We start from the raw sequence: 57,155 nt of genomic DNA, 5'->3' as shown, positions 1-57,155 counted from the left end.
GAGCTCACGGGCGATCTCGGCCCGGCGGGGGCGGTCGCGAGGGTCGCGGACGTCCACCCCCAGGTCGAGGGAGAAGTACCTGCCGAAAAGACGGGCAGAGGATCGGACGGTGTCCAGATCGCGGAAAACGATGGTGCGGAGCACCTTGGCGAAGTCGCGGGCGTAGACCCAGGCGCGGGCGCGGTCGACGTCGCCGATGTCGCCGGCTCGGAGGATCTCGGCGAGCTCCCGCAGGTAGCTCGGATCGAGATGGGGTACGAGGGCCAGATCATCGACCACGCCCAGGACGACCTCACGCGCGGCAGGACGATCGCCACGGATCATCTCGATCAGGTCCTGGGCATTCCGCAGGGCGTCGAGCGATGAGCGGGCCTGGTCCACCGCGCGTATGTGAGAGAGACACCGGGCGCGCCGAGTGATGAGTGTCACCGGATCGGGGTCGCCGGGGGCGGCCGGTCGGGCCGGCGGACGCTCGCGCCGGTTCCGGGCGGGCTCATCATCGTCCGTGGCGCCCATCAACGCCGTCAGGGCGGAGATCGGGATGTCGCCCATCCGTACCTGCTCCAGCAGATCGGCGTGGCCGGCGGCAAGGGCTTCGTCGAGTTCCTCGTCGGTGAGTTCGTCCTGCGGCTCTCGCGGGTCGTCGGTCATCGCCCGTCCCTCCCCTCGACGCCGCCCGGCCGGGCCGTCTCCGCCGAGGGCCGGCCCGGCGGAGACAGGTGCCGCTTGAGCGTACGGCGGGCCTTCTTCCGCAGGTCGCGTACCTTCTGCTCGGTGACTCCCAGCATGGCCGCGATCTCCGGCCCGGGGATGTCGTCCAGGTCGAGGGCCACCACCGCACGGGCGTTCTCGTCCTCCACTCGGTTGAGCGCGGACACCACGTCCAGGGCCTGACCGGTCAGCTCGGCGTGCCCCGGACCGGACCCGGCCTTCTCGGGCCGCCGGTCGGTGGGTGCGGGGTTCCTCCGCTGGGTCCGGAACTCGTTGAGCGCGACCGCGCGGATCCAGGCGCGTGGACTGTCGATCAGCGGCCACTGCGCGCGCCTCACCTTGATCCAACCGCGGGTGAACGCCTGCTGCGCCGCGTCCTCGGCCTCCCACCGGCCGGCGCCGTTCAGCATCAGGAACCGCACCACCTGGTGGTACTCGGCGTCGAAGAAGTCCATGAAGCCCTGCCGCATCGGGTCCATGCTGACGGCAGGCGCGGCGCGGGCGTCACCGGTGGCCGGATCCGGCCCGTCGTGGACACCGGCAGCCCCGCCTTCGCCATCACTCATCGCCCGCGGGGGACGAGGGGCGCGCCGGGTCGCCGATCTCGACCACCAGGCCGCGACCGCCGAGGTCGATCACGCGGCTGCCCGGCGGAAGCGCTCCCAGGTCCCGCCGCGACAGCCGCCGGGATCGTCCGCGCAGACAGGCGCCTGCCGCGGAGAGCAGGCCGCCGAGCAACGGCGCCGTCGCCGTCACCACCGCCACCGGTTCCATTCGGGTCCTCTTCTCCTCTGGCCCGGCCCGGTGGCCGTGGCTCACATGGGTAAGAGGGTGGAAAGCGTGGCTCGCGGGAAGGGTGAGACGGAGATCTTTCCGGGCCGCCCGCTCAGGAGGCGGCGAGGGGGCTGTGGTCGAGGTTGCGCAGGAGGTCGGCGGTGCTCTCGTAGACCTCCACCGCGCCCGCCTCGCGGAGGTCCTCGGTGCAGATGCCGCCGGTGCGGACGGCGACGCAGACGACACCGGCCTTGCGGCAGGCGTGCACGTCCCAGATCGTGTCGCCGACGAACACCGCGCGCGTGGGCTCCACGCCGGCGCGTTCGAGGGCGATGGACACGATGTCGGGCGCGGGCTTGCTCTCGTCCGCCTCGCTGGACGACGTGGCGGCGCTGATCGCGTCGTCGGCGTCGAGCGCGGCACGCAGCGCCGCGAGTTCGCTCGCGGCGGCGGAGCTGGCCAGGACCACCTTCATGCCGCGCCCGGCGCAGGCGCGCAGGAGGTCGGCCGCGCCGTCGAAGGCGCGCAGGCGGGGCCAGAACGTGGCGTACAGCGACCGGTGGGCGGCTCTCATGTCGTCGTCGGCGTCACGGTCGCGATCGTCCGGCAGCAGGTGGTCGAGGAGCTTGTCCGACCCCATGCCGATCGCGCCGTGGACGTCGGCCATGTCCACGCCGTGCCCGTGCTGCCGGAACGCCTCCCACCAGCACACCGCGTGCAGGTAGTTGGTGTCGACCAGCGTGCCGTCCACATCGAAGATCACCGCGTCTGCCATGTCGGTCGCCTACCCGGGCGCGGACCCGGTAACCCCCCGGCCGATGTCGCGCGGGCGCCCATGTTTGGCCCGGCAGGAGCGGGTAACGGCGAGCCCCATGGACCTTTCCTTTCTCCGACCGCTGTACGAACGGCCTGGCCCCTACGTGTCGATCTACCTGGACATGACGCGGACGGCCGAGGACTCGTCCAAGCTCATCGAGCTGCGCTGGCGCGCGCTGCGGGAGAAGGCGGCCGCCGACGGCGCTCCACGGGAGGCCCTGGCCGCCCTCGACGACCTGGTGCGTGAGCACGACGAGCGCCGGACCTCCGGCGGGCTCGCGGCGTTCGCCACGGACGCGGGCGTGGTCCTGTCCGACGTACGGGACGCGCCGCCCGTCGCCGAGCAGGTGCACTACGGGCCGCTCCCCCACGTCATGCCGCTGCTCGCCGGTGGGCCCGAGCCGCTTCCGTACCTGGTCGTCGTGGCCGACCGGCAGGGCGCCGAGATCACCCGGGTGGGCCGCGACCGGACGCGCCGGACCACCGAGGTCCGGCCCGAGAACGAGTTCCCGATCCGCAAGCCCCACGGCGGCGACCTCAACCAGTCACGGATGCAGCGCGCGGCCGAGGACACCTGGCGCGCCAACGCCAAGGCCGTCGCCCGTACGGTCGATGAGCAGGCCACCCGCGAGAAGGCGGCGGTGATCGTCCTGGCCGGCGACCCGCAGGCGCGCAGCGCGGTGCTGGACGAGCTGTCCAAACCCGTGCTCGCCCGCACGGTGGAGTCCCGCCACGCGGAGGGCGCGCCGCTGGCCGAAGAGGTGGAGCGCGCCGTCGAGCTGGCCGAGACGGAGAACCTGACCGGCCGGGTCGAACGCTTCGAGCGGGAGCGCGGCGAGGGCGGCCGCGCGGTCACCGGCCTGACCGCCGTGACCGAGGCGCTGCGCCGCGCCCAGGTCGACACGCTCGTCATCGAAGATCATCCAGAGTCCACCGACCGCCTGTGGTTCGGCCCGGCGCCGACCGACGTGGCCGCCTCCGCCGCGGACCTGCGTGCGGTGAACATCGCCGAGCCGGAGCAGGACCGGGCCGACGCCGTCCTGGCCCGCGCGCTGGCGCAGACCGGCGCGGAGATCGTCGTCCTGTCCGAGGAGGGGCCGCCGCTGGAACACGGCATCGGCGCCGTCCTGCGCTTCGCCGCCTGAGCCGCCGCCGGCCGGCGCCCGCAGGTGCTCGCGGGCGCCGGCCGGCGGTCAGGTCGTCCCGTCGCGGTTGGCGATGATCACCGCGACGAGAGGGAGGATCGACGCCACCGCCGACAGCGCCACCGCCCACACCCGCGAGAACGGCGCGACGACCGTCCAGGAGATCAGGTAGAGCAGGCCGCAGATCCCCATCAGCGTCAGGTAGATCCGCCTGCGGCGTCTCACGGGACGGCGGCGCGGTCCCCGTACCGCAGCAGGGCGCCCAGCCCCTGGTAGGCGCGCCAGTCGTCCAGCGTGATCAGCAGGAGTTCGCCGTCCGTGCCGGCGAGCGCCCGCACCAGGGCGGCGTCCGCGCGGTCCGGCACCGGGTCGGCCACGCCGCGGTCGCGCAGTTCGTCTGGTGAGGTCGCCAGGTCGGTGCAACGCGGCCCCGTCCACACCGGCGTACCGGCGTCCGCGCGGCCGTCGATCAGCAGGCTCGCGACCTGGGCGTTGCGGAGCGCGCCGACGACGGGCCGCAGGCCGTCCACGGCACGGCGGCCCTTCCTCAGTTGCTCGTTGAAGCGCTCCACGGCGGAGGTCATCCGCGCGGCCCGGGTCCGCCGTACCGTCTCGGCGACGTCGGCGTCCAGGCCCGGTCCGCCGGCGCGCGACTCGACGGTGCGGGCGAGCACGGGTTCGGACAGCTGTTCCAGTACGGCGGCGCGCTCCCGTACGTCGCCCGCGATCACCACGAGCTCGAACCCGCAGGAGCCGACGGTCTGGTCGATCACGCGCGCGGTCTTCTTCGCGTTGGCGCGCCAGGCCTCTTCCGCGGCCTGCTGCACGTGCGGCTGGCGGAACATGTCTCCGCCCTTCGGCTTGTGCACCGGGGCCTCCACCGACGGCGGCACCACGGCGCCCCACCGGGTGCCGTCCGCCGCGACGCAGGTGAGGTTCGCGCCCAGCCGGTTGACCACGGCGACGAGCCGGGAGACCGGCTCCCCCCGCTGTTCGAGCAGCGGTACGACGTGCGGCAGCGGCGCGTACCGGGCCACTTCCTCACGCGGCGGGCCGTCCAGCAGCACCGCGTACGCGACCTCACCGCCGCACGCGAACACCGCCAGGCAACCGGATTCCCGCCGCTCCTTCTCATCGCGAACGACGCGTTCGACCGCCGCGATCGTCTCCGGTGGGGCCCCCTGATCGGCCAGTTCCTTGCACTGGACGTGCCGGCGCACCTCCACGGCCCGCGGATCCTCCGTACGCCGCATGTCGAGATAGACCGACGCGAACGGCCCCGGGCGGTCATACAGCGCCCTGAGGAACGAAAGGTCCATATCGCATGCCATACCCCGTCCTCGGCGGCGGGATCAGGCCAGCGTCTCGACGAACTCCGCGAGCTGCGTCAGGTTCCGGCACTCGTGCATCGGCAACACCTCGGCGTACACCGAGGCAGCGGAGTCACCGGAGTCCCAGTCCCTGGCCGGCTCGGGGTTGAGCCAGTACGCGTGCCGGGCCCGCCCGATGAGCCGGCGGACCGTGTCCAGGCCCGGATCCTGGTAGTTCGTCCGGGCATCGCCGAGGATCAGCAACGACGTCTTGGGCGTGACCGCGTCGCCGTACCGCTCCTCGAAGACCGCGAACGCGCGCCCGTAGTCGCTGTGCCCGCTCACCCAGACGATGTCGGCCTCGTTCGTCATCCGGGTGATCGCCTCGACCACGTCGGCGCCGGGGGCGAAGAACCGGGTGACCTCGTCCAGCCCGTCGATGAACGCGAACGCGCGCACCTTGGCGAACTGCTCGCGCAGCGCGTACGTCAGCAACAGCGTGAAGTGGGCGAAGGAGGAGACGGAGTCGCTCGCGTCGCAGAGCACGACCAGCTCCGGCTTGTGCGGACGGCGCGGGCGGTGGTGCGTGGTCAGCGGCACGCCGCCGGTGGACAGCGAGGTCCGCACCGTACGGCGGAAGTCGAGGCGCCCGCGCCGCCCGTGACGGTTGCGCACGGTGAGGCGCGTGGCGAGACGGCGCGCGAGCGGGTGGATCTCCCGGCGCAGGGCGGCCAGGTCGGCACGGGTGGCGCGCAGGAAGTCGACCTGTTCGAGCGGCGGCCGCACGTTGGCTCGCGCGACGCGCTCCAGGCCGCCCTCCTCGGCGATCCGGCGGCGTACGTCCTGCCCGACGAGCTCCTCGAACCGGGCGATCCGCCGGGCGAAGGTCCGCCGCGCGACCTTCTCGTCCAGGCCGCCGCGCTCGGCGAGCACGGCGTTCAGCAGCCCGGCCATGAGCGTGTCCGCCGACAGGATCCGCAGCACCTGGTAGGAGAACCATGTCCCCGACCCGCCGTTGCCGCGCCCGTACGCGCCCACGGCCCCGCGGGCGAAGGCGCGCAGGGCCTCATCGTCGCCGCTCAGCAGGATGCCGCTGAGCTCGTCGCGGAGCCGCGCCAGCTCCGGGTCGCCGTACGCGGGCCGGTCGCGCGCCTCCTCGGTGCTGCCCATGACCGCCGGGAACCACAGGTCGAAGAGCAGGTCGAACGCCTCACGGTGCGCGGGACGCTTGACGAGCGTGGCCGCGTACGCCGCACGCAGCGACGCCCGGTCGCCCAGGTCGACCGCCTCCAGCGCGTGGACGGCGTCGAGCCCCTCGGCGAGCGAGACCGGCAGCCCCGCCTCGCGCAGCGCCGCGACGAAACCGATGTGCCTATCGAGAAGAGCCATCGAGTTCCTTGCGGGCGCGCTCCTGGTCGGAGTGGTGCTTGAGGACGACTCCCAGGGTGGCGTTGATCGCGTCCGCGTCGAGGTGGTCCAGGCCGAGCGCGAGGAGCGTACGGGCCCAGTCGATGGTCTCGGCGATCGAGGGCGCCTTCTTCAGCTCCAGCGCGCGCAGCGTGGCGACGACCTGCGCGAGGCGTTCGGCGAGGGCGTCCTCGATGCCGGGCACGCGGACCCTGACGATGTCGCGCTCGCGTTCGGGGCTCGGATAGTCGAGGTGGAGGTACAGGCAGCGCCGCTTGAGCGCCTCGGACAGCTCACGGGTGGCGTTGGAGGTCAACACGACGAACGGCCGGCGCACGGCGGTGATCGTGCCCAGCTCGGGGATGGTCACCTGGAAGTCCGACAGCACCTCCAGGAGCAGGCCCTCGACCTCGACGTCGGCCTTGTCGGTCTCGTCGATCAGCAGCACGGTCGGGTCGGCGCGCCGGATCGCGGTCAGCAGCGGCCGTTCGAGCAGGAACTCCTCGGTGAAGATGTCGTCGTGAGTGGCGTTCCAGTCCTGGTCACCGGCGGCCTGGATGCGCAGGAGCTGCTTCTTGTAGTTCCACTCGTACAGGGCGCGCGGCTCGTCCAGGCCCTCGTAGCACTGGAGCCGTACGAGCCCGGCCCGCGTGATCTCGGCGACGGCCTTGGCCAGCTCCGTCTTGCCCACCCCGGCCGGCCCCTCGACCAGCAGCGGCTTGCCCAACGCCGCGGCCAGGTAGACCGTCGTCGCGATGGCGTCGTCGGGCAGATAGCCCACGGACGAGAGCCGCTCACGTACGTCACCGGGGGATGTGAAGGTCATCGGCCCTCCCGTGGCACTGTTCCGAACCGCGTTCGAAACTACCCCACGGCGCGCCCGGCCACGGCGAGCCGCCTCTTCCGCCTCACCGCACGGTCGTCAATGGCACTGGTTGTCATCCTGCGCCTTCTTACCGGGCGGGCAGGTGTACGGGCGAATGGTGCCGATGACCTTCTTGATCTCCTCGCTGGAGACCTCCCCGGAGACGTTCCGGTCCGCGAAGACGGTGAAGAAGGTCGGTCCGGTCGACGATCCCGGCACCGACGCCATGGCGATCGTCTCCACCATCGCGTGCGGTGGGGTGCAGGCGTCGCCGCCGGGGGCGGTCGTCACCGAAACGATGGTGTACGCGGCGTCGATGCCGTTGAGCGTGATGCTTCCGCCCTGGCCGGTGCTGACCGTCGGCGGCCGGGGGTGCGCGCCGGCTCCCCCGTAGGCGGCGCTCGCCCACTTGCGGGCCTCATCGGCGGCCGCGTACTGCAGAGTGCCCAGCTGGTCCTTTGACGGCGTCTGGGCGGACAGCACGCCACCCCGGATACCGGCATCGGCCCGTGTGCACTTGCCCTGGTCGACCTCGGCGACGGCCTTCTCCGCGGCGAGGATGTTCTTCTTCGCGTCCGGAAACCAGGTCACCCAGTCGGGACTCTGCACCTTCCAGGTCGGTGGCACGTCGTAGGCGATCCCGTACTGCGGGGCGAGCGTCGTCTTCCAGCCGGCGATCAACGGTCCCGTCTTCTCCGCGCGCGGCGTCTGAACAGCGGCGCTCTTCGTCGGGGTGGGGCCGGGCCTGGGCGGCGGCTTGCCGTCCCACGTCAGCGCGACGGCCGTGCCCGCGGCGAGCGCCACGACCGCGGCGCCGAGACCGGCGATGACGCCCGCGCGGCGCCCCCGCTTCGGCCGGGAGTGTCCGATGGTCTCCGGCGGCTCGTCCTGGCGGGTCGCCGCGTTACTCGGGAAACGATGATTCGGAGCCCAGTCGGGGGTCGTCGGCGCGGCCGGGGGCCGCCGGTCGGCCTGGCCGCGCAGGGCGGCGACGACCGCCGGGGCGCTCTGCGGCCGCGCGGCGGGGTCCTTGGCGAGCAGGTCGAGAGTCAGCCGGTCGAGATGGTCCGGCACGTCGGGCCGACGCGACCGGGGAGGGGCCGGCGTCTCGTTGAGATGCCGGTACATGATCGCGGCGGGATTGTCCGCCACGTCGAACGGCGGCGCGCCGACGAGCAGCTCGTACAACACACAGCCGAGCGAGTAAAGGTCGGAGCGCGCGTCGAGCCGCTCGCCGCGGAACTGCTCGGGGGCCATGTACAGGGGCGTGCCGATGAAACTGCCGGCCGCGGTGAGCTGTGTCGCGTCGCTGAGCCGGGCGATGCCGAAGTCGCAGAGCTTCACCCGCCCGTCGTCGAGCAGGAAGAGGTTCGCGGGTTTGATGTCGCGGTGGACGATCCCGCGCGAGTGCGCCGCCGCCAACGCGTCCGCCGCCTGCGCCGTCACCGAGACCGCCATCTCGATCGGCACTCCGCCGGGTTCTCGCGCGAGGAAGCTGCCGAGGTCACGGCCGGTGAGGAGCTCCATCACCAGGAAGATCAGCCGCTCCTGGCCGTCCCGGTGCTCGTCGATGTCGAACGTCACCGTGATGCCCGGATGCTGGAGCGCCGCCGTGGTCTCCGCCTCCCGGCTGAACCGTTCGACCGCCGACTCCTCCGCCGCCAGGTCGGCGGGCAGGATCTTGATCGCCACCGGTCGCCGCAGCCGCAGGTCGACGCCGCGCCAGACGTCCCCCATGCCGCCCGCCCCGATCGGTTCCTCCACGCGGTAGCGTCCGCCGAGTTCCATTCCGGGTTCGATATTCGACCTTTTGCGCACGATCCAACATTCCACCAGAACATCGGTGCCGCCGTCGTTCATGTCGCCGAAAGTCATTGATGGGGTTATATGAAAGTACCCCCATAGGGGTTATGGTAACCGCACCTACAGATCCGGAGGGATGTCGAGATGCCGAAGATCAACGTCTACCTGCCCGACGACCTGGCCGAGGCCGTCAAGGACTCGGGGGTGCCCGTGTCCGCGATCTGCCAGCGCGCGCTGGACCAGGCGGTCCGCCGGGTCAACTCCATCCGCGCGGCGGTCCTCAGCGACACGGGCCCGGAGGACCTGGCCTCGCGCCTGCCGAACTTCACCGAACGGGCGCGCACCACGCTCCGGCTCGCGGTGCGGCGGGCCCGCGAGCAGGGCGTGCCCGAGGTGGGCACCGAGCACCTTCTCGGCGGGCTGCTGGACGAGGGCGGCAACCTGGGCCTGCAGGTCCTGCAGGTGCTGGAGATCCAGCCGGACCAGCTGACCCGCGAGCTGGCGCGCGCGACCCCGGCCGCCGCCGAGGAGGAGGCGGGACGGCGATTCAGCGGTCCGGCCGCGAACGCGCTGGAGCTCACCGCCACCGAGGCGATCGGGATGCAGCACAACTACATCGGCTGCGAGCACCTGCTGGTGGCTCTGGCGCTGGAGCCCGACGGCACGGCCGGCAAGGTCCTGCGCTCGCTGGGCGCCGACGCGCGTGCGGTGCGCCGTACGGTCAGCGCGGCGGTCGCCGGCTACGCCCACCTGCGCGCGCAGAAATCGGCCGTCGATCCGCAGGCGGCGCTGGCCGCGGCCGTGCGCAGGGAGATCGAGCCGCTGATCCGCCGCATCGAACGCCTGGAGAGCGCGGCGCAGTGACTCGACGGTTCGGCGCGGGCGGAGCAGACTGATCAAACCGTCAACCAGTTGGAGGCGACGATGCCGGCACACGCGAAGCCCCCGTTCCGCGCCGACCATGTCGGAAGCCTGCTACGGCCACCGGAGCTCCTGCGCGCCCGCGAGGATGCCGCCGCCGGGCGGATCACCGCCGAGGAGCTCCGGGCCGCAGAGGACGAGGCCATCCGCGCCGTCGTGGCGATGCAGGAGGAGGTCGGGCTACGGACGGCCACCGACGGCGAGTTCCGCCGTACGACGTGGCACATGGACTTCATCTACCAGCTCGGCGGGATCGACCCCGCCGCCGGCGGGCAGATGGAGATCCACTTCCGCAACGAGGCCGGCGACCTGAACTTCACCTCGGCCGCGCTCAGCGTGCACGACCGGGTGCGGCTCGACCACACGATCTTCGCCGACGACTTCCGCGCGCTCCAGGGCTACGTCACGAAGAACACGCCGAAGCTGACCATCCCCTCCCCCAGCATGGTCCACTACCGCGGCGGCCCCGCGTCGATCGACCCGGCCGTGTACCCGGACGTGGAGGAGTTCTGGTCCGACCTGAGCGCGGCGTACGCCGACCAGGTCCGCCGCATCGGCGAGCTCGGCTGCACGTACCTGCAGTTCGACGACACCAGCCTCGCGTACCTGAACGACCCGTCCCAGCGCGCCGAGCTCGCGGCGCGGGGCGACGACGCCGAGCACATGCACCTGCGGTACATCAAGCAGATCAACGCGGCGCTGGCCGATCGCCCCGACGGCATGACGATCACCACGCACATGTGCCGGGGCAACTTCCGCTCCTCGTGGGTGGCCTCGGGCGGCTACGACTTCGTCGCCGAGGCACTGTTCGGGGAGCTGAACGTGGACGGCTTCTTCCTGGAGTACGACGACGCGCGGTCGGGCGGCTTCGAGCCGCTGCGGTACGTGCCGCGGGGCAAGAGGGTCGTGCTGGGCCTGGTGACGACGAAGCGCGGGGACCTGGAGTCCAAGGACACGCTGAAGCGGCGCATCGAGGAGGCGTCGAAGTACATCGACGTGGACCAGCTGTGCCTGTCCCCGCAGTGCGGCTTCTCCTCGACGGTGGAGGGCAACGTGCTGACGTACGACCAGGAGGTCGCCAAGCTCCGCCTCATCGTGGAGACGGCCGCCGAGGTCTGGGGCTGAGGCCCCGGGCCGGCGCCTTTACACAGTAAGGTTCAGGCAGGGTCCGCCTTGACTGATTGTTGAACTACTTCTTACAGTCGCTGTCAACGGTGACGATCGTCGAAGAGGAACAGGATGAAACTCCCCGGCATCCGGTACGGAGCCGCCGTCGGCGTTCTCGCCGTTCTCTCGGCGACGGGCGTCTCTCTCGGCACGACCCCGGCTTCGGCGCGGACCGGCGCCGGAGGATGCGTCGGCTCCACCGCGCCGCTGTCGGTCGAGGAGAGCCGGCTGTCCTGGGTCCTGCCCGACAACGACGACCCGTCGACTCCCCAGTCCGCCTCGTTCGCCGACCAGATGATCGAGGGCGGCGGCTTCCAGGGCTACGGGCCGGAGTTCACGCGGCGGCTGTGCCGTACCCGCGGTCTGGAGGCCGCGACGGCGCTGGTGCGGAGCGAGGGCGAGGCGCTCTGGCGGGCGGCCGTGGCCCGCGCCCAGCGGAAGGGCCGCGTCACGGGCGCCCTTCCGTACAGCGACGACCGCCCGCTCTACTGGACGCGTCTCCAGTCGACCGCCACCCTGCGCCGCTGGACCCCCGGCTTCGCGCTGTCCGGCACGCAGCGGTCCGCGCTGATCACGGCGTACGACCGGGCGTCCCGCGGCATGTTCGACATCCGGTTCCCCGCCGGCAGGGGCGTCCGGCGGGTCATCGTGAGCGGCTTCGACCCGTACACGCTGGACGGCGGCACCACCGGCAGCGCTCCGGGAACGGTGGGCGACAACATCCGGCACGGCAACCCGTCCGGAGCCACCGCCCTCGCCCTCGACGGCACCACGTACAGGACGAAGGACGGCCGGACCGCCGAGATCCAGGCGTACACGCTTCCGGTCAACTACACCGAGTTCCAGCAGGGCTATCTGGAGGACACCGTCGGGCCGTACATGCGCCCCGGCCCCCGGCGGGTCGACGCATCGATCACGGTGAGCCAGGCCGGCGACTCGGTGTTCGACCTCGAACAGTGGAACGGCCGCTACCACGGCGTCTCACCGGGCAACGACCACAGCCGGCCGTGCCCGACGGTGGGCGGCGTGCCGCAGCTCGCCGTCAACGAGCATGGTTGCGACTCGGCGGTCGTGGACCGCTGGGGCGGCCCGAAGACCTTCAGCCTGACCGACCCGCCGCAGTGGACCACCACCACGCTGCCGATCGCCCAGCTGATCCGCGCGAACACCGGCGCCCCGATCCCCCGGCCGCCCGGCGACGAGTGGCCGGACCCGTCCGTGGCCTTCGGCGTCGTCTGGCACACGAACTACACCGAGTTCCCGGACTGCGCCTCCACCCGGCAGGTGACCCGAAACAATCCGCCGCCGACGGACTACCCGCCGCCGACCGCGCCGACGCCGCCGGACCCGGGTTCCTGCTCGTACAGCGGCGGAGGCGGCAACTACCTGTCCAACGAGAGCGCCTACCGCAACACGCTGCTGCGCGACCGGATGGGCCTGCACATCCCGGCCGGCCACATCCACACGCCGGACATGCAGCACTTCGAGAGTTCGTTCAACGTGAGCGACCCGACCTTCGACGCCTGGCGCCGGGCCATCGTCGCCCAGGCGGGCAACCTCATCCACGTCGTCGCGGACAATGCGGGCTAATCCCCGGCCCGCGCCGTTATCGTTCGGGCATGAGTGATCGGAGGCGCCTTGCGGACCGGTACGTGCTACACGAACCCCCGATCGGCGCCGGCGGGATGGGGACGGTCTGGCGGGCGTACGACGAGTTGCTCCACCGCGAGGTCGCGATCAAGGAGCTGCGGCTGCCCGAGAGCCTGAGCGCGGCGGAGCGCGAGGCGCTACGGGAGCGGGCGATGACGGAGGCGCGCGCCGCCGCCGGTCTGCACCACCCGGCGATCGTGCCGGTCCATGACGTGCTCGACGAGGACGACCGGCCGTGGATCGTGATGCACCTGGTGGAGGGGCGGGCGCTGGACGAGGAGGTGACGGCCTCCGGGCCGTTGGACCCGCGCCGTACGGCCGAGATCGGCCTCCGGCTCCTGGACGCGCTGACCGCCGCGCACGCGAAGGGCGTCCTGCACCGCGACGTCAAGCCGCAGAACGTCCTGCTCGACGCCGATGGGAACGCCGTGCTCACCGACTTCGGCATCGCCGCGGTCACCGGCGCCACCCGGGGCCTGACCCAGGACGGCTCGCTGGTCGGCACCCTCGGGTACGTCGCGCCGGAGCGGTTGAGCGGCGGGAAGGCCGTACCCGCCTCCGACCTGTGGTCGCTCGGAGCGACGCTCTACTACGCGGTCGAGGGGCGGCCCGCCTATGGGGCGGACGATCCCGCCGCGGTCGTCGCCGCGGTCCTGACTAGCGAGCCCGACGCGCCACGGCGGGCCGGAGCATTGTGGCCCGTCATCCAGGGCCTCCTCGATCGCGACCCCGGCCGGCGCCTCGACCCCGAGGAGTCCCGGAGGCGGCTGCGAGCCGTGACCTCCGGGCGCTCGGACACTCCAACCGTTCGGCTTCCCGGGTCGGCCTCGAACCCGCCGACCAAGGTGGAGACCGCGCTCCTGCCGCCGCCGAGCCTGCGGGCACGGCTCCGCGACCGGATGGCGCTGGTGACGACCGGAGTGGTCGTCCTGGTCGTCGTCGCCGTGGCCTTGGCGAACTGGCTCGCGACGTCGAACGGCGGCTCCGCGACCGCGCAGGGCGGTGGCTCCACTCCCACGCCGGCGACACAGCCCTCGGCGTCCCAGGCCAGCCCCTCGCCCACTCCCCCGGCCGCCCGCTTCAGACTGGCGCCGAACGTGTGCAAGGGCCGGTCCAAGAAGTCGACGCCGATCAAGCAGTTGGTCCCGCAGGCCGCCCCGAATTATGAGAAGTGGACCGAGCTGTCGGACAATATCACCTGCAAATGGGAAAACCTGAAGAAGGGAGATGATAACTTCTCCTGGCCGGAATTGCAGATCTCCGCGAAGCGGTACGCCGATGTCGACAAAGCGATATGGGATTACTCGACGGACCACTCTCTCCATGCCGACGATGACGTCATCAGATCATTGACCGACATCGGCGATGAAGCGTTCTTCGCGCACAAGGAACGCGGATTTCCCGGGGTGGAGGTGGGCGTCCGGATCTCCAACGTGTTCATCGCCGTATCCTACGAATACGACTCGGACAAAACCATCAAGAAATCCGACGAGGAGAGGCTCCTCACCCTGGCTCGGCAACTGGTTCAGCAGACAGAGGCCACCGCCGAGTGAGCTCAAGGTTCTGCCGGTGAACGTACGCGCTCAGCGGCCCCTTAATGAGGTGCGCACCAGGAGAGCCCGGCTCATCTTCCCGTAGCCGACCCCGAGTTCTTCCGCTACGGACTCTATTGAAACAAGACCGCAACCCGGCACCACTCCCCCGGCATCGAAAGGGCTCCGCCCCTAGGGCGTGTTTTAGAAGTTGATCTCATGTGACTTGAGCTGGTGATCATCTTGGTGTGGGTCGTGGAGATTTGACCGATGAGCAGTGGGCTGTGCTGGAGCCGTTGTTGCCGGAGGTGTCGGGGCGTGGTCGTCCTGTGGTGTGGCCGCGGCGGCAGTTGATCGATGGGATCCGCTGGCGGGTCCGCACGGGTGCGCCGTGGCGGGATCTGCCGTCTCGGTACGGGCCATGGCAAACGGTTTATGGATTGTTTCGCCGTTGGCAGCGGGCCGGGGTGTGGGCCATGCTCATCACGGCGTTGCAGACCAGAGCGGATGCGGCCGGGCTGATCGACTGGCAGGTGAACGTCGATTCCACCATCTGCCGGGCGCATCAGCACGCGGCCGGAGCACGCCGTGATGGCGCAGGACAGAAAGAACCACCGGGTGGTGATGCCCACGGCGGGTCGGCCGAGCCTGCCGATCATGGACTCGGCCGGTCGCGCGGCGGATGGACGACCAAAGTCCATCTGGTGTGTGAGCAGCGGCAACGGCCACTGGCGGTCGTCATCACCGCCGGTCAGCGGGGTGACAGCCCACAATTCATCGGGCTGCTGGAGGCGATCAGGGTGCCGCGAAGCGGTCCAGGCCGTCCACGCCGAAGCCCGGACCGGGTCCGCGGCGACAAGGCGTACTCCTCCCGGGCCAACCGTGCGTACCTGCGGCGGCGCGGCATCAAATGCACCATCGCCGAACCGGCCGATCAGGCCCGCCACCGCGCCGACCGCGGCAGCGCCGGTGGCCGGCCACCGGCCTTTGACCGTCAGGACTACAAAGCCCGGCACGCCGTCGAGTGCGGCATCAACCGGCTCAAACGGCATCGGGCGGTGGCCACGCGCTTCGACAAGCTCGCCCTCCGCTACGAGGCCACCGTGCACATCGCCGTGATCGGTGAGTGGCTGTGATCTGGCCTGGCTCCCCATGGGATCCTCAGCCTGCAACCGGCCGAGCGTGACGGAGAAATCGATGGGCGCCGACTACTACATCGCCGACACCGAGAACGGCGACCACATCGACGACCCATCCGAAGACTCCTTGTTCATGCTGCTCACCGACCTGAACATCGCCGACAACACGTTCGTGACCATCAACCCCGCCGACGAGGAAGCCACCTGGTACGCCTCGGTGTCCCTCCTCGACGAGGGGACCTATGAGGTCGAAAACCGCGACGCCCGGCGACGCGAACACGAACTCAGCGTTCAGACCGACCGCAATCAGATCGCCCGTGACCTCACCATCTGGCTGGCCCGCCGCCACTACCCCGGCAGACCAGCGACACGCTCAACCCGGGACTTCTGAAACAGGCTCTAATGCTTTCGGTTGCCGTAACCGTCAAGAAGGCTTCGGCTTGACCGTCTGCCGCGATACGCGACGTACCGCGGCAGACGGTCGGTGGCGTGCTTACACGCAGCTGCCGTTGCAGGGGTGCGTCCAGAAGACGCCGCAGCCGGTCGGCTGGTACACGCAGGCGCCGATGACGGTGCAGTTTCCGCTGTTGCAGAAGTCCTGGCTGCCGTCCTCGGAGTCGAAGCACGGGCAGTCAGGGGCCGCCGCCGCCTCGGTCCGGGCGGCGGGCTTCGCCGACGGTGCGGCCGCGGTGCCGAGCGCGCCCAGCAGCGTGTGCACCTCGTTGTTGTTCCCGAACGCGGCGACGGCGTCCTTGTGCAGCGCGGCCAGCTTCTGCTCCGTGCTCCGCGAGGGTTTCGCCGCGAACGTCGACGCCGAGTCCTCCAGCATGAACCAGGCGCGGTCGATGACGGCGCTCTGCTGCTTGGTCAGGTTCGGATGCGCCTTGCGGTAGGCGACGAGGTGTTCCATCCACAGGTCGCGGCGGACGTTCACCGTGGAGGCGTTGAAGATCGCCCGGCGGTACCGCAGCGGGTACTTGATCACGTTCTCGTACGCGTGCGGCAGGTTCTTGCTGTGCTTCCGCACCCAGGCGAGGGCGGCCTGGTTCTCATCGTCGGCGAAGGCGGGGACCTTGCCGGCCAGCACCAGGCCGGCGGCCACGCCGGCGCCCGCGCCGAACCTCAGGAACTGGGCCCGGCCGATGGCGGCGCGGCCGGTGGGCGCGCCCGGCAGTTCGCTGGCGTGTCCCCGCGAGCGGCGCCGCAACGTGCCGAGGGCGTGGATGACGCGCACGCTGTCCGCGGGTCCCAGCCGGCGGGCGAGGGTCATGCTCATGGCGGCGCCGGTCCACGCGCGCACCCGGTCGCCGTCGACGCGCAGCAGGGTGGGCGCCCATACCGGGTCCGCACCCATCGCGCGTTCGCGCAGGCGCCGGACCTCGTCGTCGGCCAGCGGCCGCACCTCGAGTTTCCCCCGGCACGCGTGCTCCACGGCGTGGGCGATGTCCTTGCAGGTACCACATGTCGCGTCGAAGGCCAGAACCCAACGGTGCGGTGTACGGATCACGGGTCTCCTCAGTGCTCCGGTGTTTGAAGCGGTATGTCCGGATAATGGGTGTACGGGATGCTACTAGAGACACGTGACCGACGAAAGAATTTTCACCAATTTAGAAATGTCGTCGTAAGCCCGAAGTCACCACCCTCCATGCCTGGTCACGAGGGGCCACGCCATCTCGGCAACTGCAGCGAGCATATTTCGGAAAGGTTTTCATATTGGTTTGCCCGATTCGCGGGGCTTTGGCGGCCAAGCCAGATCACGAAACGGAAGCTTTCCAGTGGAATAAAGCGCGCGAATCGGACAACGGCTGCCGGACCGCCGGCGGTCCTCGTACGAGGCCGGTTCCAGGGCGAGTGTCAGTCCGGCAGGTCCGGGACCAGCGTCAGGCGAGGGCGGTCGTCGGTGACATGGCTCAGCAGCTCCCGCACCTCGGCGTACGGGAGGCTCAGGCGGGCGGCGAGGGAGTGTTCGGTCAGGCCGCGTTCGGCGCCCAGCGCGACCGCCTCGACGAGGACCGCCGGCCATTCCGTCGGGTAGTCGCCCCTCGGCTCGTCGCGGCGCCAGCCCAGCCGGGTCAGCGTCACCTGGGCCCGGCGGTACAGGTCATCGCCGATGCGGTCCAGCTCCCGGCTGCGGCGCAGCAACGCCTGCACCGACACTCCCCATGCCCGCTGGATCTCCAGCAGGCGCGCGAAGTCCAGGCGCGTCGGCAGCAGGTCGGCGATCTGCGGGGCCGGGGTGAGGAACTCGGCCGCGAAGCGGTTCGCCTCATGCTCATGCTGCCGGTCGCCCGGCTGGGCCTCGTCGTGGAGCAGCAGGTGGCCCAGTTCGTGGGCGGCGCTGAACCGGCGGCGCAGCGGGTTGCCCCGGTCGCGGGACAGGCAGATCAACGGCCGGTCCAGGCCCGACGGGCGGCAGGAGAACGCGTCGATGCGGTCGCCCGCCCCGAACCTCGCCATGCTCACCACCGCTCCGTTGGCCTCCAGCAGGCGTACGAGGTGGTGGACCGGGCCGGCGGGCAGTCGCCAGGCGGCGCGCAGCTCGCGGGCGGCGCTCTCCGGGTCGCGGGACAGGCGCGGGAGCCGCGGTTCCGGGAGGCGTACGACCGTCTGGATCTCGCGCACCGCCTCGGCCAGGTGGCTCATGGTCGCCCGCGCCTGGCGGCGTTCGTACACCCGGGTCGTGCGGAGACTGCGGAAGTGGGCGGCGTCCTCGGCGACCGGGAGCACGGGGCGGCCCGCCGCGAAGTATCCCACCGGAAGACCGAGCTCGGTGGCCAGCCGCGTCAGCGTCCCGTCGGCGAGCCGTGCCTGCCCGCGCTCGAACCGGGTGATCGCGGCGGCCGTCACTCCCACTCTGGCCGCCAGGTCGCGCTTGGTCAGGCCGCTCCGCTCGCGCGCCAGGGTGAGCCGGGCCGGGTCGAACGAGGCGGTGACGCCGGGGGCCGGGACCGCGGACAGGTGCGGCACGCCACCACCGCGTCGGGTGTCCACGTGCGGCCTCCTCCGTCCCCTTTCTTCACCAGCGGTCCCTCACCCTAGCCATCCGTGCCGGTCGACTCGGGGAAATCCACGCCTCCGTCGATGAGGCTGATGTCGAACTCCGGCGGCGGCGGAACGTCCGGCTCCACCGGGGACGGGCCGGACGGCAGTCCGTACGGGTGGCGGCCCGCCTCCACGTCGAGTTCGACGAAGCGGTCCTCGTGCCAGTAGACCAGGTCGCCGTGCAGGTGCGGCGTGGCGAGGAAGGCCCGGACCAGGCCCTCGTGCCGATTGCCGGCCCAGCCCAGCACTACGACGTTCGACAGGGGCACGGGCGGCAGGCCCTCGTAGTCGAGCATCTGCTGGCCGGGCGGCCCGCCGCCGACGATCCGCGAGCGGATGCCGGTCTCGTCGGTGACCGCGAGCCCCTGGTGCCGGTCGTCGCGCGTCCGGCCGTACCGCCACGGATAGATCAGCCAGTTGCCGCTCACGACGGTGAACGGCGTGCCGAGCCGGTCGGTGGGCAGGTGGACCTTGGCGCGCGGCAGCCGGTCCTTGACGATCCGGCCGAAGGTCTCGCAGAGGCAGTGGTAGCGGTCGGTGCCGTACGTGGTGTCGTTGGTCCAGTCGGCCAGGCGGAACCGCCACAGCGCCTGCCAGTGCGCGTAGTGCAGGCACGGCACGGCGTACGTCGTGAGCACCCGCGCCGTACGCGGGCCGAGGAGGGTGCCGAGCCAGTCGCCCGGAGCGGCCTCGGAGGTCGCAGGGATGGTCACGCGCCGGCCTCCTTCTCTTGATCTTCTCTTGGCGGATCCCAGACTCCCACTTGATCACCGACTGGGCCACCAGCGCCCCCGGCGTTTCGCCACAACACGTGCGCGGCCGCTCCGGCGATAGCGTGGGCGGATGACCCACGACGCGTTGAACGCGGAGGCGACGGAGTTCCTGCGCGAGCGTCACCTCGCGACGCTCAGCTCCCTGCGTCCGGACGGGTCGCCGCACGTGGTGCCGGTCGGGTTCACGTGGGACGCCGAGCGGCGGCTGGCCCGCGTGATCACCGACGGCGGCAGCGTGAAGGCGCGGCTCGCCGCGGGCGGCGGGCGGGTGGCCCTGTGCCAGGTCGAGGGACGGCGCTGGCTCACGCTGGAGGGCACGAGCACGGTCAGCGCCGACCCGGCGCGCGTGGCCGAGGCGGTGGCCCGGTACGCCGAGCGTTACCGCACGCCGCGGGAGAACCCGACACGCGTCGTCATCGAGATCTCCGTGGACCGCGTGCTCGGCTCATCCGGGCTGTTCTCCGCCTGACCGCTGCCCGAAGATACTGGCCGGATGCGGCGATCAAGGACGGGCCATCCACCGCGGATCGCTGAATAAGCTCTGCGGGCATGAGCGATCAACTGCGGCTGCGGCCGGTGGCCGAGGAGGATCTCGCGGTGATCGAGCGGCTCACCGGTGATCCGGAGGCCGTGGGGGAACAGAGCTGGCACGGATGGTTCGACCCGCGGACGTACCGGCGGCGCTGGGAGGAGACGGGGCTGCTCACCGACGACGGGGGCACGCTGATGGTCGCCGGGCCGGCCGAGCCGCTCGGCTTCGTGCAGTGGCGCCGGCAGCCGACGAACCGCGTCTCGTACTGCTGGAACATCGGCATCGGGATGCTGCCCAAGGTGCGCGGCCTGGGGTACGGCACGGAGGCGCAGCGGCTGCTCGTCGACTACCTGTTCGCGCACACGCAGGTCAACCGGATCCAGGCGGTGACCGAGATCACCAACACCGCCGAGCAGTGGGCGCTCAGCAAGGCGGGCTTCACCCGTGAGGGCGTGCTGCGCGGCTACGGGTTCCGCGACGGCGGGTGGCGTGACGCGGTGATGTACAGCGTCGTGCGCGAGGACCTCGGCAAGGAACGCGGCGACATGACGGTCCTGCGCCCGTCGCGCCGCGACCAGAACGGTCCGCGGCGCGACGGGTAGTCGCGGGACTCAGCCCTCGATGTTGGACATCACGTGCTTGATGCGCGTGTAGTCCTCGAACCCGTACATCGACAGGTCCTTGCCCTGGCCGGAGTGCTTGAAGCCGCCGTGCGGCATCTCGGCGACCAGCGGGATGTGCGTGTTGATCCAGACGCAGCCGAAGTCGAGCCGCTTGGCCATGCGCATCGCGCGGCCGTGGTCGCGGGTCCACACCGAGGAGGCGAGGCCGTAGCGCACGCCGTTGGCCCAGCGGACCGCCTCGTCCTCGTCGGAGAACCGCTGCACGGTGATGACCGGGCCGAAGATCTCGTCCTGGATCGCCTCGTCGTCCTGGCGCAGCCCGGAGACGACCGTGGGCTCGTAGAAGAAGCCCTGCTCGCGGGTGCGCGAACCGCCGGCGCGGACGGTCGCGTGCGACGGCAGCCGGTCGACGATGCCCGTGACGCGGTCGAGCTGGTTCGCGTTGTTCAGCGGGCCGTACAGCACGTCCTCGTCGTCCGGCAGGCCGGTCCTGGTCTCGGCGGCGACCGCGGCGAGCGCGTCGGCGAAGTCGTCGTGCACGCCGGGGCCGGCGAGCACGCGCGTCGCGGCGGTGCAGTCCTGGCCGGCGTTGAAGTATCCCGCCTCGGCGATGGCCGCGGCGGCGGCCTCGACGTCGGCGTCGTCGAACACGACGACCGGCGCCTTGCCGCCGAGTTCGAGGTGGACGTTCTTCAGGTCGTTCGCGGCCGAGCGTGCCACCTCCATGCCGGCGCGGACCGACCCGGTGATCGAGACCATCTGCGGCGTCGGGTGGTCCACCAGGAGACGCCCGGTGTCACGGTCGCCGCAGACGACGTTGAACACGCCCGGCGGCAGGAACTCCGCCGCGATCTCCGCCATGAGCGCGGTCGTGGCCGGTGTCGTATCGGAGGGCTTGAGCACGACCGTGTTGCCCGCCGCGATGGCCGGCGCGAACTTCCACACCGCCATCATCATCGGGTAGTTCCACGGCGTCACCTGGGCGCACACTCCGATCGGCTCACGCCGGACGAACGACGTGTGGCCGGCCATGTACTCCCCCGCCGACCGGCCTTCCAGGACGCGCGCCGCGCCGGCGAAGAACCGGATCTGGTCGACCATCGGGGGGATCTCCTCCGAGGCCGTCAGGCCGAGCGGCTTTCCGGTGTTCTCCGACTCCAGCGCCACGAGCTCGTCGGCGCGGGACTCGATGGCGTCGGCGATGCGCAGCAGCGCGAGCTGCCGTTCGGCGGGCGTCGTGTCGCGCCAGCCCTCGAAGGCGTTCGCCGCGGCCGTGAAGGCGGCGTCGACGTCGGCCTGGCCGGAGACCGGAGCCGTGCCGAACGCCTCACCCGTGACCGGGCTGATCAGGTCGGCGGTACGTCCGTCGGCGGCGTCGGAGTACGAGCCGTTGACGAAGTTGCGGACGGTGCGCTTCATTGCGTCCTCCCATGTGAACGTGGACGGCGCCGATAGGACTAGCCGGCGTGACTAGATGGCGCGGGTGTCCCCGGAGATGCGCTGGGCGATGTAGACCGGCACGACCGACAGCACGATGAGCGCGGCGGCCACCACGTTGACGATCGGTGCCTGGTTGGGCCGGAAGAGGTTGTCGAAGATCCAGATGGGCAGCGTCTGCACGCCGGCGCCCGCCGTGAACGTGGTCACGATGATCTCGTCGAACGACAGCGCGAACGACAACAGGCCACCGGCCAGCAGCGCGGACCGCAGCAGAGGGAACGTAACGTACCGGAACGTCTGGAAGGTGTCCGCGCCAAGGTCGGCCGAGGCCTCCTCGACGTTCGTCCCCAGCCGCCGCAGCCGCGCCAGGACGTTGTTGTAGATGGTCACGATGCAGAACGTCGCGTGCCCGACGATCACCGTGAACAGTCCCAGCTGGATCCCGAGCGGTGACAGCACCGTGCGGAACGCGTTGTTGAGCGCGATGCCGGTGACGATGCCGGGCAGCGCGATCGGCAGGATGACCAGCAGCGACACGGTCTCCCGGCCGAAGAACCGGTAGCGCTGCACGGCGAACGCCGCCATCGTGCCGAGCACGCAGGCGATCGCGGTGGCGCCGAGCCCGGCCTTGACCGAGGTCCACAGCGCCGACCGGACACCGCCGTTCTGCCAGGCGCGCGACCACCACTCGCCGGTGAAACCGGCCGGTGGCCAGCCGAACGTCCGGTCGGCGTTGAAGGAGTTGATCAGCACCACGAACAGCGGCACGTAGATGATCGCGAGCCCCACGATCATCGCCACGCGCAGCGCGATCCGCGTGCCCCGAGACAAATTCACAGATTCTCCAGGGCTCCGGTGCGGCGGACGGCGAGGAGGTAGATGACCATGATGGCCACCGGGATGGTCGCGACCGCGGCGGCGAACGGCAGGTTGTTCGCCGTGCCGACGTTGTCGTAGACCACGTTGCCGATCAGCTGGCTGCGCCCGCCGACGATGCGGACCGCGATGTAGTCCCCGAGCGACAGCGAGAACGTGAAGATGGAGCCCGCCACGGCGGCGGGGAAGACCGTCGGCCACACGACCGTACGGAACGTACGGAAGGAGCGCGCGCCCAGGTCTCCGGCCGCGTCGATCAGGGAGTTCGGCAGCCGCTCCAGCCCCGCGTAGATGGGCAGGATCATGTACGGCAGCCACAGGTAGGCCAGCGTGATGGTGGTGGCCAGCAGCCCGTACCCCGGGGCGTGGCCGCCGACCGGACGAAGGAACCAGTCGAGCACGCCAGAGCCGGAGAACATGACCCGCCAGGCGTACGCCTTGACCAGGTAACCCGCCCAGAGCGGCGTCAGCACGGCGATGACCAGCCAGCGCTGCGCGCGCGGCGAGGCGATCTTGGCCATGTAGAACGCCATCGGGAAGGCCACCAGGCTGTCGATGACGGTGACCGCGATCGCCACGCCGACGCTGCGCAGCGTGATGGTCCGGTAGACGCTCTCGTTCACCAGGTCCTGGAAGTTGCCCAGGTCGAAGACCTTGACCACGTCGCCGGTGAACTCGTTCGTGGTCCAGAACGCCGTGACGAACAGCGCCGCGAGCGAGCCGAGGTAGGCGACCACGAGCCACAGCAGCGGTATGGACAGCAGCCCGGCGAGCCGGATCGAGGGCCGCCGGTGGAGCAGCCCGGCGAACCGGCGAACCGGCCCGCCGGGCGAGGTGACACTCGTCATGGGGAGACGTCAGCCCTTGATCTGGGTCCAGGCCTGCGTCCACTTGGCGTAGTCGACGCACTTGACGTTCTTGCGTCCGTCAAGGCACTGGGAGATCGGGGTGTTCCAGTAGTGCACGTTCTTCCAGTACGGCTCGTCGGCCGCGTGGAAGGTGTCGCAGAACTTCTTGTCGCTGGTCTCGGCGCACGCCTTGCTGTTGGACGGCGCCTCGCCGAACCACTCGGCGACCTGGGCGTTCGGCTTCGGGGAGACGATCCAGTCCATCCACTTGTAGGCGCAGTTCGGGTGCTGGGCCTTGGCGGCGACCATCCAGGTGTCCGACCAGCCGGTCGAGCCCTCCTTCGGCAGGACCGTCTCGACCGGGACCTTGTCGGCGGACAGACCGTTGGCGATGACCTGCCACGTGGTGCCGAGGACCGTGTCACCGCTCTTGAAGGACTGCTGGGACTTCAGGTAGTCCGACCAGTACTCGCCGACGTTGTTCTTCTGCTGCTTGAGCAGGTTGACCGAGGCGTCGAACTGCTTCTGGTCCAGCGCGTACGGGTCCTTGATGCCCAGGCTCGGCTGGGTGGCGGACAGGTACAGCGCGGCGTCGGCGATGTAGATCGGCGAGTCGTAGGCGGTGATGTGGCCCTTGTACGGGGAGTTCGCGTCGAAGACCACGCTCCACGAGTCCGGGGCGGGCTTGACCTTGTCCGTGCGCCACATGAGGAGGTTCGCGCCCCGGCCGTGCGGGATGCCGTACGCGACGCCGTTGACGGAGTTCCACGGCTTCATCTTCAGACCCGCGAAGATGTCCTTGTAGTTCGGCACCAGGTTCGTGTTGACGGGCGCGACCGAACCGGCGGCGATGAGGCGCAGCGACGCGTCACCCGAGGCCGACACGGCGTCGTACTGGCCGGTCTTCATCAGGTTGACCATCTCGTCGGACGTACCGGCGATCTTGGTGTTGACCTTGCAGCCGGTGGCCTTCTCGAACGGGTGGACCCAGTCGACCGACTTGTCGTTCGAGCCGTCCTCGGCGTAGCCCGCCCAGGCCACGAGGTTGACTTGCCCCTCGCCCTGGCCGAGGGACTGCAGGGCGGGAATCTTCGGAGGCGTGAAACCGGCGACGCTGTCGCCACCGCCCTTGGAGCTATCGCTGTTGCCGCAACCGGCCGCCAGCAGCGAAACGGCAGCCATCGCGACGACCGCGAGGCGCGTGAACCGCATGGGAACTCCGATCAGAATGGGGGGTTTCGGGGAGGGAATTCCGGTAGACGCCGCGATGAGGGGACCGCGGCGCAACGGTCGGCCGGACCCGCCGACCGGGTGTCACATCGGACCGGTGATGGAGAACTCGTGCTCCCGTCGCCATGCGAGCCTGACCCGGGCATCGCGCAGCTTGAGCACATCCATCGATGAGGCCTGCAGATTCTGCTGCACGGCCACCAGCCGGCCACCCGCGTCGAGGTCCACGACGAACCGGGTGGCCGCCCCCGCGTAGACGACCTCCGCGACCGTGCCGGTCGCGGAGTTCTCGTCTCGGGGCAGTTCCGCGTCGAGCCGTGTGTCGACGCGAAGCTTCTCCGGGCGGACGCTGTACACGCCCTCCCGGCCGAGGATGTCCAGGGCCGCCTGGCCCTCGATGAGGTTGGAGGTGCCGACGAAGCCCGCGACGAACGGCGACGCCGGCCGTTCGTACACCTCCGCGGGCGTGCCGACCTGCTCGATCCGGCCCGCGTTGAACACCGCGATGCGGTCGCTCATCGTCAGGGCCTCCTCCTGGTCATGCGTGACGAACAGGAAGGTGATGCCGATCTGCCGCTGGATGGCCTTCAGCTCGACCTGCATCTCCTCGCGGAGCTTGAGGTCGAGCGCGCCGAGCGGCTCGTCGAGCAGGAGGACCTTGGGCCGGTTGACGAGCGCGCGGGCGAGGGCGACGCGCTGGCGCTGGCCGCCGGACAGCTGGCCGGGCTTGCGCTTGTCGTAGCCCTCGAGGCGTACGGTCCGCAGGGCCTGCAGCGCGCGCTCGCGGCGCTCCTTGGCGGGCACCTTCTTGACCTTGAGGCCGTACTCCACGTTGGCCAGGACGTTCATGTGCGGGAAGAGGGCGTAGTCCTGGAAGACCGTGTTGACGTCGCGGTCGAAGGGCGCCAGCCCGGTGACGTCACGCCCGCCGAGCCTCACGCTGCCCTCGGTCGGCGTCTCGAAGCCGGCGATCATCCGCAGCACGGTCGTCTTGCCGGAGCCGGACGGGCCGAGCATCGCGAAGAACTCGCCGTCGCGCACGTCCAGGTCGACGCCGTCGACCGCGGCCACCTCGCCGAAGACCTTCCGGACTCCGCGCAGGCTCACCGCGGCCGACACGTCACCGCTCACGTCTGTCGTCATGTCACTCGTCAACCCTTGATCTGCGACCAGATGTCGGTCCATTTGGAGTAGTCGACACAGACCGCGCCGCGCGAGTCGCCACAGTCCGCGACCGGAGTCTTCCAGAAAGCCAAGCGACGGTAAAAATCGACGTCGTTGGCGTGGAATTCGGCGCAGAAACCTTTCGCGGCGAACTGACATGCCTTAGGATTCGCCGGCGCCTCACCGAACCACTGGGCGACGGCGGCCTGGATCTTGGGCGCGCTGATCCAGTTCATCCACTTGTACATGCAGTTCGGGTGCTCCGCCCGGGAGGCGATCATCCAGGTGTCCGACCACCCGGTGGCGCCCTCCTGGGGGATCGTCGTCCCGATCGGCGCGCCCTCGGACTTGGCGAGCTGCGCGGTCACCTGCCAGGCGGTCCCCGCCCAGTTGTCGCCCGCCTTGAACGACTGGATCTCGTCCAGGTAGTTCGACCAGTACTGGTTCACGTTGGGGCGCTGCTGCTTCAGGAGGGCGACCGCGGCGTCGAACTGCTCCTGCGTCAGCTCGTACACGTCGGTGATCTTCAGGTCCGGCCGGTGCGCCTTGAGGTAGAGCGCGGCGTCCGCGATGTAGGTCGGCGAGTCGTAGTCGACGACGTGGTCGGCGGCCGGCGACTTCGGATCCCAGACGATGCTCCACGAGGTGGGCTTCTGGCTGATCTTGTCGGTCCGGTACGTGAGGTAGTTCGCGCCGTAGCCGTGCGGGACGCCGTACATCTGGCCCTTGACCGAGTTGTACGGCTGGTTGCGCAGGTACGAGGCGATCTCGCCGTAGTTGCGCAGCAGGTTGGTGTTCACCGGGGCGACGGTGCCGCCGTAGATGAGCCGCAGCGAGGCGTCACCGGAGGCCGAGACGCCGTCGTACTGCCCGGTGTTCATCAGCGCGACCATCGAGTCGGAGGTGTCGGCCACCTTGGCGTTGACCTTGCAACCGGTCTTGCGCTCGAAGGGGGTGACCCAGTCGACCTTCTTGTCCGTCGAGCCGTTCTCGGCGTAACCGGCCCAGATGACCAGGTTCAGAGCGCCCTCGGACGCGCCGATCTCCTGTTGCATGGCGACCTTCGGCACCGCCGCCTGCTGCCCGGAGCCGGAGTCGGACCCGCAGGCCCCGACCGCCAGAACGAGCGCCACCGCGCAGGCGAGCCTGATGAGCTTCATTCCTGCACCTCACCAATGAACGGTTCCATGGCCACTTCGTAACGGAGGTTCACGAGCCGGACCACCGACCCGTGCGCGCCGAGGGGCGCGCCGCAGCCCAGGCCGGCCTCGGCGGCGAGTTTGGCGAGCTGCTCGTGGTCGAGCTCGGGGCCGATGACGTACGGCGCCACGGCGATCCGCTGGGCGCCCGCCTCGCGGAAGCGGGTCACCGCGTCCGCGACCGTCGGCGGGCCGTCGACCGCGGCGGCGACCACCGGAACGGCGAGCCGGGCGGCGAGAAGGACGGCCGTCATGTCGGCCTCACGCGCGGCCTCGGCGCCGCCGACCGCGGCCACGATCACGCCGTCGGTCGCCGCGCCGATGCTGAACTGCCGGATGCGGTCCGCCCGGGCCAGCCCGGCGTCCGCGAGCCGTACGTGCAGCGCCTCGGCGAGAAGGGGGTGCGGGCCGAGCGGGTCGGTGACGACCACACTGTCCGGCTTCACCCCCGCCTCGTCGATGCCGGCCTGAATCCGGGCGTACGTGCGGGCGTGCGGGCCGGTGATCAGGGGCACCACCACGGCGGCGCGGTCCTCGGGCAGTCCGCGCATCACGTCGGTGAACGTGGAGCCGAGGAGTCCGACCCGGACGTCCAGTTCGGACCGCGCGGTACGAGTGAGCGAGGCGATCTCCTCGGCGGTGTCCGGGTCCTCGCCGGGAACCGCCAGCACGAGGACGGGGGCGTCCGGCGGAAGGTCTGCGGACGCCGGCCGGCGGTGTCGCCCGCTGGGCAACGTTGAGCGCCCGCGTACAGGGAGCGTCTCCGGGGGCTGGTCGTCATAGATCACGATGGCGGAGTCTAGAGGTTGTCCTAGCGGCTCGTGGGGCCCTTGTGACCGAACGTCCGATATTTATGTCTCGGCCGGGCCGCAGCACATGGGCCGGTCAAATGCCGTGTCACCAGGCAATACCTGAGCTGCTGACCCGCCGTTTCGGTACATGTGGCAAGCGCTCGTTAGGGACATATTTACGGACATGGTCGGGCTTCAGACCCGTGCGTAGTAGAGTCCTGCGCGTTCGCTCGGGTGCCCCTCCGTCATCGGTGTCCCCTCCGTCTAACTGAAAGTCGAGCCTGTCGCGGTGCAATCAAAGGACCGTCGAGTGGGATCAGATGCCAGTCAGCGGCCGCCCCGGTTCCAGGCCGGCCGCGTTTTCCGTTCAGTCCGCTTCAAGATCATCTTGCTGCTGATCGTACCTCTCGTGTCTTTGAGCACGTTGTGGGCGTTCGCGGCGAGCATCACGCTGGGCGACGGACTCAACCTGCGCCATGTGAACACCATTCAGGACCATCTCGGATATCCCTCCGGAGCGCTGGGCAGCGCCCTGGAACAGGAACGACGGCTGTCCATGGTGTTCCTCGGCAGCAAGTCGGACAGCGACCGGGCGTCGATGGAGTCCGGGCGGCTCGTCACGGACCGGCAGGCCGAGCAGTTCCGCCGCCTGGCCGTCGACAAGGGCACCCAGAACGTGATCAGCCCGCAGGCGCGCGAGTGGACCAAGGAGATCCTGCAGTACCTGGACAACCTGCCCGCACGTCGCCGGCAGATCGACACCCGGGCCACCAACCGCTCGCAGATCTTCACCCGCTACAGCAGCGCCATCTCCACCATCAACCAGCTGCAGGCCTCGCTGGCGACCCTGAGCGACCCCGGGGTGACCAAGGACGCCGGCACGGAGGTCGCCCTGGCCCGCGCCCGTGAGGTGCTGTCGCAGGAGGACGCGCTGCTGTCCGGCGCGCTCGCGGCCGGCCGGCTCACCTTCGCCGAGCACGTGCAGTTCACCAAGCTCGTGGGCACCCAGCACAACCTGTACAACGACGTGCTGCCCGACCTGCGCTCCGACGACCGCGCCCTCTACCAGCGGATCATCTCCACCCCCGAGTACGCCCGGCTCGAGTCGCTGGAGAACCGCTTCACCGACCACATGCCCATGTCCCCGCCGAAGACGACCATGGGCGGCATGAACGGCATGGGAGGCGCGAACACCACGACCTCCGGCGCGCAGATCACCGCGGACACGCCGGTGCAGTGGAAGACCACCGTCTCCTCGGTCATCACCCGGTTCCGCGGCCTGGAACTGGGCGCGACCGCGGCCGCGAGCGACCGCGCCAAGCCGATCGCGAACGGCATCATCCTGCGCGTCGCCCTCGCCGGTGCGCTCGGTCTCGTCGCGGTCATCGCCTCGCTCGTCCTGTCGCTGTGGGTCGGCCGCTCGGTCATCCGCGAGCTGACCGGGCTGCGGCGCGCCGCCCTCGACCTCGCCAACGAGCGGCTGCCCGGCGTCATCCGCCGGCTGCGCCGCGGTGAAGAGGTCGACGTGGCCGCGGAGGCGCCGCCGCTGTCGTTCAGCACCCGTGAGATCGACCAGGTCGGCCAGGCCTTCAACGCCGCACGGCGCACCGCCATCCAGGGCGCGGTCGAGGAGGCCGCGCTGCGCCGCAGCATCAGCGACGTCTTCCTGAACCTGGCGCGCCGCAACCAAGCGCTCCTGCACCGTCAGCTCAGCCTGCTCGACACGATGGAGCGCCGGATCTCCGAGCCGGACGAGCTGGACGACCTGTTCCGCCTCGACCATCTCGCCACCCGCATGCGCCGTCACGCGGAAGGCCTGATCATCCTCTCCGGCCAGGCGCCCGGCCGAGGCTGGCGCAACCCGGTGCCGGCGGTCGACGTCGCCCGCGCCGCCGCCGCCGAGGTGGAGGACTACGCACGCGTCACCGTCGCCGCGATGCCGCAGGTGGCCATCGCCGGAACGGCCGTCGCCGACCTCATCCACCTGCTCGCGGAGCTGATCGAGAACGCCACCCTCTACTCCCCGCCCGACACGACCGTGCAGGTCACCGGGCAGATCGTCGCGCACGGCTTCGCCCTCGAGGTGGAGGACCGCGGCCTGAGCATGGACCCGGCGGCGCTGGCCGAGGCCAACGAGAAGCTGGCCCGGCCGCCGGACTTCGACCTGTCCAACAGCGCACAGCTCGGCCTGTTCGTCGTCAGCCGGCTCGCCCAGCGGCACTCGATCCAGGTCACGCTCCGCACGTCTCCGTACGGCGGGACGACCGCGATCGTCCTGCTGCCCGACGGCATCGTGGTGCGCAGCGGCGAGCAGGGCGAGCTGGAGCCCGGCGGACGGCTCGCGATGACCCGCCGCGGCGAGGACGCGCTGGTGCCCATCGGCGCGATCGGCCCGCCGTCGTTCGGCGACCGCGGCAGCGGCCCCGAGACCGGTCCGATGCCGCTGAACGGCGGAGGTGAGCGGCCTCCGCTGCCGCAGCGCCACAACGGCACGCCCCCCGGCTTCACCCCGTCCTCGCTGAGCACGCCTTCGTACGACGCCGGCGGGTCGAGCAACGGGTCGCGCCCGGCGCCGCAGGACACCGGCTCGTTCGGCACCCCCTCGTTCGGCTCGGCCGCGAACCACTTCGAGACCGGACCGGCGGACCCGTACGAGACGGACCGGCGCGGAACCGGCCACGACCCGGCGCCGTACGAGACGAACGCCTTCGACTCCGGTCACCCGGAATCGCCGTCGTTCGGCGGCGGCGGCTACGCGCCCGGCGACAGCGGGTACGGCTCCGACACGGGCCAGTGGAACCTCCCGTCGACGACGGAGGACACGGGCGGACGGCCGGCGCTACCGCGGCGCCACTCCGAGCCGACCGCGCCGTCCGCGCCGGGCCCGGCCTCCGGGCAGCGCCGTTCGCTGTTCGAGCCCGCGGGCGAACCGCAGGCCGACCCGGCCGACCCGTCCGGTCCGGCCACGGAGCAGCCGCCCGCGCCCGCCTCACCGGGCGACGCGCCGAGCGGCTCCGGCAAGCCCTCGCTGCCGCGGCGCGTGCGCCAGGCGAGTCTGGCACCGCAGCTGCGGGAAGAAGCCGAACCGATCAGTGAAACCGCGAGCGATGAACGTTCGCCCGAGGAGCTCCGCACGATGCTGAGCTCCATCCAGAAGGGCTGGCTGCGCGGTCGCTCGGACGCCGAAGACACCGCCACCGGCCACGAAGAGGAGGACATCTGATGTCAGCGGGTTCTGCGGGGGAACTCAACTGGCTGCTGGACAATCTCGTCAACCAGGTCGCCCAGGTGCACCAGGCGGTCGTGTTGTCCAGTGACGGTCTGCTCGTCGGAGCGTCGACGGGTCTGACTCGTGAGAACGCCGAGCATCTGTCGGCGGTCGCGGCCAGCTTCCAGAGTCTGGCGCGCAGCGCCGGACGGCAGTTCGGCGGCGGCGCCGTACGCCAGACCATCGTCGAGATGGACCACGCCTTCCTGTTCGTCACCGCCGCCGGGTCGGGCGCGTGTCTCGCCGTGCTCGCCGGTTCCGACGCGGACGTGGGCATGATCGCGTACGAGATGGCGATGCTCGTCAAGCGGGTGGGCCAGCACATGTCCACGCTCCCCCGCTCGGCCGTGGAATCGTGACGTCGGATGAGCGAGCACATGAGAACGGCGGTGTCGCGGCGGCTCATCCGGCAGCGGCGCCGCACCATCGATCCGAGAGGCAGACGCGGGTCCCGGGACGCGATCGGCCCGGTTCCCCCGCGTGCGGCCTGCGGGCGGGGCGGTTGAATGAGCGAATGGCTCGACGACGAGGCCGGGCCGGTCGTCCGGCCGTACGCACTGACGAGGGGCCGTACACGCGCGTCCCGAGAGGGCTTCGAGCTGATCGCCATCATCGCGACGGCCGCGACCTCCCAATTCGCACCCGCCGGAGCCGGGCCGGAGCACATCGCGATCCTCGAGATGTGCGTACGCCCGCTCTCCGTGGCCGAGGTTTCGGCGAAGATGAGACTTCCCCTCGGCGTTGTCCGGGTGTTGCTCGGTGACCTACTGGACCACGGGCTGATCGCCGTCAGACGGCCCGAGCCGGACAATCGTCTCCCCAATGAACGGCTTTTGAAGGAAGTGCTGAATGGACTCCAAGCGCTCTGACCCCTCGCGGGGCGCTGCCATGCCGCTCGCCGTGAAGATCCTCGTGGCGGGCGGATTCGGTGTGGGCAAGACCAGCATGGTCGGCGCGGTCAGCGAGATCCGGCCGCTGCGCACCGAAGAACAGCTGACCGACCGCAGCGTCGGCGTCGACGACGTCTCCGGCGTCGAGCGCAAGACCACGACGACCGTGGCGATGGACTTCGGCCGTATCACGATCCGCGACGGCCTGGTCCTCTACCTGTTCGGCACGCCCGGTCAGGACCGGTTCTGGTTCATGTGGGACGAACTCGCGCTGGGCGCGCTGGGCGCGGTCGTGCTGGCCGACACCCGGCGTCTCGCCGACAGCTTCCCCTCGATCGACTACTTCGAGCGCCGCCGGCTCCCGTTCATCATCGGGGTCAACTGCTTCGACGGCGCCGTCCGGTACGACACCGAGGAGATCCGGGCCGCGCTGGACCTGGACCCGAAGATCCCGGTCATCCTGTGCGACGTGCGCAAGCGGGAGTCCGGCAAGCAGGTGCTGATCACTCTGGTCGAGCACGTGCTGGAGGTCATGGCCGAGCGCCAGCGGCAGCCGGGCGCCGCCCTCCGCTGAGTCGTGTTTCACAGGCCCCCGGGCCTGTGAAACACGGCCCGGCGGCGCGGGACGCCCGGCCGCCGGGCGCCGCCCGGGAAGCCGGGCGGAGAACGGCCGCGCTCTCCCTGGGGGAGCCGTTTCGCCGCGATTACGGAATGGCGCTTCGGCCGTTCGGCCGGCCGTTCGCACCGGTCGGCCGCAGGAACGGTGACGCGCGCCCGATGAATACCCTTCTGTCATATTCAGGCGCGGTTTGGAAGTCAACGCGGGGTCAAGGCTCGCCGACAGGGGTTTCCGCCAGAGCCAACTGAAGTGGCGATAAGGCTGGTGTCCGCATCCGGGCATGGACACAATGGGACTGGCGAGTTCGCTCACTCAGAGTTATGGTGCGAGATCCAATGCCCGATGACCCCTCTTCCCCCAAGGACGGGACCACGCCCCCGCCGGCCTCCGCCGACGGGGCGATCGCGGCATCTCTCACGCAGATACACACTGTGCTGGCCGACCTCGCGAAGACGGCGGGCCGTGAGCACGACCGGGCCGCACACCGTGAGCGCGTCATCGACCGGCTGCACGAGGAGAACGGCCGGCTGCGGCACAACGAGCTGCAGGCCGCCTTCGAGCCGGTGCGCACATCGCTCTACCGCCTCTATGACCTGGTCCGGCGCGAGTCGGAGCGGGAGAGCGCGGACCCAGCACACACACCCACGCTCCTGGCGGCGATCGCCGAAGAGCTGGCCGAGATCATCGCGCGGACGGGGGTCGAGCGCATGCCCGTGCACGAGGGCGACCCGTTCGATCCGGCACGGCACCGCCCTGCCGGCACGCACGATGTGGACGACGCCGCACTGGACGGCACCGTCACGACGGTCCGGCGCACCGGCTTCGTCCGCGGCGAAAAGGTCGTACGACGGGCCGAGGTGATCGTCGCCCGAACGGCGGCCGACCCGGTCGGAGGGGATTGACATGGCTGTCTACGGAATCGATCTGGGCACGACCCATTCCTGCATCGCACGCATCGGCGACGTCGGCCGTCCCACCGTTCTGCGCAACATGGAGGGCACCGACACGACACCGTCGGTCGTCTACTTCGAGTCCGCCGACAATGTCGTGGTCGGCGCCCCGGCGAAGGACACCGCCGTGCTCTCCCCCGACCTGGTGGTGAGCCTCATCAAGCGGGACATGGGCCACGAGGTCACGCGCGAGCTGCACGGACGCGACTACTCCCCCGAGGAGATCTCCGCGTTCGTGCTGCGCAAGCTGGTCGCAGACGCGAAGGCCACCACCGGCGAGGACGCCGACGACGTCGTCATCACCGTGCCCGCCTACTTCGGCGCGGCCGAGCGCGACGCGACCCGCAAGGCCGGTCACATCGCCGGGCTCAACGTCATCGACATCATCTCCGAGCCGGTCGCGGCCGCGATCACCTACGGCGTGCTCAACCCCGACCAGGACCGCACGATCCTGGTCTACGACCTCGGCGGCGGCACGTTCGACACGACGGTGATCACACTTCGTGACGGCGACATCGGGGTCGTGTGCACCGACGGCGACCACGAGCTGGGCGGCGCCGACTGGGACGCCCGCGTGGTCGAGCACCTCGCCGAGCGCTTCGCCGAGGAGCACCCCGACGTCGGCGACCCGCTCGAGGACCCGCACACCGAACAGCAGCTCCGCCACGACGCCGAAGAGGCGAAGAAGGCCCTGTCGCTGCGCACCCGCCACGTCGTGCGCGTCATGCACGAGGGCCGGGTCGCCACGGTCGAGCTCACGCGGGACAAGTTCGAGGAGATCACCAAGGACCTGCTCGACCGCACCATCGAGATCACTGGACGCACGCTGGCGACCGCCGCCGAGAAGGGCGTCAAGGACTACGACGACCTGGTCCTCGTCGGCGGCTCCACCAAGATGCCCGCGGTGCCGCAGCGGCTGGCCAACGAGCTGTCGCTCAAGCCGAAGCTGCAGGACCCCGACCTCGCGGTGGCCAAGGGCGCGGCGCTGTACGCCTTCGAGGAGACCTACCGCCAGCTGCTGGCCAAGGGAGAGACCGACAAGGCGCTCGACCTGGCCTCGCGCGCCGGCCTGTCCGAGGCCGAGCAGGAGCGCATGGCGTCCCGGCAGATCACCACGGTCGCCTCCCGCGCCTTCGGGGTGATCGCGCTGGACCCGGTGACCGAGCAGGAGCACGTCGTCCACCTCGTCCACGCCAACGACGCGCTGCCCCGTGGCAAGTCCCGCGAGTTCGGCACCGTCGACGAGGACCAGACGATCGTCAAGATCATCGTGGTGGAGCAGGCGGGCAGCGCCGAGTCGACCGAGGTCGCGCACAACAACCCGATCGCGGACGGCGAGCTGAAGATCCCGCCGGGCAAACCGGCGGGCTATCCGATCGAGGTGACATTCGCCCTCGACACCTCCGGGCTCCTGCACGTCACCGCGGTGGAGAAGGAGACGGCCGAGGAGCTCACGCTCGACGTACGCGTCGGCGGCATGTCCGAGGACGACGTCCAGGAGTCCCGCACGGACCTCGCTCACGTCCGCGTGGACTGAAAAGACCGGTGGAGACCCCCATGCCCTACTGCGCGACGCCCGGGAGGCGCCCCGCCGCGTCGCCGCGCGGCGGGCCGGATGCGCCGGTCCCGACCGACCGCCTCCACGCGCCCCTGACACGCACGCCGGCACCCGGCACGACCGAGACGCCGCCGTCAGTCGCCGACCGGCACCCATCGCCGCGCGGCGGGCCGGCTGCACCGGTCCCAACCCACCGCCTCCACGCGCCCCTGACACCCGCACCGGCACCCGGCACGACCGAGACACTGCCGTCGGTCCCCGACCGGCACCGGGCCGGCTCCCTTCCCCGCCTTGCGGCGCACCTCGCGGACGCCGCTCGCGACGGGCGGGGGTTCTCCAACAGTCGTAGCGACCGCACCGGATCACATGGTCTTTGACGAGCAGCGCTATGTCCGAGAGGTGCTGGAGCCCGCCAGGGCGGCCGGCAACCAGCCGCCCGACGACCTGCGGGTGCGGTACGCCCTGGTCGAGCCGCTCAACTGCCGTGAGGTGGCCGAGAGCGTCAAACGCGTCCGGATGTGCTGGCGCAAGTCGCGCGGGCAGCTGCGCTTCCGCCGACTGATCGATCGTCTCGAGGGCGACCATCTCAAGCTCGCGCCGCTGTTCGAGCGGGCCGCGCTCGGCGACCTGGCGCCGCTGCGCGCCGAACTGACCACGACCGCCGACCGGGCCGGCCGGCGCCGCGCCGAGTTGCGCACCCGGCTGCTCGACGCCGCCGGGGAGATGAGGACGCTCGCCCCCGGCGACCTGCGCGAGATCGGCGGCGAGGCGGCCGAGCTGGCCCGCGAGGCCGGCATCGAGATCCGCGAGCCCGACGTCCTGCCCGCCGCGCCCCCGTACGCCGGCTATCCGCGCGCCCGTGACGCGCTCGACGCCCTCGGCGCGCGCCACCTGCGCGAGTTCGTCACCGGGGAGCCGCGGGCCGGCCGGGTCCTCGGATCGGTGCCGGACCTGCGGCCGGCCATCCGGCGGGTGGCCGAGCAGTGGAGCCGCCGCCCGCACGACGGCAACCGCACCAACGCCGACACCGTGCTCGTCGCGCTCAAGCGTGCCGGAGCGGCGAGCCGACGAGCGAGCGGAGTGGGCGGTGAGGAACGAGCCGCCCGCGGAGCGAGTGAGGAGGCGAGCGCGACCACCGAACACGCGGCGAGCCGACGAGCGAGCGGAGTGGGCGGTGAGGAACGAGCCGCCCGCGGAGCGAGTGAGGAGGCGAGCGCGACCACCGAACACGCGGCGAGCGCGGCCGTCGACTACGACGACGTCGCCGAGCTGGTCCTGTACGACGTGGTGGCCCGGCTGCGCGAGCGGCACCAGCAGCGGGCCTCCGAGGGCGCGCTGCTCCGGTTCGCCATCGACGACCTGGGCGTGGACGAGGACGACGCGCGGCGGCTGGTGTTCTCGGTGATCCGGGAGAGCGGCGTGGCCGGCGGGCTGGCCGCGCGGCTGCGCGACCTCATCGACGCCGGTGAGATCCACGCCGCGGCCGAGCTGGCGTCGGTGGCAGGGCCGGCCGAGCTGACCGGCGACGCGGAGCTGCTGGCCGCCGAGGCACGACGGCGCATCTCCTCCGCGACCGCGCTGCGCCAGGAGGCCGCCGCCCTGGTCCTGACCGATCCGGACGAGGCGTGGCTGCGGCTCGCCGACGCGCTGCGGCTCGTCGGCGACCTGCCGGGCGCCGCCGACCTGCAGGCCGGGCTGCCGCCGCGCGCTCCCGGCCGGATGGAGGCGGTGGTCGAGGGCGACGAGGTCGCGCTGTCGTGGGCGCCGACCCCGTCGCGGGTCGGTGAGATCGGCTACGTCGTCGCCCGCTGTCTCGGCCGCGTTCCCCGGCACCCCGGCGACGGCGAGACACTGCCCTCCGGCGGCGGCTTCGCCCGTGACCCGGCGCCGCCGCTCAACGCACCTCTCTTCTATGCCGTGTTCGCGGTGCGCGGCACGGCGGCGTCGGCGCCCGCCGTGGCCGGCCCGCTGCACGTGCGCCCGGAGCCGGCCGACGTGTTCGTCCGGGCCGCCGACGGCGTGGTCGCCGGGCGGTTCACCGCGCCGCCCGAGGCGGTGCGGGTGCTGGTCACCCGCGACGGCACGCCCGTCCCGACCGAGCGCGGCGGTTTCCGCGACGAGACGGTGACGAACGGCACCACGTACCACTACCGGGTCGCCGCCGCCTATCTCAGCGCCGACGGCCACGAGACCATCACCTCCGGCGTGCACGTCGCGGCGACACCGGCCGCCCGGCCCGATCCGGTCCGCGACCTCAGCGTCGAGCAGGACCCCGCCGGGCACCTCGTGGTCACCTACGACGAGCCGCCGCACGGGCAGGTGGAGATGGTGGCGATGCCCGGTCCGCCGCCGTGGCCGGCCGGCACCACGCTCGCCGTCGAGGAGGTGCACCGCGCCGGGCGCGTCCTGCGCACCGCGCCCGTCCCGGGCGGCGTGGCGCTGCACGCCGGCCCCGGCGTCCTGCTCGCCGTGTCGGTGAGCGGCGACGTCGCGACGATCGGCGCCCACCGCGAGCACGTGAACCTCACGCCGCCGCGCGAGCTCATCGCCGAACGCCGCGGCGAGATGATCACGTTGGGCTTCGACTGGCCGACGGACGTCACCGAGGCCGAGGTCCGCTGGCGCTGCGGCGACGGCGAGGAGAGCCGCCTGCCGATCGGCCGCGCCGGGTACGACGCCCACGGCGGCGTCCGCCTCCCCTCGCCGGGCGGTGAGGCGGTGACCATCGAGGTCGCCGCGGCCGCGACCGCGTACGGCCGCCGCGTCACCGGCATGCCGGTCCGCACCGTGGTGCCCGGCCGCACGATCGTCGGGTACGAACTGCGCCGCTCCCACCTGCGCGGCCCGCTGGTCGTGACGCTCACCGGGGCGGCGCCGACCCGGGTGCGGCGGCTGGTGCTCGTCGCCCGCTCCGGTCCGATGCCCCAGCGGCCGGCGGACGGAGAGACGGTGATGAGCTGGGACGACGTCGAGATTCCGACGCGCCTGGCGGCCGGGCTGCCGCGGCTGCGACGCCCGTACTGGCTCCGCTGCTTCGCCGAAGACCCCGCGGTCGAGCTCCGCGATCCTCCGGTCCGCGACCTGAAGGTGCGTTGATGCCGTCTCATGTCCGCTCCGCTCCTCCGTTCTCGCCCGCTCGCCGGCCCCGGGTGGGGGTGCGTTGATGTCGTCGATCACGTGTCCCTACTGCTTCGCCCGGCTGGCGCGTGAGCGGATCGGGTTCCGCTGCGCCGGCAGTTCCGGGCGAGGTCCCGGCTGCGCGCCGCGGCTGGATGAGAGGCTCGCCGCGTACACCGGGTCGGCCGCGTCCGCCTCGCTGCCGCCGTACTTCGACCCGCCGCCGGCGGTGCGGCGGCTCGGGCGCGGGACGCCGCGCCGGGCGACCTGCCCGGAGTGCGGCCAGGACACCGCCCGCCGGGTCTGTCCCGAGTGCCACAACCCGCTGCCCGGTGCGTACTGCGAGACGCCGGGGAAGATCGTCGCGCTCGTCGGGGCGAAGAACTCCGGCAAGAGCACCTACATCGCCGTGCTGTTGCACGAGCTGTCGCACCGCATCGGGGCCGAGCTGGGCACCGCGCTCGTGGCCTGCGACGACCGCACCATCGAGCGCTACAAGCGCGACTTCCACCGCCCGCTCTTCGGCGACCGGCGGCTGCTGCCCGCCACGGCGAGCGCGGTGACCACGCCGCGCGACCCGCTCGTCTACCTGCTCACCCGCACCCGCCGGCGGCGCCTGCGGCAGCAGGACATGTCGCTGACGCTGGTCCTGTTCGACACGGCCGGCGAGGACCTGCGCAGCCGGGACGTGACCGATCTGCACCTGCGCTATCTCGCGGCGGCGGACGCGATCATCTTCCTGGTCGACCCGCTGGAGCTGAAGTCGGGCGGCGGCGATCCCGACGGCGAGCCGATCAACGTCATCGCCCGGGTCACCGAGCTGCTGCACGTCGGCCGGGACCTTCCCCACGGCCGGCGGCTCCCCGTACCGGCCGCGGTCGCCCTCACCAAGATCGACGCGTTGCCGCTCGACGGAGCGCTCCAGCGGAACCGCACCGCGACGGCCGCGCTCGACCTGAACGACCGCGAGGCGGTGCACGAGCAGGTACGCGCGCTGCTGTACGACTGGCAGGCCGGTGAGCTGGACCGTTACCTGAGCCACGAGTACGCCGAGTACGGCCTGTTCGGCGTCTCGGCGCTCGGCGGCGTGCCCCGCGAGGGCGCGGTGGGCACGGGCGGGATCCGGCCGTACCGCGTCGAGGATCCGCTGCTGTGGCTGCTGCACCAGTTCGGGATGCTCGACGGGGCCCGCTGATGGCCTGGGACCTGCGGTACACCTCGGTGGAGTCCGGCCCGACCGGCAGATCCGGTTTCCAGTTCGTCGCCACGACTCCGGGCACTCCGCCGCACGTCGTCGGCGCCGTCACGCCGTACATGAGCTACCGGCCGCCGCCGTCCGCGCCGTCCGCGCCCGCGCCGGACGAGCTCGCCGCCTTCCCGGTCGCCTTCGCGTACGGGCGGGAGGGCGACCACGCGGTGCTGGTGCGCTGCCGCTACACCGGCCGCGACTACTCGGGCCGGTACGGGAACTTCTCCGGGCACGCCGTGGTCGCGGCGCCGCAGGAGCTGGAGGGACTGCGGCCGATCGAGCTGTGGGAGTCGCCGGTGTGGGACGGCCCGCCCGGTGCGGCGCCGGACCTGGTCCCCGGTACGGCGTTCGACCCCGACTCGCTCGTCGCCTGGCTCGGGCGTGAGGGCGCCCACGACCGGCTGGCCGCCCTGCTCGACGCGGTGACGGTCGCCCTCGCGGACGGGCACGGGCGGGTCGTGCTGGTCGCCGACGACGCGGCGCTCGTCGCGCGCTGGATCGCGCTGGTGTCCTATTCCCTGCCGGCGCCGCTGGCCGCCCACCTGTCGTTCATCACCTACACCGCCGACCCGGAGTCGGCGTCGCAGCTGGTCGTGGGCACCGTGCCGGAGGCGTGGCCGCGCGGGGGCTTTCGGCTGAGCGAGCCGGTCCCCGGCGACGGCGAACGCCCGGGCCGTTTCTCCCGCGTGATCGCGGACTGCTGGCGTACGGGCGACCTGGACGGCATCGACGCCGTCGGCGAGCTGCTGACGTCCGGTCCGGCCGAGGACACCACGCTCGGCTCGGACGCGGACGAGGGCCGGACCGGACGGTTCCACGCCGCGGCGTCGTCGGCCGGCGGGCGGACCGCCACCGCGTCGGTGCGCGTGGCGGAGCCGCTTCACCGCGTCCCGGCCGGGGGCCATCACGCGCTCGCCTCGGCCGACGGGGCGGCGGCGCTGCTCGCCCTGTGCCGCGGGGAGACGTCTGTGTCCGCCGCGGAGGAGTCGGCCGCCGCCGCGCTCGTCCGGTGCGGCGGGGCGCCCTCCTGGCTGTGGCCGGCGCTGGCGCCGGCCCTGCCCGGTCTCGGGTTCGAGCTGGCCGCCGCGCTCGCGCACGTGGCACCGGAGATCGCCGAGCGTTGCGTGGAGCTGGCCCTGGCCGACCCGTCACTGCGCGAGCGCCTGCCCGTGCTCCGGCTCCGCGACGGCCTGCCCGCGCGCTTCCGCGCCGCGCTCGCGCAGGCGTCCGGGTTGGACGCGCTGGCGGACGTCGTCCGGCTCGCCGACGAGGTCGGCGGCCGGATCGCGGACGACGACGTGACCGCGGCCGCCGCGGCGTGCGCGCGGCGCGGCGCGGGCGACATCGCCGCCGCCGTGCGCGCGACGCCCCGCGCCCGGCGTGCCGCCCTGGTCGGCGGCATCCTGGCCGGTCTCGAACGCGCCGAGTCCGGCGTCCGCCGGGCGATGCTCACGCCGGACGCCCGCGCGGCGCTCGGCGATCGCGACTGGACCCGCGCGCCCCGTACCGGCGGGCTGGTCCTGTCCGCGCGCGCCGACCGGCACGAGGCCACGGCCCGCCTGATCGAGCTGGAGCCGTACGGGCTGCCGGAGATCGAGGAGCTGCTCGACGCGCTCTGGGACGCTCCGCCGACGCCGGACGACTGCGAACGCCTCGTCGAACGGCTCGGCCCGGCGATGGCGCGGTTCGCCGCGCTCCGGAGCCTGACGCGGCGGGTCTTCGAGTCCGCGCCGCTCGACGCGGCGGAGACCCTACGTCTCGCCGAGCTGATCCGCGACCGGCTGCCCGAGCTGGCCGGTCCGGCGCGGATCGTGCTCGCGCACCGCGAGGCGTTGCGAGCCGGCGCCGAGCCGGAGATGGCCCGCGTCCTCGGCCGGATGGACGCCGGCGACCCGCTGACCGGGCGGGTGTGCGCGAGCGTCGCCGCGGCGCTCACCGAACGGCCGGCGCGGTCGCGCGCCGAGGTGCTGGCCGCGACCACCGACGCCGTACGCCGGGAGCTCACCGGCCACTGGCTCGACGCCGGTCCCGGCCGGGACGATCGGGTGGACCTCGCCGAGATCGAGGTGCGCCTGCACCGGGCGCGGACGCCGGTCCCCCAGCTCACGGCGTGGGGCGACGGGCTCGGGCGGTTCGCCCGGCGGCACGTCGAGTCGGCGCTCACCGACCGCGACCCGGCGCTGGCGTCGGCGTGGCGGGCGCTGCGGCGACGGGGAGCGTGACGCCGTGCCGGTCGTGTACGCGCTGGTCGTCATCGTGTGGGTCGGTCTGGTCGCGGCCGAGTGCGTGTTCGTGCTGCCGGTCGCCCTCGTGCTCGCCCTGCTCGCCGGGTTCGGCCTGGGCCTCGGCCGGTTCTTCACCGTCGCCTGGCGTACGCTCACCGCCACCGCCGTGGACGGGCCGTCCCCGGTCCGGCGTCCCGCGCCCGGGCCGCCGGACCCCGCCTACCCGCACTACCTGCTGGTCCAGGTGTGGCACGACATGGTGGCCCTCGAACGCCGTACGGTGCCCTGGTGCGTGACGCAGGCCCGGTGGGCCGCCGCCACGCTGACCGAGACGCTGCTGAAGCCGCCGCAGGGGCTCGCGCTGTTCCCCCTGTGGTTCGGGCTGTGCGCCGGCATGACGCTGTCCGTGCTGCCGCTCGCCGTCGCGGTGCTGGCGTTCGTCCTGGCCGCGGCGGCGATGGCGGCGGCCGGGCTGGCCGTGTGGTCGGTGTGCGTGGTGGTGCTCGGCGCGGTCGAGCGCGTCTGGATGGCCTACCGCCGGATCCTGCTGGCGTGCCCGCACGCGGGCTGCTACCAGCGGTTCGCGCTGCCGGAGTACTCCTGCCCCCGGTGCGACGAACACCACTCCCGGCTCGTGCCGAACCGCCTGGGCGCGTTCCGTCACGTGTGCCGCTGCGGCGCGCGGCTGCCCACGACGATCCTGCTCGGGCGGTTCCGCCTCGGCGCGTACTGCCCGCACTGTCACCGGCGGCTGCCCGGCCGGATCGGGCGGGCGCGGGTGGAGCCGCTGCCGTTCGTCGGCGGTCCGGCGGCGGGCAAGACGACGCTGATGTTCCTCGCCGTACGGGCGCTGCGCGCGAGCGCCGCCGGCGCGCGGGGCCGCGCGGACTTCGTCGAGGCGCGCGACGCGCGGGCGTACGCCGGGGCGGTGGCCGAACTCGACCGCGGCGGGCGGCTCGCCAAGACCGGCCCCGAGCTGCCCGTGGCCACCATGCTCGACCTGACGCTGCCGGCCGCGCACCGGATCCTGTACCTGTTCGACCCGGCCGGCGAGCTGCACACGGGCGCCACGCGGGTCGAGCGGCTGCGCTACCTCGACCACGGCGAGGCGCTGCTGTTCGTCATCGACCCGTTCGCCCTGCCGGAGCTGCGGTCCGCGCTCACCACGGACGAACGCCGCCTCGTGGAGCAGACGACCGCGACCTCCGACGAGGACCCCTCCGATACCCTGCAGCGCCTGCTGGCCGAGCTGCGCTCGCGGGCCGACCAGGGCCGGCAGCGGCGCATCGCGGTGGTGGTCACCAAGGCCGACGTGCTGCGCCGCACCGCGGTGGGCACGAGCCTCGACGGCGACGCGCGCGGCTGGCTGGAGGGGCTCGGCCTCGGCAACACGATCCGTACGCTCGAGCGCACCGCCGCCGAGGTCCGCTACTTCGCGTCCGGCCTCGACAGCCCGCCCGCGGCGCTGGCCGACCTGTTCGGCTGGGCGGCCGGGTTGCCGCTGAGCGGTCAGGTCGACCCGGCGTTCGACGACCGGCCGGCGGCGGACGAGCTCAGCGAGCCCTGGCCGGTGGCGGGCCGCGCGCCCTCGCTGGTCCCGTACGGGCACCAGGCGGGCCGCAGCGCGCTGTTCGCCGCGCTGACCGTGCTGGGTCCGCTGATCATGATCCTGCTCGGCCTATCCGTGTACGCGCGCTTTCGCTGAACCGCCGGTGTGAACCCTCGCGTCCCGGGGGTAACGGTCACAGTGTGAAAGCCATCGTGATGAACCAATATGGCGGTCCTGACGTGCTGAAACTCGCCACGGACGTGCCTGAGCCCAAGGTCGGGCCCGACTTCGTCCTCGTACGCGTCAAGGCGGCCGGGGTGAACCCGGTGGACTGGAAGATCCGCGAGGGCGGGCTCGACGGGCTCTTCCAGACCGACTTCCCGGTCGTCCCCGGCTGGGACCTGGCGGGCGTGGTCGAACGCGCCGGGCCGGCCGTCAGCGAGTTCTCACCGGGCGACGAGGTCATCGGGTACGTGCGCGAGGACCACGTGGGCCGCGGCACGTACGCCGAGCTGGTGGCCGCGCCGGTGCGCACGCTCGGCCGCAAGCCGGCACGGCTGTCGTGGGCGGAGGCGGGCGGCCTGCCGCTCGCGGGCCTGACCGCGTACCAGGCGCTGGTGAAGGCGCTGGGGGTGAACGAGGACGACACGGTGCTCATCCACGCCGCCAGCGGCGGCGTCGGGTCGTTCGCCGTGCAGATCGCGCTGGCGCGGGGCGCCCGGGTCATCGGCACGGCCGGCCCGCGCAACCACGACCATCTGCGGTCGCTCGGCGCCGAGCCGGTGGCGTACGGGCCGGGGCTCGCGGACGAGGTGCGACGGCTCGCGCCGGGCGGCGTCTCGGCGGCGCTGGACCTGGTGGGCGGTGAGGCCCTCGACGTGACGCCGGACCTGCTGACCGGCAAGGGCCGGTGGGCGTCGATCGTCGACCCGTCGGTGACCGAACGCGGCGGGCGGTACGTGTTCGTCCGCCCGGACCCCACGGACCTGGCGGCGCTGGCGCAGCTCGTCGACGACGGGCGCCTGACGGTCCCGGTCGCGAAGACGTTCCCGCTCTCGGAGGCGGCGGAGGCGCAGCGCCTGAGCGAGGAGGGACACACGCGCGGCAAGATCGTGCTGACCGTGGACTGAGGCCCGACGCCGTCCTGACGGGCGGCGCATCGTCGCGTTGCCGGGGAGGCCGGCCGAACCCTGGCCGGCCTCCTTTCCCGCTACGGCAGGCGCCCATGGGCATTACGCGCTTTTCGCGTCGCGCGGGTCGACGGGGGCGCTTCCCGGCGTTCCTCTCATGGCGCTCCTTGACTTTTTTCGCCTTCGGTCGAAGGTTTCTGACGGTTACGTTGCGCATTCGCGTCGTTGCCTTTTGTGGCATTCTGTCGGCTTTCGCCGGGGCGGGTTTGACCCGTCGGACGAACCGCCGCATCTCCCGACATAGCCGGTCGACCCGGTCGAGCGAGGGTCGGCCCGACGTAAGTTCGATCACTACGCTGCGCGCCGGCCGCCATTGGCGCGTCATTGGCGGCACCCTTGACCACTCCGCCATTTCCGCAGATGAGAGGCGCAATTTCCCCGTTGCGCGGGAGGCGGCCCCACAACTTGGTTACAGTGGGTAAGTACTTCGCTCCATACTTTCCGCTGCGAACGCGTTGCCGTTCTCGCGACACTTCAGATACATTGCGCCGTAATCGGGCTGTGACTTACCTCCACCCGGGAGGTGACAGACCGACCGCCGAATCCGGCTGCACCCCCAGTGCAGCGGGAACCGGGGACCCACGAAGTCCCTTGGGGTGAATCCGTCTCGCACGGTAGGGCTCCTCCTGGCCCGAACCCGTCAGCTAACCCGGTAGGCGGCTTAAGGGGAGACATGGATCCGATAGGTCACAAACTGCTGCAGGTCGCCAAGGGCCAGCTCGGCTATCACGAGAAGGCGAGCGGGTACACCAAGTTCGGCGACTGGTACGGCAAGCACGTCGGCAAGGACCCCGTCTTCAAGGACGCGGCCTGGTGCGACATGTTCCTCGCCTGGGCGGCGGACAAGGCCGGAGTCGAAGACTTCGCGGGTGAGTTCGCCTCCACTCCGGATCACGCGAAGTGGTTCAAGAAGCACGACGCGTGGGGCCACCACCCCGAGCCGGGTGCCATCGTCTTCTTCTCGTGGAACGGCGGGAAGAGCATCGGCGACATCGAGCACGTGGGCATCGTCGAGTCGGTGCACGGCCACACGCTGCACACGATCGAGGCCAACCACAACGACCAGCTGGGCCGCGCCACCCGCGACGTCAGCCAGGTCGTCGGCTTCGGCTACCCGTCGAAGGTGAAGGTCAAGGCGGCCCCGGCCGAGCAGAAGTACGTCCCGAAGCACTCCGCGCCGCCGCCGGCCGCCAAGGAGATCGGCCAGCAGCCCGCCACCCCCATGCACGAGACCCAGACGACGGCCCAGCACGACTCCGCGCCGCCGCTGGCCGACCAGCAGGCCGCCCTCACCGGGCTGCTGGGCGTCGTGGTGTTCGGCACGGTGGCGCTGGCGCTGAGCAAGGCGAAGGTCCGCATGCCGATGCCGGCCCCGAACGTCCGCGTCCGCAAGCGCGGCAAGCACCACCGCACGCCGGTCGAGATGCCCGCCGACATGAACGTGGCCGACCTGGACGCCGCCGACGCCGGCACGGCCGTCATGCCGGCCCTGACCGCGGAGGCCGCGGCACTGGCCGAGGACAAGGAGTTCTGGGGCAAGATCACCGAGCTGGAGGAGGACGTCGAGCTGGCGTTCTGGAACACCCTCCACTCCGCGGTCTCCCAGTCCGACTCCGCCGAGTCCCTCAACGTCTGAGTCCGAGCCGGCCCTCCCTCGCCCGTGGGGAGGGCCCTCGGTGTTTCTCCGGGTCAGCCCGGCGGTGCCGCTTTCATCCGGTCCCGCGCGAGCCGGACGGTCGATCCGAACGACCGGCCGGGCGGTGGACCCGCCGCCGGCATCCCCTCACCACGCCGCTTGACCGGGACCCCCAAGGTCAATGTCCAGCGTCGCCGCGGCCGAGGCGCCCGCCCGGATCGTGGCCGCCGACATCGAGGTGTTCGGGCGGATCGACGTCCTGGTGAACGACGCCGCCATCATCCGGCCGTCGCCCGCCCCGAGACCGGCTGCCTGACCGGCTCGGTGATCCGCGTCGACGGCGGGATCGACGTCGCACGAGGAGCGCGCACCCAGACGCACGGTCCGTCCTGCGGGTCCGCGACAGATCACCCCACGGACCGACGTACGGGACCGTCTGAGCGGGTTCTCCGACCGCGTGAACGGCGGTCGCGACGCGGATCCGATCGGTTCCGGGCCGGAAAGAGACGTTCACCGCACCGGCCGGAACGGCCCCTGACGGCGTACGCCACCGCCACGGACCGCCGACGCGTTTCCCGAGATGTCGGCGTATACAGCACCGTCCGCGGCCGGACTTCGCTCTCGCCTAGGCGGAAAGGGCCAGAGCGGCATCACCCACAGTGACCATCCTGGAAGACAGTGGACCATCTCCGCATGTTCCGGTTGGCCGGCCCGTCACGGTCCGTTAGTGTCCCACGGTGTCACCGGCCGGTTCCCGGCCGGACCGCCGAGTCGCCGCACGCGCAAGCCAGCGCGTCCGGTGAGCCGGGGACCCAACTCGCGGAGCGCTTTCAGGGGGCTCTCCCACCGCGCTCGGTCCCGGGGTGAATCCGTAACCGGTAGGGCTTCTCCTTGCCCGAACCCGTCAGCTAACCCGGTAGGCGGCCCAGGAGAAAGAGGAGCACCCGAATGGAGCCTTCGCGAACCGCGAAAGCGCATCATAGGCCGCACCGCACCCAGCACACCGTGGTCGCCGGCATCCTTCTCACCGCCGGACTGCTCCTGCCGTCACCCGCGGCCGAGGCGAAGCCGGCACCCGCCATCGACGCGCTCCGGCAGCAGGCCGACCAGCTCAACACCCAGCTCGAACAGCTCACCGAGCAGTACGACGGGCTGCGGGTCCGGCTGCGGCAGGCCCAGCGCGCCAGCGCGATCGCCAAGGCGACCTCGCGACGTGAGACCAAGGCCCTCAAGGGCATCCAGCAACGTGTCGGCCGCCTGGCCGCGCTGCGCTACATGAACAGCGCGCCGGACGAGGCACCCGCGCTGTTCTCCGCCAAGGACCCGCAGGCACTGCTGGACCAGGCCGCGACCCTGCACTTCTTCACCCAGCAGGACGACACGCAGGTCCGCCAGCTCACCCAGGCGATCCAGAACGCCGAGCGCGCCTGGCAGAACGCCCGTGACCAGGCTTCGCGGTCCACGCTGCTCAAGGCGCAGCTCGCGCAGAAGAAGGCGACCATCGGCCGGACGCTCGACAAGCTGCGCCGTCCGCTGCTGAAGGACGCCGTCGAGCGCGCCGAGCACGGCGAGAGCGTGCCGGAGATCCCGGGCGGGTCCACCAAGGCGATCGGCGCCGTACGCGCGGCGCTGACGCAGCTCGGCGTCCCGTACGTCTGGGGCGGCGCGACGCCCGGAAAGGGGTTCGACTGCTCCGGGCTGACCATGTGGGCGTACAAGCAGGTCGGGGTCAACCTGCCGCACTACGGCGGCGACCAGTGGAATGCCGGCGTCCACGTCTCACGGAGCGACCTGCAGCCCGGTGACCTGGTGTTCTTCTACTCCGACATCCACCACATGGGGATGTACCTCGGAGACGGGAAGTTCATCCACGCGCCGCACACCGGCGACCACGTGCGGGTCGCCGACCTGGCCACCCGCCCGTTCGCCGGGGCCGTACGCATCGTCTGAGTGACGGGGCCCCGGGCGCGGGGCCCCGACCTCACTTCGTCGTGCGGTACATCTCCGCGACCATGAACGCCAGGTCGAGTGCCTGGCTGCGGTTGAGCCGCGGGTCGCAGGCGGTCTCGTACCGCTGGTGAAGGTCGTCCTCGACGATCTCGTGGCCGCCGCCCACGCACTCGGTGACGTCGTCGCCGGTGAACTCCAGGTGGACGCCGCCAGGGTGGGTGCCCAGCGCGCGGTGGACGTCGAAGAAGCCCGCCACCTCGTCCATGACGTCGTCGAGCCGTCGGGTCTTGTAGCCGCTCTCGGCCTCGAAGGTGTTGCCGTGCATCGGGTCGCAGATCCACGCGACCTGCGCGCCGCTCGCGGTGACCTTCTCCACCAGCGGCGGCAGCGCGTCGCGTACGCGGCCGGCGCCCATGCGGATCACGAACGTCAGGCGGCCCGGCTCGCGTTCGGGGTCGAGCTTGTCGATGAGCGCCAGGGCGTCCTCGGCGGACGTCGTCGGGCCGAGCTTGACCCCGATCGGGTTGCGGATGTGCCGCATGAACTCCACGTGCGCGCCGTCGAGCTGCCGGGTGCGCTCGCCGATCCACAGGAAGTGCCCGGACACGTCGTACGGCAGGCCGGAGCGCGAGTCGATGCGGGTCAGCGCCCGCTCGTAGTCGAGGATCAGCGCCTCGTGGCTGGAGTAGAGCTGGACGCGGTGGAACTCCTCCGGGTCGGCGCCGGCGGCGTGCATGAACGCCAGTGCCCGGTCGATCTCCCCCGCCAGCCGCTCGTAGCGGCGCCCGGCCGGGCTGGCCGCCACGAAGTCCTGGTTCCACGCGTGGACCTGGCGCAGGTCGGCGTACCCGCCCTGGGTGAAGGCGCGGCAGAGGTTCAGCGTGACCGCGGCGGCGTGGTACGCCCGCAGCAGGCGGCCCGGGTCCGGCGTCCGCTCGTCGGCGGTGAAGCCGAAGCCGTTGACCATGTCGCCGCGGTACGCGGGAAGCTCGACGCCCTCGCGGACCTCGACCGGCTTCGACCGCGGCTTGGCGAACTGGCCCGCCATCCGGCCGATCTTGACGACCGGCACGCTCGCGGCGTACGTCAGGACGACCGACATCTGGAGCAGGGTCTTGAGCTTGTTGCGCACGTCGTCGGCGGTGGCGCCGGAGAACGTCTCGGCGCAGTCGCCGCCCTGCAGCACGAACGCCTCGCCGCGCGCCACGGCGGCGAGCTGTGCGCGGAGCTGGTCGCACTCGCCCGCGAACACGAGCGGCGGAAGCTTGGCGAGCTGGTCGGCGACGGCGCCCACCTGTGCGGGGTCGGGCCAATCGGGCTGCTGGGCCGCAGGAAGATCGCGCCAGGAGTCAAGGAGGTCCACGGGCACCTAGGGTATCGACCATTACGCCATGCCCGGGCAGCCGACCACCCCCGACGCGACGCCCTTGCCCGACCTTGGGAGACGCATGGGGAGACGCGGACGTTCTCCAGGCCGCGGTCGCGGCCCCTCAGTAGGGTCGAGGCGGATGGACGGCCGGGGACACCGACGGCGCAGGGGGGCACGATGGGCGGCAGTGACGGGGCGGCCCGGACGCCCGGGTCCTCATCCTCAAGAACGTGGACGCCGGCGGCTGGCGGTTCGCGGTGCACGCCGACAGTCCCAAGGGCCGTCAGCTGGCAGACGTGCCCCGGGCGGCGCTCACCTTCTACTGGCCTCTGCAAGGCCGCCAGGTACGCGTGCGGGGCGCCGTGGAGCCCGCCTCTCCCGAGCAGAGCGCCGCCGACCTGCTGGCCCGTGCGCCCTCCGCCCGCGCCGAGGCGCTGCTGGGCCGCCAGAGCGGCCACCTGGAGAGCCTTGACGACCGCGACCAGGCCTTCCGCACGGCGCTGGCCCGGATCGAGGCGGACCCCTCCCTGGTCAGCCCGGAATGGACGCTCTACACCCTCGTTCCTGTCCAGATCGAGTTCTGGCAGGCCGACAAGGACCGCGTGCACACCCGGCTGCGGTACGAACGCTCCGGCCGCCGCGGCCCGTGGGAAACCCACATGTTGTGGCCGTAGTTTCCGCCGGCCGGTCCGGTTCGGGGCCGGACCACAGTTGATCGCCTTCATCACGGGCGCGGCCCGCGTCTGCGATGATGGGCCGACTTCCCGCAGACAGCCGACGACGCATGAGGTTCTGACAAATGAGCACCACCAGCCGCGCCTACGACATCTGGCTCCGTAAGCCGGAAGAGGCCCAGCAGCTCCTGGAGTCGAAGCGGGCCGATCTCGAAGGTGACGGGCTGTCGCTGCTGTCGTGGCTCGTCCTCACCAACGAGCGCGACGACCGGAAGAGCGAGCAGATCGCCAACGCGGCCATCGCGGCGGGCGGCGACACCCGGTTCGCCACGGCCGCGCTCGCCGAGGTCTACAAGTGGCGGGGCGACTACAACCGCGCCGCGGACATCGTCCGCTCGGCGCGCGAGAAGTACCCGACCATCCCCTGGTACGCCCTGACGCTGGCCGACATCCTCAAGGACGGCGGCCGCCTCGACGAGGCCGAGGCGCTCCTGGAGTCGGTCGTGAACGACTCCCAGCTGCGCCGGCACGCGCTCAAGCGCCTGTCGAAGTGGGCGGTGGACCGGGGCGACAAGCCCCGCGCCCTGAAGTACCAGACCGACCTGATCGCCCTGGCGCCCGACTACCTGGTCTACGCGTCGGACTACACCCTGCTGGCCCACCTGCGGCTCGAGGCGGGCGACCCCGCGGGCGCCCGCGACGTCCTCCAGCGCGGCGCGTCCATCTACGCGGGCAACATGCAGATCAGGGAGATGCTGCACCAGCACTTCGGCGAGACGGCCCCGGCCAAGCCGCCGACGGTGGCGCCGGTCGACGAGCGGACCGTCGGCGCCCGCCGCATCCCCATCAAGACCAGGATGATCACGCTGCGCTCCGGCATCCTCCCGGTGATCCAGGAGGCCACCGCCGGCCAGCTGCGTCCCGACGACATCCTCGCGCTGTCCGAGAGCCCCGCCTCGGCCGGTCAGGGCCGGATGATCCCGCTGGAGATGATCACGCCGGAGGGCATGGCCAAGCAGCTCAGCAAGTTCGTCGGCAAGATCGGGCCGCTGCACAGCCCGGCCGGCATGCAGGGCGCGATCATGGAGGCCGGGCGCGCGAAGGTGCTGCTCGGCGCCGCCGCGGGCGCGGCCGGCAAGCTCGTCGGCAAGCGCGGCTGGTTCTACCGCGTCGCCGGGCCGGGCGCCGCGATGATCGACGACGTGGCCGCCGCCCTGCCGCCGCACGACCACCACCTGCTCTTCGGCCCCGGCCGTCCCGACAAGCTGTCGGAGGAGCTCGCCGCGGCCCTCGGCTGCCACGTCTGCGTCGTCGACGCCAACAACCTGACGGGCGCGTGGGTCGTCGGCGCCTCGGCGGGCGTCGACCGCAAGTGGGTGGAGAAGGTCCTGTCGGACAACCCGGCCGGCAACGAGGACGAGCAGACGCCCATCGTGGTGATCCGCAAGATCTGAGGCCGCACGGCGAGCGCGCGGCGCGGGAGACTCCGTCGCCGCGCGCTCGCGTCTCCGCAAAAGGGGCCTTTCCGACAACCCAGGCGGCGACCGGGAGGAGCAGCCCTCTAGGCTGATGATCCACAACAGCTGAGGTGCTCCACGCCTCGCCTCGGAGTGACGCCCCGGCCCGGTACGTCCGGCGCCGGGGCGCTCTCGTCCCCCGAAGCTCGGAGAAGATCAAGTGCGCTCACGGACGGTCGCCGGACTCATGGCCCTTGGGATGCTCGCCGCGGGATGCGGCCACGGCGGCGGTGGCGGCGGGACGTCACCGAGCCCCTCCGCGTCGGGGACGACACCGGCCGCGAGCGCGCTGACCGAGACGCAGGCACGGGCGATCTTCGCCAAGTACCAGAAGGTCAACAACCAGGCCAACGCCCACCTGTCGGCCGCGACGTTGTCCACGATCGAGACCGGGGCCATGCTCAAGGGCGACCTGGCCGACTACAAGGTCACCCGCGCCGGGCTGGACTCGAAGATCAAACCGTTCACCTACCACTCGGCCCGGTTCTACCTCCCGCGCGACGCCGACTGGTTCGCGGTCGACGCGAAGCCCAGCAACGGCGACGGTGAGGAGTTCCTCGTCTTCGCCAAGACCGGCGGAACGTACAAGCTCGCCACCTCCGCCTGGAAGAACAAGGCGTCGTTCCCCACCATCGCGCGGGGCGCGGACGGCTCGGCCACGGCGGTGACGACCCCGGCCACCGCGAAGCTCGCCGCCGCGCACTCGGAGTACCTGTCCAACGTCGCGGCGGGCCTGCGCGGATCGGGCTTCGCGGCCGGCGCCCTGACCTCCAAGCTCGGCGCGCAGTGGCACGGCTACGTCAACAAGATCACGCAGGACGGTGCGTGGCGCGGCGGCACGACCTGGAAGGCGGCCGACTACCCGGTGTACGCGCTCGCGACCGCCGACGGCGGCGCGTTCGTCTGGTACACCGCGACGCAGTCGCTCGACTACAGCACCGTCAACCCGACCGCCTGGTACCGGCCCGACAAGCCCTTCTTCGCGTTCGGGCCGAAGAAGTACCGCCACGACTACCACGGCACGTGGCTGTGGAGGTTCGCCGCGCACCTGCCGAAGGACGGCGGGGCCACCGCCGTGCTGGCGTCGGGGCGCCTGCCGGTCGGGGCCAGCGGAAGCTGACCCCGGGCATCGTCCTCAGCGGTGCGCGGCGGTGATGGCCTCGCGCGCCGCGTGGGCGACCTGTTCGACGTGCCACTCGCTCAGGCCCTGGTGGACCGGGAGCGCGAGCATCTGGTGCCGCAGCGGCTCCAGCTCGGCGAAGCGCGCACGGTCGAGCAGCGGATGCGGCACCGGCCAGATCTCGATCGAGCGTACGCCGCGCTTTTGCAGCTCGGCGATGGTGCGGTCACGCTCAGGCACCCGTACGGGGAAGTACAGCGGCGCGACGCCGTCGGGCAGGCCGCGGAACCGGTCGGGGCAGACCTCGGGCACGGAGTTCAGCAGGATCTGGAAGTTGCGGCGGCGGATTTCGCGGATGCGCTCGCCGTCGGCGCCGTGCACGGCCCACTCGGTCATGCGGGAGGGCTTGGACGCCGCGCTCTCCATGTCGGCGACCTCGAGATCCCACTCGCCGATGACGACCTCGGTGAGCGTGCCCTGCTGGACCGCCTGTTCGGTCTTGCTGACCTTGCGGAAGACCTTGGTGGCGGGGGCGCGCAGCACGCCGGCCCGCGACTGGGCGGCCCAGCCCATGCCCTGGGAGGCGATCGAGCGCGCCATGCCCTTCCACGGCGGCCGGCCGGTCGCCTCGATGGAGCCGCCCCGGATCAGCACCGCGCCGCCGTCGGGCACGCCCAGCGACTTGCGCGGGCAGAAGATGGCCGCGTCGCCGCGCGAGCCGATCGCCCCGCCGCCGTCGTAGGAGAACAGCGCGTGCGCGGCGTCCTCGATGACGCGGGTGCCGGGCGGGAGGGACGGCATCGGGAAGCCGTAGTAGGAGATGAGATAGGTGGCGTGGCACTGCCGGGCCACGCGCATCAGGTCCTCTTCGTCGGCCTGCAGCGTCGGGAACACCCGGTAGAAGAGGACCTCGCAGCCGGCGAGCCGGGCCGCCTCGACCTCCGAACCGCAGTGGTAGGCGGGCATCGCGATGCGGGTGCCGGCGCCGAGGCCGAGTGCCTTCAGCGCCAGCCAGATGGCACCGCGCCCCAGGTGAGTGAGGGTGAGCCCGTCCCTGTCGAACGGGAAGAGCCGAGACCGCCGCGTCACCAGGGAGGCCGGCTCGAGTGGCGGATAAACGCTCATCAACGGGTCGCTCATAGTGGGAACACCTTACTGGCCGACTTGAGCCAAGATATGGGTTCGCCCGTGCGAGAAACTTCGCGGCGCCCCGGCGCGTCGTACCCGGCAGAGGTGATGCATGGATCTGTCCACACTCGGCGACGTCTGGCACGACGTCCTCGGCACGCAACCACATCCGCCGTGGTGGCTGGTCACGCTGACGGGCGTGGCCGCGCTCGGGGCGGTGTCGGTCCGTTCGGTGTGGCACCTGCTGCGCAACGTCGTGACCATCGCGCACGAGGGCGGGCACGCGCTCGCCGCGCTGGTCACCGGCCGGCAGCTGCACAGCATCCGGCTCCACTCCGACACGTCGGGCGTGACCGTCTCCAGCGGCAAGCCGTACGGCGCGGGCATGATCGTCACGGCGTTCGCCGGGTACGTCACGCCGCCGCTGCTCGGCCTCGGCGCGGCCGGGCTGCTCGCGACCGGGCACATCACGGCCATGCTCTGGGCCGGCATCGTGCTGCTGGCCGCGATCCTCGTGCTGATCCGCAACGTGTACGGGGTGCTGTCCGTCGTCACGACCGGCGCGGTGATCTTCGCGGTGTCCTGGTTCGGGTCACCGACGGTGCAGGCGGCGTTCGCGTACGCGTTCACGTGGTTCCTGCTGCTCGCGGGCGCGCGCCCGGTGGTGGAGCTGCAGAGCAAGCGCGCACGGGGCCGCGCGCCCGACTCCGACGCCGACCAGCTGGCCCGGCTCACCGGCATGCCGGGCCTGATGTGGGTGTTCGGCTTCGGGATCGTCGCCGTCATCGCGCTGGTGGCGGGCGGCGTGTGGCTGCTGCCCGACTCGCTGCCGCACCTGCCGAGCTTCTAACCGGTCACTTCACGGGCCGGCCGCGGTCGGCGTCGACGACGTACCAGGTCGTGCCGTACGCGCTGAGGCCCTGACCGTTGATCTCGCCGGGTCCGCTGTCGCGCGCCGAGTAGTAGAGCGGCCAGCCGTTGTACTCCACCTGGGTCGGGCCGTCGGTCCGGCCGATCGTGCCGAGCCAGGCGGAGTTCACCCCGGGGCCGGCGTTGACCTGGCCGTTGGTGAACAGCGGCGGCCAGTCCTTCGTGCAGGTGCCGGTGCACGTCGACTCGAAGTCGGCGTTGTCCCTGGCGGCCACGTAGATCGTCTTGCCCCGGCCGTCCTCGAGGATCCGGCCGTACCTCGTCTCCCTCGACCTGATCTCCAGCGGGCCGGCACTGGGCTGCGGGGCCTCGCCGGACGGCATGTGCCGGGGCTCCGGTGACCCGGGTGACTCCGCGGGCGGCGGCGACGACTCCGGAGCCGTCGGCGATTCCGGAACGGCCGGTGACTCCGGAACGGCCGACGGCCGCCCGCCGTACCCGCCGGAGACGGGTACGGCCCGATGTCCCCCGCCGCAGCCCGAGGCGAGCAGGCCGAGACCGACGGCCAGCGCCCAGACGGCCCTGACTGCCTTGCGCATGAAAGTCCGTTCCTCGACGTGAACGTGGGCGGTGGGCACGGGCGCGGTCGCCGTGGCGGCACCGCCCACGAAGGGCGTGGCCGCCACCGGCGAGACGCGCCGGCCCGCGTCGCGGCTACTTCTTCTCGATCTTGTCGCCCTTGGTCGCGTCCACGACGTACCACTTGGCACCGAAGGCCTGGAGACCCTGACCGTTCATGTCACCGGGCTTGGTGTCCTTGTAGAAGCGGTAGAGCGGATGGTTGTTGTAGGTGACCTGCTTGGTGCCGTCGGCCCGGTCCGTCGTGCCGAGCTTGGACGCGTCGACGCCCTGGCCCGCCGTTGCCTTCTCGGTGGCGGTGACCGGCGGCCACTGCGTGGCGCACTCGCCGGTGCAGGACGACTTGCCGTCCTTGTCCTTCTCGAACAGGTAAAGCGTCATGCCCTTGTCGTCCACCAGGATCTTGCCGACGCTGGTGTCCTTGGCGTTGATCGTTACGGCGCCGGGCGCCGGTGACGTCGTCGCCCCGGGCGACTCGGTCGCCGGCGGTGAGGACTCGGGCGCCCCCGGCGACATCGTCGGTGACGCCTCCGGTCCGGGCGAGGTGGGCTGGGCGAGACCGCCGGACGACGGCACGGCCTTGTGCTTGTCGCCGCACCCCGTTGTCAGCAAGCCGAGGCTGGTGGCCAGCACGCAGGCTGCCATGACTCCCTTGCGCATTCTGTCGCTCCTTTCACACGGTGACGTGGAAGGCACCAGCAGGCGTCCGACGTGGTGCGCCGTTATGCCCCGCGTTCGCCGTAGACGGGAACGTCCGGCCTGCTCGTCGAGGCCGTTCCCCCGTGTGCCCCCGCACGGAGGTCCCTGCCCGTCCGTTGTTAAACGGGAACCGATCCGATTCTTAACTGAGCTTGGGAAAGCGCGGCGGTCAGGAGTTGAGCTCTGCCAGTCCTTGCCGGAAAAAGGCGAGCGCGGTCTCCCGCTGATCGTCGGCGGAGAGCAGCGCGCCGTAGGTCAGCGACGCGCCGCCGAACGCCTTGTCGTTCCAGAAGCCGCCCGCTCGCCGGTGCCACGGGGCGACGTAGAGGTACGGCTCGGGGTGGGCGTCGTCGCCCGGGGAGGCGCCGAAGGCGGCGCGCCGTCCGGCGAACTCGTCACCGAGCTCCACGGCGGCGTCGAAGTGCTCGGGCCACAGCTGCACACGGAGGGGAGCCCGGGAGTGCAGCGTGCGGCCGTCGAAGCGGAGCTGTTCGAGGACCGACCAGGCGAAGCCGAACCAGTCTCCCAGCGCCTCGGCGGCGGCCGGGTTGACCGGCAGGTGCGTGTCCGGGGCGGCCGGCGTGGTCGGGAGGTACACCTCCGGTGGCATGCCGAGCGGTATGCCGGCGAGCGAGGCGGCCTCCCCCAGCGTCGCGGGCGTGTGGACCACGCCGTCGACGACCAGCCGGCCGCTCTCCACGCGGACCTGGTGGCCGTCGCCGAAGTACGGGGTGCCGAAGCCGCCGCGGGTGAACCTCAGCCCGATCTGGCCGTTGGCGGCGTGCCGGGCGGGCGCGACGACGTGCTCGGCGAGCGTGTGCAGCGAACGCCGGGTCGGCACGAACGCACGCGGCAGCGGCGCGAGCCGGCGCCGGGCGCCGAGCCAGCGGTCGGCGCAGAAGGCGGCCAGGTCCGGCCGCTCGCCCACGAGGTCGTCCCAGCTCCGGCCCAGCCCGGCCACGGGCGTCACCAGCCGCACGCCGTACGGCCCGGCGAGGGGGTCGTCGGCGTACCAGGGCGGCTCGGTGACGGCGGGCGGCGAGGGCTCGAGCACGCGAACGTCGTACTCGCCGCCGAGCAGCTCCCACGCCTCACGCCGCGGGCTCGCCGTTCCCCCGGTCATGAATCCTCCTGCGCCGGAGGGAGTGACCACCGGAACGCGCCCTCGACTCCCTCACTC

Annotated in this window: 51 protein-coding genes, 1 pseudogene and 2 riboswitches (1 of these 54 only partly in view); of the genes and pseudogenes, 28 read left to right on the top strand and 24 right to left on the bottom strand. The window is 71.6% G+C overall.

Going from position 1 to position 57,155, the window contains the following annotated elements:
* The 4 genes from QSK37_RS42215 to QSK37_RS42200 all read right to left on the bottom strand — a co-directional run.
* A protein-coding gene (locus QSK37_RS42215) for a hypothetical protein (protein ID WP_285632820.1) crosses the window boundary here: on the bottom strand, positions 1–651 show its 5' portion. 246 nt of this gene lie to the left of the window's left edge; 651 of the gene's 897 nt are visible here — the first part of the coding sequence; it begins with the start codon at positions 649–651; its stop codon lies off the left edge, out of view.
* Positions 648–1,277, bottom strand: a complete 630-nt coding sequence (locus QSK37_RS42210) for a sigma-70 family RNA polymerase sigma factor (RefSeq protein ID WP_285632817.1) — start codon at positions 1,275–1,277, stop codon at positions 648–650. Before QSK37_RS42210 ends, QSK37_RS42215 begins: the two co-directional genes overlap by 4 nt.
* A complete protein-coding gene (locus QSK37_RS42205; protein ID WP_285632814.1) occupies positions 1,270–1,485 on the bottom strand; it encodes a hypothetical protein in 216 nt (71 codons plus the stop codon). The genes QSK37_RS42210 and QSK37_RS42205 overlap by 8 nt, the downstream gene beginning before the upstream one ends.
* Positions 1,486–1,597: 112 nt before the next feature.
* Entirely contained in the window at positions 1,598–2,260 is a 663-nt protein-coding gene (locus QSK37_RS42200) for an HAD family hydrolase (RefSeq protein WP_285576804.1), read from the bottom strand.
* A gap of 97 nt (positions 2,261–2,357) precedes the next feature.
* Here QSK37_RS42200 and QSK37_RS42195 point away from each other — a divergent pair, with 97 nt between their 5' ends.
* On the top strand, positions 2,358–3,446 hold the full coding sequence (locus QSK37_RS42195; RefSeq protein ID WP_285632811.1) for a baeRF2 domain-containing protein: 1,089 nt from the start codon (positions 2,358–2,360) through the stop codon (positions 3,444–3,446).
* A gap of 48 nt (positions 3,447–3,494) precedes the next feature.
* Here the strand turns inward: QSK37_RS42195 and QSK37_RS42190 are convergent, their stop codons facing one another.
* The 5 genes from QSK37_RS42190 to QSK37_RS42170 all read right to left on the bottom strand — a co-directional run bounded on the left by QSK37_RS42190 (position 3,495) and on the right by QSK37_RS42170 (position 8,903).
* Positions 3,495–3,671: a DUF3099 domain-containing protein gene (locus tag QSK37_RS42190; protein ID WP_285576800.1), complete on the bottom strand. Its 177-nt coding sequence runs from the start codon at positions 3,669–3,671 to the stop codon at positions 3,495–3,497.
* Complete coding sequence (locus QSK37_RS42185; RefSeq protein WP_285632808.1) at positions 3,668–4,765, bottom strand: baeRF2 domain-containing protein; 1,098 nt, start codon at positions 4,763–4,765, stop codon at positions 3,668–3,670. The genes QSK37_RS42190 and QSK37_RS42185 overlap by 4 nt, the downstream gene beginning before the upstream one ends.
* Positions 4,766–4,798: 33 nt before the next feature.
* Positions 4,799–6,145, bottom strand: a complete 1,347-nt coding sequence (locus QSK37_RS42180) for a vWA domain-containing protein (protein ID WP_285632805.1) — start codon at positions 6,143–6,145, stop codon at positions 4,799–4,801.
* Positions 6,129–6,989, bottom strand: coding sequence for an AAA family ATPase (locus QSK37_RS42175; RefSeq protein ID WP_285632802.1), 861 nt, complete (start codon positions 6,987–6,989; stop codon positions 6,129–6,131). Before QSK37_RS42175 ends, QSK37_RS42180 begins: the two co-directional genes overlap by 17 nt.
* Before the next feature lie 96 nt (positions 6,990–7,085).
* Positions 7,086–8,903: a serine/threonine-protein kinase gene (locus QSK37_RS42170; protein ID WP_285632799.1), complete on the bottom strand. Its 1,818-nt coding sequence runs from the start codon at positions 8,901–8,903 to the stop codon at positions 7,086–7,088.
* Positions 8,904–8,975: 72 nt separating this feature from the next.
* On the opposite strand from QSK37_RS42170, the gene QSK37_RS42165 reads away from it, so the two are divergent.
* From QSK37_RS42165 to QSK37_RS42140, 6 genes are all read left to right on the top strand, one after another.
* Complete coding sequence (locus QSK37_RS42165) at positions 8,976–9,695, top strand: Clp protease N-terminal domain-containing protein (protein ID WP_285632796.1); 720 nt, start codon at positions 8,976–8,978, stop codon at positions 9,693–9,695.
* A gap of 60 nt (positions 9,696–9,755) precedes the next feature.
* Complete coding sequence (locus tag QSK37_RS42160) at positions 9,756–10,877, top strand: 5-methyltetrahydropteroyltriglutamate--homocysteine S-methyltransferase (RefSeq protein WP_285632793.1); 1,122 nt, start codon at positions 9,756–9,758, stop codon at positions 10,875–10,877.
* A 114-nt stretch (positions 10,878–10,991) separates the two neighbouring features.
* Positions 10,992–12,509, top strand: coding sequence for a hypothetical protein (locus QSK37_RS42155; protein ID WP_285632790.1), 1,518 nt, complete (start codon positions 10,992–10,994; stop codon positions 12,507–12,509).
* A gap of 29 nt (positions 12,510–12,538) precedes the next feature.
* Positions 12,539–14,122: a serine/threonine-protein kinase gene (locus QSK37_RS42150; protein ID WP_285632787.1), complete on the top strand. Its 1,584-nt coding sequence runs from the start codon at positions 12,539–12,541 to the stop codon at positions 14,120–14,122.
* Between the two features lie 227 nt (positions 14,123–14,349).
* On the top strand, positions 14,350–15,237 hold the full coding sequence (locus QSK37_RS42145) for an IS5 family transposase (protein ID WP_285632784.1): 888 nt from the start codon (positions 14,350–14,352) through the stop codon (positions 15,235–15,237).
* A gap of 46 nt (positions 15,238–15,283) precedes the next feature.
* Positions 15,284–15,631: a hypothetical protein gene (locus QSK37_RS42140; protein ID WP_285632782.1), complete on the top strand. Its 348-nt coding sequence runs from the start codon at positions 15,284–15,286 to the stop codon at positions 15,629–15,631.
* 102 nt (positions 15,632–15,733) lie between these two features.
* Here QSK37_RS42140 and QSK37_RS42135 read toward each other — a convergent pair whose 3' ends face one another.
* The 3 genes from QSK37_RS42135 to QSK37_RS42125 all read right to left on the bottom strand — a co-directional run bounded on the left by QSK37_RS42135 (position 15,734) and on the right by QSK37_RS42125 (position 18,995).
* A complete protein-coding gene (locus QSK37_RS42135; RefSeq protein ID WP_285632778.1) occupies positions 15,734–16,747 on the bottom strand; it encodes a bacteriocin fulvocin C-related protein in 1,014 nt (337 codons plus the stop codon).
* A 347-nt stretch (positions 16,748–17,094) separates the two neighbouring features.
* Positions 17,095–18,231: a helix-turn-helix domain-containing protein gene (locus tag QSK37_RS42130; protein ID WP_285632775.1), complete on the bottom strand. Its 1,137-nt coding sequence runs from the start codon at positions 18,229–18,231 to the stop codon at positions 17,095–17,097.
* 44 nt (positions 18,232–18,275) lie between these two features.
* Positions 18,276–18,995: a hypothetical protein gene (locus tag QSK37_RS42125; protein WP_285576765.1), complete on the bottom strand. Its 720-nt coding sequence runs from the start codon at positions 18,993–18,995 to the stop codon at positions 18,276–18,278.
* 130 nt (positions 18,996–19,125) lie between these two features.
* Here QSK37_RS42125 and QSK37_RS42120 point away from each other — a divergent pair, with 130 nt between their 5' ends.
* Positions 19,126–19,524, top strand: coding sequence for a pyridoxamine 5'-phosphate oxidase family protein (locus QSK37_RS42120; RefSeq protein WP_285632772.1), 399 nt, complete (start codon positions 19,126–19,128; stop codon positions 19,522–19,524).
* 80 nt (positions 19,525–19,604) lie between these two features.
* Complete coding sequence (locus QSK37_RS42115; protein WP_285632769.1) at positions 19,605–20,189, top strand: GNAT family N-acetyltransferase; 585 nt, start codon at positions 19,605–19,607, stop codon at positions 20,187–20,189.
* A 9-nt stretch (positions 20,190–20,198) separates the two neighbouring features.
* Here the strand turns inward: QSK37_RS42115 and QSK37_RS42110 are convergent, their stop codons facing one another.
* The 7 genes from QSK37_RS42110 to QSK37_RS42080 all read right to left on the bottom strand — a co-directional run bounded on the left by QSK37_RS42110 (position 20,199) and on the right by QSK37_RS42080 (position 27,755).
* Positions 20,199–21,629, bottom strand: a complete 1,431-nt coding sequence (locus QSK37_RS42110) for a gamma-aminobutyraldehyde dehydrogenase (protein ID WP_285576758.1) — start codon at positions 21,627–21,629, stop codon at positions 20,199–20,201.
* 51 nt (positions 21,630–21,680) lie between these two features.
* Complete coding sequence (locus QSK37_RS42105) at positions 21,681–22,487, bottom strand: ABC transporter permease (RefSeq protein ID WP_285632766.1); 807 nt, start codon at positions 22,485–22,487, stop codon at positions 21,681–21,683.
* The gene (locus tag QSK37_RS42100) at positions 22,484–23,374 is read right to left on the bottom strand and encodes an ABC transporter permease (protein ID WP_285632763.1); all 891 of its coding nucleotides are present in this window, start codon (positions 23,372–23,374) and stop codon (positions 22,484–22,486) included. Before QSK37_RS42100 ends, QSK37_RS42105 begins: the two co-directional genes overlap by 4 nt.
* A gap of 9 nt (positions 23,375–23,383) precedes the next feature.
* Positions 23,384–24,586, bottom strand: coding sequence for an ABC transporter substrate-binding protein (locus tag QSK37_RS42095; protein ID WP_285632760.1), 1,203 nt, complete (start codon positions 24,584–24,586; stop codon positions 23,384–23,386).
* A gap of 102 nt (positions 24,587–24,688) precedes the next feature.
* Positions 24,689–25,747: an ABC transporter ATP-binding protein gene (locus QSK37_RS42090; RefSeq protein WP_285576746.1), complete on the bottom strand. Its 1,059-nt coding sequence runs from the start codon at positions 25,745–25,747 to the stop codon at positions 24,689–24,691.
* An 8-nt stretch (positions 25,748–25,755) separates the two neighbouring features.
* A complete protein-coding gene (locus tag QSK37_RS42085) occupies positions 25,756–26,928 on the bottom strand; it encodes an ABC transporter substrate-binding protein (RefSeq protein WP_285632757.1) in 1,173 nt (390 codons plus the stop codon).
* A complete protein-coding gene (locus QSK37_RS42080; RefSeq protein ID WP_285632754.1) occupies positions 26,925–27,755 on the bottom strand; it encodes a sirohydrochlorin chelatase in 831 nt (276 codons plus the stop codon). The genes QSK37_RS42085 and QSK37_RS42080 overlap by 4 nt, the downstream gene beginning before the upstream one ends.
* Before the next feature lie 412 nt (positions 27,756–28,167).
* Between QSK37_RS42080 and QSK37_RS42075 the strand changes: the two genes are divergently transcribed.
* From QSK37_RS42075 to QSK37_RS42010, 14 genes are all read left to right on the top strand, one after another.
* A complete protein-coding gene (locus tag QSK37_RS42075; RefSeq protein ID WP_285632750.1) occupies positions 28,168–30,981 on the top strand; it encodes a sensor histidine kinase in 2,814 nt (937 codons plus the stop codon).
* Positions 30,981–31,385, top strand: a complete 405-nt coding sequence (locus tag QSK37_RS42070; protein ID WP_285632749.1) for a roadblock/LC7 domain-containing protein — start codon at positions 30,981–30,983, stop codon at positions 31,383–31,385. The genes QSK37_RS42075 and QSK37_RS42070 overlap by 1 nt, the downstream gene beginning before the upstream one ends.
* A gap of 147 nt (positions 31,386–31,532) precedes the next feature.
* Complete coding sequence (locus QSK37_RS42065; protein ID WP_285632747.1) at positions 31,533–31,895, top strand: DUF742 domain-containing protein; 363 nt, start codon at positions 31,533–31,535, stop codon at positions 31,893–31,895.
* Complete coding sequence (locus tag QSK37_RS42060; RefSeq protein ID WP_285632744.1) at positions 31,876–32,490, top strand: GTP-binding protein; 615 nt, start codon at positions 31,876–31,878, stop codon at positions 32,488–32,490. The genes QSK37_RS42065 and QSK37_RS42060 overlap by 20 nt, the downstream gene beginning before the upstream one ends.
* A gap of 380 nt (positions 32,491–32,870) precedes the next feature.
* Positions 32,871–33,437 (top strand): nucleotide exchange factor GrpE, encoded by a 567-nt coding sequence (locus QSK37_RS42055; RefSeq protein WP_285632742.1) that lies wholly within the window; start codon positions 32,871–32,873, stop codon positions 33,435–33,437.
* A 1-nt stretch (position 33,438) separates the two neighbouring features.
* A complete protein-coding gene (locus QSK37_RS42050; protein ID WP_285576732.1) occupies positions 33,439–35,022 on the top strand; it encodes an Hsp70 family protein in 1,584 nt (527 codons plus the stop codon).
* 387 nt (positions 35,023–35,409) lie between these two features.
* Entirely contained in the window at positions 35,410–38,139 is a 2,730-nt protein-coding gene (locus QSK37_RS42045) for a hypothetical protein (protein WP_285632739.1), read from the top strand.
* Between the two features lie 67 nt (positions 38,140–38,206).
* On the top strand, positions 38,207–39,355 hold the full coding sequence (locus tag QSK37_RS42040; protein WP_285632737.1) for a TRAFAC clade GTPase domain-containing protein: 1,149 nt from the start codon (positions 38,207–38,209) through the stop codon (positions 39,353–39,355).
* On the top strand, positions 39,355–41,631 hold the full coding sequence (locus tag QSK37_RS42035) for a GAP1-N2 domain-containing protein (protein WP_285632734.1): 2,277 nt from the start codon (positions 39,355–39,357) through the stop codon (positions 41,629–41,631). The genes QSK37_RS42040 and QSK37_RS42035 overlap by 1 nt, the downstream gene beginning before the upstream one ends.
* A gap of 4 nt (positions 41,632–41,635) precedes the next feature.
* Positions 41,636–43,339, top strand: a complete 1,704-nt coding sequence (locus QSK37_RS42030) for a TRAFAC clade GTPase domain-containing protein (protein WP_285632731.1) — start codon at positions 41,636–41,638, stop codon at positions 43,337–43,339.
* A 44-nt stretch (positions 43,340–43,383) separates the two neighbouring features.
* Positions 43,384–44,313, top strand: a complete 930-nt coding sequence (locus QSK37_RS42025) for an NADP-dependent oxidoreductase (protein ID WP_285632728.1) — start codon at positions 43,384–43,386, stop codon at positions 44,311–44,313.
* 586 nt (positions 44,314–44,899) lie between these two features.
* Positions 44,900–45,048, top strand: a riboswitch (cyclic di-AMP (ydaO/yuaA leader).
* Positions 45,047–46,009, top strand: coding sequence for a CHAP domain-containing protein (locus QSK37_RS42020; RefSeq protein ID WP_285632726.1), 963 nt, complete (start codon positions 45,047–45,049; stop codon positions 46,007–46,009). (Overlaps the previous riboswitch by 2 nt.)
* Positions 46,010–46,190: 181 nt before the next feature.
* A complete protein-coding gene (locus QSK37_RS42015; RefSeq protein WP_285632723.1) occupies positions 46,191–46,325 on the top strand; it encodes a hypothetical protein in 135 nt (44 codons plus the stop codon).
* 459 nt (positions 46,326–46,784) lie between these two features.
* Positions 46,785–46,946, top strand: a riboswitch (cyclic di-AMP (ydaO/yuaA leader).
* An 11-nt stretch (positions 46,947–46,957) separates the two neighbouring features.
* Positions 46,958–47,959, top strand: coding sequence for a C40 family peptidase (locus QSK37_RS42010; protein ID WP_285632720.1), 1,002 nt, complete (start codon positions 46,958–46,960; stop codon positions 47,957–47,959).
* Between the two features lie 31 nt (positions 47,960–47,990).
* Here the strand turns inward: QSK37_RS42010 and QSK37_RS42005 are convergent, their stop codons facing one another.
* Positions 47,991–49,322, bottom strand: coding sequence for a class II 3-deoxy-7-phosphoheptulonate synthase (locus QSK37_RS42005; protein WP_432705653.1), 1,332 nt, complete (start codon positions 49,320–49,322; stop codon positions 47,991–47,993).
* A 212-nt stretch (positions 49,323–49,534) separates the two neighbouring features.
* Here QSK37_RS42005 and QSK37_RS42000 point away from each other — a divergent pair.
* The 4 genes and pseudogenes from QSK37_RS42000 to QSK37_RS41985 form a co-directional block, all read left to right on the top strand.
* Positions 49,535–49,774, top strand: a pseudogene (locus tag QSK37_RS42000) (pyridoxamine 5'-phosphate oxidase family protein); the annotation flags it as partial.
* Positions 49,763–50,002, top strand: coding sequence for a pyridoxine 5'-phosphate oxidase C-terminal domain-containing protein (locus tag QSK37_RS41995; protein WP_490246509.1), 240 nt, complete (start codon positions 49,763–49,765; stop codon positions 50,000–50,002). The pseudogene QSK37_RS42000 and the gene QSK37_RS41995, both read left to right, overlap by 12 nt.
* A gap of 125 nt (positions 50,003–50,127) precedes the next feature.
* Positions 50,128–51,456: a tetratricopeptide repeat protein gene (locus QSK37_RS41990; RefSeq protein ID WP_285576709.1), complete on the top strand. Its 1,329-nt coding sequence runs from the start codon at positions 50,128–50,130 to the stop codon at positions 51,454–51,456.
* A 223-nt stretch (positions 51,457–51,679) separates the two neighbouring features.
* On the top strand, positions 51,680–52,639 hold the full coding sequence (locus tag QSK37_RS41985) for a DUF8094 domain-containing protein (RefSeq protein ID WP_285632717.1): 960 nt from the start codon (positions 51,680–51,682) through the stop codon (positions 52,637–52,639).
* A 15-nt stretch (positions 52,640–52,654) separates the two neighbouring features.
* Here QSK37_RS41985 and QSK37_RS41980 read toward each other — a convergent pair whose 3' ends face one another.
* Entirely contained in the window at positions 52,655–53,779 is a 1,125-nt protein-coding gene (locus QSK37_RS41980) for a DegT/DnrJ/EryC1/StrS family aminotransferase (protein WP_285576706.1), read from the bottom strand.
* A 100-nt stretch (positions 53,780–53,879) separates the two neighbouring features.
* Between QSK37_RS41980 and QSK37_RS41975 the strand changes: the two genes are divergently transcribed.
* Entirely contained in the window at positions 53,880–54,617 is a 738-nt protein-coding gene (locus QSK37_RS41975; RefSeq protein WP_285632714.1) for a M50 family metallopeptidase, read from the top strand.
* Positions 54,618–54,621: 4 nt separating this feature from the next.
* Here the strand turns inward: QSK37_RS41975 and QSK37_RS41970 are convergent, their stop codons facing one another.
* The 3 genes from QSK37_RS41970 to QSK37_RS41960 all read right to left on the bottom strand — a co-directional run bounded on the left by QSK37_RS41970 (position 54,622) and on the right by QSK37_RS41960 (position 57,098).
* Positions 54,622–55,236 carry a COG4315 family predicted lipoprotein gene (locus QSK37_RS41970; RefSeq protein WP_285632712.1) on the bottom strand — a complete coding sequence of 205 codons (615 nt, stop codon included), beginning with the start codon at positions 55,234–55,236 and terminating at the stop codon, positions 54,622–54,624.
* Between the two features lie 115 nt (positions 55,237–55,351).
* Entirely contained in the window at positions 55,352–55,936 is a 585-nt protein-coding gene (locus tag QSK37_RS41965) for a COG4315 family predicted lipoprotein (RefSeq protein ID WP_285576702.1), read from the bottom strand.
* Between the two features lie 208 nt (positions 55,937–56,144).
* The gene (locus QSK37_RS41960) at positions 56,145–57,098 is read right to left on the bottom strand and encodes a hypothetical protein (RefSeq protein WP_285632709.1); all 954 of its coding nucleotides are present in this window, start codon (positions 57,096–57,098) and stop codon (positions 56,145–56,147) included.
* Positions 57,099–57,155 lie beyond the last annotated feature (57 nt).

The sequence above is a fragment of the Actinoallomurus iriomotensis genome (assembly GCF_030269445.1).
Lineage (GTDB): Bacteria > Actinomycetota > Actinomycetes > Streptosporangiales > Streptosporangiaceae > Actinoallomurus > Actinoallomurus iriomotensis.
The sequence above is the reverse complement of the archived record's forward strand: the minus strand, read 5'-3'. Positions and strand labels throughout refer to the sequence as shown.

Bases quoted from the DNA above. Each gene is read 5' to 3' on its own strand.
- QSK37_RS42210 (WP_285632817.1), bottom strand. From the start codon at position 1,277: ATGAGTGATGGCGAAGGCGGGGCTGCCGGTGTCCACGACGGGCCGGAT.
- QSK37_RS42205 (WP_285632814.1), bottom strand. From the start codon at position 1,485: ATGGAACCGGTGGCGGTGGTGACGGCGACGGCGCCGTTGCTCGGCGGC.
- QSK37_RS42200 (WP_285576804.1), bottom strand. From the start codon at position 2,260: ATGGCAGACGCGGTGATCTTCGATGTGGACGGCACGCTGGTCGACACC.
- QSK37_RS42195 (WP_285632811.1), top strand. From the start codon at position 2,358: ATGGACCTTTCCTTTCTCCGACCGCTGTACGAACGGCCTGGCCCCTAC.
- QSK37_RS42185 (WP_285632808.1), bottom strand. From the start codon at position 4,765: ATGGACCTTTCGTTCCTCAGGGCGCTGTATGACCGCCCGGGGCCGTTC.
- QSK37_RS42180 (WP_285632805.1), bottom strand. From the start codon at position 6,145: ATGGCTCTTCTCGATAGGCACATCGGTTTCGTCGCGGCGCTGCGCGAG.
- QSK37_RS42175 (WP_285632802.1), bottom strand. From the start codon at position 6,989: ATGACCTTCACATCCCCCGGTGACGTACGTGAGCGGCTCTCGTCCGTG.
- QSK37_RS42170 (WP_285632799.1), bottom strand. From the start codon at position 8,903: ATGACTTTCGGCGACATGAACGACGGCGGCACCGATGTTCTGGTGGAA.
- QSK37_RS42165 (WP_285632796.1), top strand. From the start codon at position 8,976: ATGCCGAAGATCAACGTCTACCTGCCCGACGACCTGGCCGAGGCCGTC.
- QSK37_RS42160 (WP_285632793.1), top strand. From the start codon at position 9,756: ATGCCGGCACACGCGAAGCCCCCGTTCCGCGCCGACCATGTCGGAAGC.
- QSK37_RS42155 (WP_285632790.1), top strand. From the start codon at position 10,992: ATGAAACTCCCCGGCATCCGGTACGGAGCCGCCGTCGGCGTTCTCGCC.
- QSK37_RS42150 (WP_285632787.1), top strand. From the start codon at position 12,539: ATGAGTGATCGGAGGCGCCTTGCGGACCGGTACGTGCTACACGAACCC.
- QSK37_RS42120 (WP_285632772.1), top strand. From the start codon at position 19,126: ATGACCCACGACGCGTTGAACGCGGAGGCGACGGAGTTCCTGCGCGAG.
- QSK37_RS42115 (WP_285632769.1), top strand. From the start codon at position 19,605: ATGAGCGATCAACTGCGGCTGCGGCCGGTGGCCGAGGAGGATCTCGCG.
- QSK37_RS42110 (WP_285576758.1), bottom strand. From the start codon at position 21,629: ATGAAGCGCACCGTCCGCAACTTCGTCAACGGCTCGTACTCCGACGCC.
- QSK37_RS42100 (WP_285632763.1), bottom strand. From the start codon at position 23,374: ATGACGAGTGTCACCTCGCCCGGCGGGCCGGTTCGCCGGTTCGCCGGG.
- QSK37_RS42095 (WP_285632760.1), bottom strand. From the start codon at position 24,586: ATGCGGTTCACGCGCCTCGCGGTCGTCGCGATGGCTGCCGTTTCGCTG.
- QSK37_RS42090 (WP_285576746.1), bottom strand. From the start codon at position 25,747: ATGACGACAGACGTGAGCGGTGACGTGTCGGCCGCGGTGAGCCTGCGC.
- QSK37_RS42085 (WP_285632757.1), bottom strand. From the start codon at position 26,928: ATGAAGCTCATCAGGCTCGCCTGCGCGGTGGCGCTCGTTCTGGCGGTC.
- QSK37_RS42070 (WP_285632749.1), top strand. From the start codon at position 30,981: ATGTCAGCGGGTTCTGCGGGGGAACTCAACTGGCTGCTGGACAATCTC.
- QSK37_RS42065 (WP_285632747.1), top strand. From the start codon at position 31,533: ATGAGCGAATGGCTCGACGACGAGGCCGGGCCGGTCGTCCGGCCGTAC.
- QSK37_RS42060 (WP_285632744.1), top strand. From the start codon at position 31,876: ATGGACTCCAAGCGCTCTGACCCCTCGCGGGGCGCTGCCATGCCGCTC.
- QSK37_RS42055 (WP_285632742.1), top strand. From the start codon at position 32,871: ATGCCCGATGACCCCTCTTCCCCCAAGGACGGGACCACGCCCCCGCCG.
- QSK37_RS42050 (WP_285576732.1), top strand. From the start codon at position 33,439: ATGGCTGTCTACGGAATCGATCTGGGCACGACCCATTCCTGCATCGCA.
- QSK37_RS42045 (WP_285632739.1), top strand. From the start codon at position 35,410: ATGGTCTTTGACGAGCAGCGCTATGTCCGAGAGGTGCTGGAGCCCGCC.
- QSK37_RS42040 (WP_285632737.1), top strand. From the start codon at position 38,207: ATGTCGTCGATCACGTGTCCCTACTGCTTCGCCCGGCTGGCGCGTGAG.
- QSK37_RS42035 (WP_285632734.1), top strand. From the start codon at position 39,355: ATGGCCTGGGACCTGCGGTACACCTCGGTGGAGTCCGGCCCGACCGGC.
- QSK37_RS42020 (WP_285632726.1), top strand. From the start codon at position 45,047: ATGGATCCGATAGGTCACAAACTGCTGCAGGTCGCCAAGGGCCAGCTC.
- QSK37_RS42015 (WP_285632723.1), top strand. From the start codon at position 46,191: ATGTCCAGCGTCGCCGCGGCCGAGGCGCCCGCCCGGATCGTGGCCGCC.
- QSK37_RS42010 (WP_285632720.1), top strand. From the start codon at position 46,958: ATGGAGCCTTCGCGAACCGCGAAAGCGCATCATAGGCCGCACCGCACC.
- QSK37_RS41990 (WP_285576709.1), top strand. From the start codon at position 50,128: ATGAGCACCACCAGCCGCGCCTACGACATCTGGCTCCGTAAGCCGGAA.
- QSK37_RS41980 (WP_285576706.1), bottom strand. From the start codon at position 53,779: ATGAGCGACCCGTTGATGAGCGTTTATCCGCCACTCGAGCCGGCCTCC.
- QSK37_RS41975 (WP_285632714.1), top strand. From the start codon at position 53,880: ATGGATCTGTCCACACTCGGCGACGTCTGGCACGACGTCCTCGGCACG.
- QSK37_RS41970 (WP_285632712.1), bottom strand. From the start codon at position 55,236: ATGCGCAAGGCAGTCAGGGCCGTCTGGGCGCTGGCCGTCGGTCTCGGC.
- QSK37_RS41965 (WP_285576702.1), bottom strand. From the start codon at position 55,936: ATGCGCAAGGGAGTCATGGCAGCCTGCGTGCTGGCCACCAGCCTCGGC.
- QSK37_RS41960 (WP_285632709.1), bottom strand. From the start codon at position 57,098: ATGACCGGGGGAACGGCGAGCCCGCGGCGTGAGGCGTGGGAGCTGCTC.